Raw genomic sequence first — 55,043 nt, 5'->3', positions numbered from 1 at the left:
AGCAGAAACACGGATAAAAAGCGCTTGCCTCTGACCGGCAGGGCGGGCAGCATTCCTACCCTGAGATACCCATTTATGACAACCAACAGGACACGATCCATGACACAGGCAACCGCACGCCACATCCTCGTCGACAGCGAAGCAAAATGCGAAGAGCTGAAGCAGGCCATTGAAGGCGGCCAGGATTTCGCCGAAGCCGCGAAACAGCATTCCTCCTGCCCGTCAGGCCGCAACGGTGGTGATCTGGGCTCTTTCGGCCCGGGCCAGATGGTGCCGGAATTCGACGAGGCGGCTTTCAACAGTGAGCTGAACACCGTGATCGGCCCCATCAAGACCCAGTTCGGCTATCACCTGCTGGAAGTGACCAGCCGGGGCTAATGAGCACGCGAACCGCCCTGATCAACGCCTGCCGCCGCCAGCCCCTGCAATGGCTGGCGGCGGCAGGCGTTATCATCATTGCACCGTTATTTTTTATCGGTGGCCCAGACTGGTCTTCCACGCCGCTTGACCGGGCACTGTGGGATCTTGGCCACCTGATTTTCTTCGCCCTGGCCACCTATGCCGCTCAACCCTGGCGACGGCTACAGGGCTGGCAATTGTGGGCTGTGTCCACGCTGGTGGTCCTGGCCATTGGCATTGGCATTGAGTTGTTGCAGTCAGGCCTTGACCGACAGGAGGACTGGCGCGACGTGCTGCGCAATCAGGTTGGTACCTGGCTGGTTCTCGCCTGGCGCCCGATATTCTCCTCGACTTCCGCCACCAGCCGCCAACACTGGGCGCTGGCAGGGGCCTCGCTGTTATTGATCGCCATCGAACTGGGCACCGTCGGGGTGGTGGCCGCCAGGCACATCGAGATGAACCGGCAAATGCCCCAGCTTTACAGCTTTGAGCACAACCAGCCCAATCAGTTCTGGCGAGGGCCGGTGTCCCCCTCACCGTTGCATCGCCCGGAAAACCACCCAGCGGGCGGCCAAAGCCTGGAAATTTCCCTGAACACACGGGTCTATTCCGGCGCGTCTCTCGACAACCTGCCCGCTGACTGGCGCGGGTACAGTCGGCTCAATCTGGCGCTGTTCAACCCCCATGATGACCGCTTTACCATGACCCTGAGAATTAACGACGTTGCCCACGAACGTCACTCGAACGCTTACAATGACCGCTTCAACACCCAGCTGGTGCTGGAGCCGGGGCCCAACCGTTTCACGTTTGATCTGGAAAGGGTCAGGAACGCGCCGCGCACTCGTTCCATGGATATGGATAACATTCGCAGGCTGAGCATTTTCGTGATCCGACTGCCGCAACCGCGCACCGTCTACCTGACGGAATTGCGCCTCGATTAACCCAGTGTCCACGGGTTGTTGGTCAGTGGTTCGGCTCCGTTATCAGTGATCAACACGGTTTCGCTGCAACCGATCCCCCAATGCCCCGGCATTCGCAGACAGATAGGCAGGTGAAAGACCATGCCGGGCTGAAATCGTGAGGACTGGCCACGCGCAATAAATCCGGAACCTTCCACCCAGGATGGGGGGAACTGTGCACCAACGGTGTACCCGAACACACCCGAGAAAAAAACCTCGCCGGCCAGTGGCGCGAGAGCTTTTTCTGCCGCCTGCGCCGCGACGTCAAAACTGACCCCTGGCCGGATGGCATCCAGCAGAGCGTCCACCACCCGCCGGCAGCCGTCAAACACCCGCCGCATTGAGTGGGTCGGTTCGCCGGCGACCACGGTCTGCATCATCGGCGCGGTGTAGCGCTTCCAGGCCGCCCCGAATTCCAGAAACACCGGATTTCCCGCTTCTACCGCACAGCGCCGGTGGTTGGTATGAATGATCCCGCTGCGGGGCCCGACCGTGACAATCGGCTGCATGCTCATGAATTCACTGCCGGCAGCCAGTAACGCCTGCGCACCGACGGCGGCAATTTCATTGTCGGTCACGCCCGGCCGGATAACCGCTATCGCTTCTTTCAGGGCCTGGCCGGTGATATGCGCACTGCGGCGCAAACAGGCCAGCTCCGCCGAGGACTTCACAATGCGTACCCGCTTCAACAGCAGGGCACTGTCCACAAACCGGATATCCGGGAGGCGCACGCGAATACCTTCAATGACGCCATGGCGCAGGGACCCGTGCCAGAAATCGATACCCACTCGATCCTCAACGCCGGACAGGGCCGCCACCAGCGGCTCGAGAACCTCGCCAATGCCCTCCCAGCGGTAGCCGGCAACCCGATCAACCCGGGTGGTGACCATCGCCGGCCCCACCTCAATCGACGGCACCTGCAGTAATAATCGTGATTGCGTGACCACCAACGCCACATGCACCGACACTTCGAAGGTACTGTAACCGGTCAGGTAGAAAATATCGGATGGGTCGGTCAACAACAGCGCGCTGATATCGTCCTCGACCATGCGGGCGCGCACCCGGCTCAGGCGCTGGTCAAACTCCCCAGATGGGAAAGGGCACTCCGTTCCCCGTGCGGCACTGGACAGTGCTTTTTGATAGGCGATGAAATCCATGGAGCACCCTCCCGGAAAAATTCCTTTTCTTGAGGGTGGACCCAAACCTTCAGTTGTTCAACCATGCGGCAGAATTCAGTTCGCGGGGTTCAGAAACCGCACCATCTGGTTGCCAACGGACTCAATGGGATCGGTCACGGCGCGCTGAATACTGTTGGTGACCACACGGGTGAACCCGGACCCCGCGTCGCTTTCCAGGAAGCGGATATACGACGCAAGTTCGGCTTCACTGATATCGCGGTAGGTAAACAGATAACTGTCGAACACCTGCTGGTTCACCATGCCCTCTAGCGTGCCGCGCTGATTCTCGATCTGCGTCCGAATCTGCTCGAATGATGCAGCATCGCTGCCCTTCAGCGCAGACAGCGCAGTGGCAAGCCCGAGCTGCACCGCGATGGAGGTATCAACCGCGCTCTCGGTGGCCCTTGACGCCTTGTCGAAGCGATCAAACATGTCCACCCGCTCGCTGCCACGAAACTGTTTATTCAACTCCGGTGCGCGGGCCTGAATGTTGGCCCAGGCCTCCGGGCGCGAGGCGGCAATTTCGGCGTCGGCAATTTTCTGAGCTACAGATCGATCATACCAGTCCATCACCGATTGCAGCTGTGCGTCACTCAGAGCGAGATCCAGATCCGCCACAATCTGCGCCTGGATATCGCGGGCATTGAAGCTGCTGCTGACCATGTGGCCAATGGTATCCGCTGCAAAGGGCGGCACCCGGCCACTTTGTTTGAGGCCGTCGCGGATACCCTGGCTCATCATGGCCGGGTATTGTATGACGATGTCATCAATGGGCGAGGCTTCCAGAACTGCATCCGCCGAGGGGGCCGCCTGGGCAGTACCCCATACCAGGACAAGAGAAACTAAAACGGGTTTAATTTGGGAAAATGCTTTCATGGCCTATCATCCGAAGAGATTGATGGGCGGTTTATGCCACGGCGAAAGCATGCCCTGCAAGCAATACGAGGCGCAGTTTAATGACAAATTGGTATGGTAACGGAGCCGTCTGGCTTCCCAGCCCATGAGTAAGTTCGGTAAACGTCTTAATGTCTGGAAGTCACGGCTGAAATGGTATGGGCTACCGGTGCTTGGGCTGGTCATCGCTTCCTGGGCCACCTTGCGATTCAGTTTGCTGGAACCGGACCCACCCATCCAGCAGGAAAACGTCTGTGAAATTTTCCGGGAACAACCAGTGTGGTATGACTACGCCCGGCAGTCCCAGGACAAATGGGGAACGCCCATCGCCACCCAGATGGCGTTCGTGTACTACGAATCTTCCTTCCGCAGCCACGCCCGCCCACCGCGTACCCGGCTATGGGGGCTGATTCCCTGGCTGCGGCCAACCACGGCCTACGGTTATGCCCAGGCGCTGGACCCGGCCTGGGGCGACTACCTGGACGCCAACGGCGGCGGCCTGTTCGTGGTGCGCACCCACATGGAACACGCACTGGATTTTGTCGGCTGGTACAACCACCTGACGCAGCGGCAGTTGGGCATCCCGTTCCACAGCCCACAAAAGCTGTACCTGGCCTATCACGAAGGCCGCACCGGCTATGCCCGGCAGAGTTATGACGCCAAACCCCAGGTGGTCGATCTGGCCGCACGGGTGCAAACCCGCGCTTTTCGCTACGACAACCAACTGGCCGCCTGCGAGCAGGAATTTCAGTGCTGGCGCTGGTACCAGTTCTGGCCGTTTTGCGGCTAGTGGTCCAGCTCAATCAACGAGTGCAGTAACTGCAATCGCTCCACCAGATACTCCATGACGATACGAACCCGCGCCATTTGCTGGGTGTCCTGATTGACATGGAGCCAGAGGTCGACACTCTCCCCCTCCAGCGGGTCGGAGAGCCGGCGCAGCTGCTTACCGCTCTCACCGAGATAACACGGCAGCACCGCCAGCCCCGCCCCCGCACAGGCAAGCGCGTGCATGGACTGCAGGCTGTTGCAGCGAATCACCGACGAGGCATGCTTCAGGTGTTTGCGATACCAGCGCCCAGTGGCCAGGTGGCTGAAAGTTTCATCGGGAATAATCCAGACGCACCCGTCCGGGTGGTTTTCAACATCCATCCCGCGATGCCGCCGGCAGTATTGCGCCGAACCATACACCGCCGATTCAACAGCCGCGATACGCTCACCTTCCAGGGTGGCTTGCGGCTTATTCTCCGGACGCAGGGTCAGATCCGCTTCCCGGTGGCTGAGGTTGGCCACGTCGTTATCGGTCAGCACCTCCAGTTCGATGTCCGGAAATTCCCGCACCAGTTCCGCCAGAATCGGACTGAGCAGCTGATTCATCATGGCGTCTTCGGCGGCAAGACGAACCTTGCCCACGGGGGCCGAATCCTGGCCGACCAGCTTCCTCTCCAGATTCTCCATTTGCCCGGTGAGCCGCTCGGCCTCCCGGAATGCCGTTTCACCAACCGGCGTGAGCTGCAACCCATCCCGGGAGCGCTCGAAAAACTGAACGTTCAGCGCCTCTTCCATCTGGTCAAGCCGCCGGAGAACCGTGGTCTGGTGCACTCCCAGGAGTTCACCAGCCTTCGCCAGCGTGCCCCCCGTGGCCAGAGCGTGAATATATCGAAGATAGTCCCAGTCCATAGTCGCCAAAAAAGCTCCCGAATAAATTCCCAGATAAGTTACTGCGTATTTGCAACGTGAGTACGGATTTTAACGTATTCAAGCTGCAAATAAGAACCCTTAGAATAGCCTGTAAATTAAAGATAGATCCCTAACTAACCCACTTTACCAAAGGAGGAAGGCGCTATGACCCAGACCCATATCGCAACCGTTCAACCGCTGCCATCCAGTATCCTCCACAACAGTACTGAGATCAGGCGCCAATGTACCCGTGCTGCAACGAAGCAGGCGGTTCAGTTTATCGGCAGGAAGCTGCGTATCGCGGGCCGCAAAGCCCAGGCAGCCACTCCGGATCTGCCGGAAATGCCCAGAGCCATGCACGGTGGTCACTGAACGCTGTTCAGGTGCCCCGGACCGGGGCTGACTAACGCAGGGATGTGAAAAAGGATGTTAGAACGCCGGTGGCCCGCAAAGACGGACCACCGGCGTTTTACTTAACGGGGTTCAGATAGCTCAGATAGCTCAGAACTCCCAGACTACCTTGGCTTTCTGGCCGAACCACTCGTCCATCTTGCTAGTGTAGTAAGTTTCGATCACGTTGCGTTTGATTTTCATGGTCGGGGTGAGCATGCCGTTTTCCATGGTCCAGGGCTCTTTCACCACCACCAGGAACGCCAGCTTCTCATGTCCTTCGCAACCGGCATTCACCTCATCCAGCTCGCCGGCCAGTTCCTGTTCAAGTTCCGCACGGCTCCCACCTGCTTCCAGCTCTTCCCGCGCTTCATCCGATAACAGCACCATCAGGCAGGGCTGAGCCTGGTTGGCCCCGGCAACACACACCACTTCTGCCTTCGGGTGGTTAAATCGATTTTCGATGGGCACGGGCACCACATACTTTCCCTTGGACGTTTTGAACAGATCCTTCACCCGGCCGGTAATCCGCAGAAAACCGTCATTGTCGATTTCGCCCATGTCGCCGGTTTTCAGAAACCCATCGTCGGTCAGGTCTTCCCGGGTTTTTTCGTCGTTTTTGTAGTAGCCCAGCATCTGACCCGGGCTTTTGACCTCCACTTCGCCGCCCTCACCCAGGCGATGCTCGACACCGGGATTTGCCACACCCACAGTGCCGACTTTAGCCTGGCCCGGGCGGTTAGCATGGGAGTACCCGAAGTTCTCGGACATACCGTACACTTCCAGCAACTCAAGCCCGAGGCCGCGATACCAGCCAATGATTTCGCCCGACAGCGGCGCAGCGCCAGTGAGTGCGGCACGGCAGTGATCAAGCCCCAGCTGTTTAAGAACTTTCTTTTTCACTACCGACTTCAGGATTGGAATATTGAACAGCAGCTTCTGCTTCTTTGGCGGCAGCTTGGCGTTCACACCCAGATAGAACTTCATCCACAGCCGCGGCACGGAGAAAAACAGCGTCGGGCGGGCACGCTGGAGGTCTTCCTGGAAGGTGTCCAGAGAATTGGCGAAATACAGATGGAAACCGTAATACAGTGACTGGGTTTCCACCGCCGCCCGTTCCGCCACGTGCGCCAGTGGCAAGTAAGACAGCATCCGCTCATCGGACGAAACCGGGAAAATCTGCTGCAAACCGTCGGCCACGGAAATCATGGTGCGAAAACTGTGCATCACGCCCTTGGGGCGACCGGTGCTGCCGGAGGTGTACACGATGGTCGCAAGCGCGTCCGGGTCAGGTAGTTTGGGCTCTGCCGGTTCACACTGGGCAATGATATCCAGCCATTTCGGAGTATCGTCTCGTGGCGAAAGCGGCAGTGAAATAACCGGCAGCTCGGCCGGGATATGGCCTTTGATATCATTCCAGCCATCGGCGGTACCGTCCATCTTGCCCAGAATCAGCAGCTTTGCCTCACTGTGTTCCAGTACGTAAGCCGCGGTATCCCCGTTCAGAGTCGGGTACAGCGGGACCGACACAAACCCCGCCGCCCAGATGGCCAGGTCCGCGAGAATCCAGTGCGCGCTGTTCTTGCCGAGAATCGCTATGTTGCTGCGTTCGGGCAGGCCCAGGCTGCTCAGGTGAGCGGCCATGCGGGACACCTGATCTGCCGCCTCTTTCCAGGTGATGTCTTCAACATGGCCGTCCGGGAACGGCTGGGTGAGGTAGACATTGTTCGGAATCTTCTTCGCCCAGTGGTACAGGCAGTGCAATGAGGTTTGCTTATCACGCTCTACGGCCATGTGCGGCTCCTTGTTGTTATTGTCTGAAACACGTCGGTTTTTCGTTTCACCTGAATACTACCGATATTCCATACTTCATCAATAGCCATGTATCCCCCTTTCACTAGCCGACTGTTACTTTATTGGCGGCCCTGCCAGCCATCGCAGGATGGCCCCCGATCCGTGTATGCTCTGCGCACCAACATCACAGCCACGGATTAATCCCCATGCACGAGCTCATTCTCTACCACTACGCCATGTCCCCCTTTAGCGAGAAGGCCCGGGCCATGCTCGGCTATGCCGGGTTGTCCTGGCAGTCGGTGACGGTAAAAGAAATTCCGCCACGGCCCGTGATCGACGCTCTGGCCGGCGGCTATCGCAAGATCCCGGTTGCCCAGCTCGGCGCAGATGTATTTTGTGATACGCGGTCTGTCGCCCGCGAAATTGCCCGCCTCAGTGGTAAGAATGAACTGATCCTGGAGCAGCAACCGAGAGACGTTCAGGATTTTGTTCGTGAAACGGACCTGAAGGTATTTTTGGCCTGTGTTGTCGCTGCCAGTGATGGCCGCCTGCTGAAAAAGCTGGTCCGGGAGACGTCGCTGTTCGCCACCTTCCGCTTCCTGAAAGACCGCATCAGCATGGGGCGTAATTCGCGGGTCAAGGCTCTGAAAGGCCCACAAGCCAAAGCTCGGGTTCTGGCCCATCTGGCACAAATGGAATCCATGTTGGAGCAGGACTTTCTCTTTGGAACGTCACCCTGCATTGCCGACTTTTCCGCCTACCACGGGCTATGGTTTGTGTGTGAGTTGGCAGGCAAGCCCTGGCTCAGGGACTACCCTCGGGTTCGGGCGTGGATGGAGCGCATGAAAGGCTTTGGCCACGGCCAGCGGTCGGAAATCACCGGAGACCAGGCTCTGGATGTTGCCAGAAACAACACCCCCAGGGCGCTGGAGGCGGCTTCAGAGCACAAGCTGACCGGTCAAAGCGTCGAAATTGCGCCCGATGATTATGGCCGAGATCCGGTTCGCGGCATTCTCCTGTTCGGGGACGACCAGAGCACCATTGTGAGACGGGAGCACGCCAGAACCGGGGTCGTCCACGTGCACTTCCCGGCCGAGGGCTTTGCCATCACTCCGGTGTCCGCGTGATTCGCGGGTGAGCACTGAGCCCCAACTCACAACTGTATACATATACAGCTTAGCTGCGTTACACTCCCGCCATACGTAACGATTTTCTCGCGCCAGCCTCCACCGGCGCGGGTCCCCACTGGAGAGATTCATGGCTGTACAAGCACTGTACTACTCGGAAAGGGATGGACTGGAAATGGCGCTGAAGAACCCGGATACCCTGCTGTTTTCATCCAAGGCAGACGCCGATGCCAGGGACAAGGTGCTCGAACTCGCGGAGGAAATCACCCAGTTCCTCCAGGCACGGGTAGAGGGTCTGGAGGAAGCGCTGGCGGAAAAAGCTGCGCTGGCAATCGCCGAAGAAAAAGACCTGTTTGGCAAGGCACTGAAAAAGCCGTCATTGCTGAACGAAACCACGCTGACGGAATAACCCCGGCGATGGCGCTCACGGACGAGCACTGGCCATCAGCGGCGGAATCGGGTTTCCAGGACCACTGCCGAGTTGGTCCGATCCACCCCCTCCAGATTACCAATCTCGTCCAGCACCGAGCTAAGCTCCTCCAGCGACTGGGCCTGCACAATAGCAATCAGATCGTACTCTCCGCTCACTGAAAACAGCTGAACCACCTGGCTGATATTGTCCAGCGCGACGTTGGTTCGTGATGTCAGTTTCTGAACCACCTTGATGGACACATGCGCCTCCACCTGATTCGCGGCAAACGCCTCCCCCAGTTGCACCGAGTAGCCTTTGATGATCCCGCTGCTTTCCAGCCGCGCGAGTCGGTTCTGTACGGTTGAACGGGCAAGGTGCATGGCGCGCGCCAGGTCCGACACGCTCGCTCTTGCGTTCTGCCGCAGCAGCAACAACAACTTTTGATCCTGTTTCCCCAACATAATGTCACTTTGACTCGTTATTTTGATCAATCATTTCATTATTTCGATGCTTTTGTCACTACAAACCGGCACCCACTGCTCACATACTGACTGCAACAACAACGTAGCGAAACAATCGACACGGGGACAGTCCATGGTAATCCGCCCGATCCAACATCAGGATCTGCACGTTTTGCGCGCCATCGCGCGGGAATCCGGCCCGGGGTTTACCTCGCTGGTGGATGACCCCCATGTGCTAAAACGCAAAATCGCCCACAGTGTTGCCAGCTTCGACCGCGCAGCGGCAGCGCCTGCGGGCGAACATTACCTGTTTATTCTTGAGGACGACGACACCGGGCAGGTCATGGGCACCACCGGTATTGAAGCATCTGCCGGCCACGAACGCCCGCTGTTTCACTTCCGGTGCACCGCAGCGCAAAGCCGACCGGATCAAACCCGGGCGAGCGACTGGCTAACGCGATGCAACCACTACACCGGCTGCTCGGAAATCTGCAGCCTGTACCTGCGACCGGCCTACCGTGGTGCGGGTCACCGTAAGGCCCACGCCGGCCGGCTGCTCTCGAAGGTGCGTTTCCTGTTTATGGCGCAGCACCCACTGCGGTTTGCGCAAACCGTCATTGCCGAAATGCGCGGCGTGTCCGATGCCCAGGGCCAGTCACCGTTCTGGGACTCGCTGAAATCCCATGCCGGCAATCTGGATTTCGCCACGGTCACCCAATTGGCGGGTATGGGCAATAGCGCATTGCTGAACACGCTGTTACCAGAAGAACCCATAGCTACAGCTTCACTGAGCGAGCGGGCCCGTGAGGTCATCGGCCAGGTTCACGAACAAACCCGGCCGGCACTGAAACTGCTTTTAGAGGAAGGCTTCCGGCACACCGGATTTGTGGATCTGTTTGATGCCGGCCCCACGGTGGAGGCACCACGGGGCGATATAGCCAGCGTGCGGCAATCCGCCCCCTGTCAGGTGCAGGTTGTCGACGACAACGTGCTGACCATTACCCGCAACCAGCAGGCCCTGCTACTGGCCAACACGGGGATCAGTGATTTCCGGGCGACCGTCACGAAAGCGGCCACGTGGCTTCCCCACCGCCAGGTACTGGCGATTCCCCGTTCCCTGGCCGCCCGGCTGAAACTTGAAACCGGCTCCCCTGCCCGCTTTTTACCCTTGGCGCAGGCCACAGGTCGGGGCATCGCCGACGCCGGACCGACAACCACGGAGGCGCGTTATGCATACTGATCGGGAAGCGCTTTTTCACCACCTCTGGGAAGACTACCGCAGGGTCACCCCCTCGGCGGACGCCATTCACCGGATACTCGGTGCGGAAGAAGGCCAGCGCATCGTCAATGATCACATTGCATTGCGGACATTCGATCTTGCACCCGTTTGCCTTGACGCCCTCGCGGCCCATTTCACCTCGCTCGGTTACTACGCCGGTGGTGAATACCGATTTGAAGCGAAGAAACTCTACGCCCGTCATTTCGAGCATCCGGACCCACTGGCTCCCAAAGTGTTCATTTCCGAACTGCTCACCGGGCAGTGCTCTGATCGATTGCAGGCCATCGCGACACGCCTGGTCGAACAGGTCGAGCCTGCCAGCGTGCAGGCCGATCATTTTCTGTATTCCGGCCGTCACTGGGACCTGGATTACGACACCTACCAGGTCCTGCTGGAAGAAAGTGAATACGCCGCCTGGCTGGCGGCCTGGGGCTATCGCGCCAATCATTTCACAGTGAGCATTAACCAGCTCGGCCAGTACGACAGTGTCGAGTCGATAAACCAGCTCCTGAAGGCCAGCGGCTACCGGGTCAACGATGCTGGCGGGGAGGTCAAGGGATCGCCCGCTGAACTGCTGGAGCAGTCCTCCACCATGGCGGACCGGGTGCCGGTCCAGTTTTCCGACCGCACAGAAACCATTCCGAGCTGTTTCTACGAGTTCGCCCGACGTTACCGCGATGCGGCCGGTACACTGTACCCAGGCTTTGTAGCCGCCTCAGCCGACAAGATTTTTGAGAGCACAGACGCCAGGAGCTGATTGACTAATCACCACCGGAGGGCCAGCCCGCGGCACCACGCAGGGGGACGAAGCGCACGCCCCCCAGACTTTCCTGCGCAAAGTCGGATCGTGATAGGCGGGTCATCCGAAACAACGCCTGGCCATTGAATTCTGAGCCAACCGGCATCACCAGATGACCACCCACAGCCAGTTGCTGCTTGAGGGTTTCCGGAACTCCCGGACCACCCGCAGCCACAACGATACCCTGAAACGGCGCTTCTTCTGGCCACCCGAGTGTGCCGTCGCCACACCGCACATGGACGTTCAAAAACCGTTCCGCCAGCAACGTCCGGCGGGCCCGCCGCGCCAATGTCGCTAGCCGTTCGATGCTAAACACCTCCCCAGCGATGCAGGCCAGAACGGCTGCGCCATAGCCAGACCCGGTGCCGACATCCAGCACTTTTGCACCGTTTTCAAGCCCGAGCGCCTCAACCATCAGTGCGACAATGTACGGTTGCGAAATGGTCTGGCCCTGACCGATGGGCAGCGGGCCATCGTCATAGGCCTGCTCCCGCAATCTTCGGATCACAAAGTTTTCCCGCCGAACACGGCCCATAGCGGCCAGCACTCCGGGGGAGACGATGCCCCGGCCCCGGATCTGATGATCCACCATCGAAAATCGGCGAGCGGTAAAGTCAGGCCCGTTCATGCTGTTCTCCTGCTACACGTTGGTAACAAATCGATTACATTTTACAACGGACATCCGGCCAATCACTGTCTACGTTTTAAACATAGTGGGCGAACCCGCCCCTAGCCAATCCACAACAATAACAAGGCAGCTGGCACGGGCTGCCAGGTCTCAGGAGAACAGGAATGTCTGCACCGGTTAACCACCTGGAGGAACGCACCAAAGACGCCAATGAAACAATGGAAAACATCATGCCCTCAGCCATCACACTGGCAATGATGCTCAGGCACCGAAAAATGGCCGCCTGGCTTCGGGCAGAACTCGAAGGCTACAGCGACACCGCCAAAGCACCACCTTTCCGGCGAGATCTCCCGGGCCACATTGTCGCGCGATCACCTCAATATGGCTGGATTCCCGCACCGGTAAGCGATGAACAGAAAGCCGAACACGGCCACCTGGACCTGCTCGACGGCATCAAATCCCTCGAAAAAATCTGCGCCAGTTGCAAAAAGGGCAACGGTAATCGCATCGTACTGCCCCCGGAACAGATGTCTGAACTTCAGGCCCAGATCAATCTGAGTGCCGAGCTGGCCATTAACGTCAGTCGGACCGCCTATTCCAACATTCTGAGAACGGTGCGGGCCGCCATTTATCTGTGGACTAACGAGCTGATTGCTCAGGGGGCCGGCGGCGAGCACAACTCCTTTAATGAAAGCGAACGCACCAAGGTGATGGGCCTGGATGAGCCGGACCAGTTCTGGCGACAAGCCATGTCCGAGCTGGACGCGCTGCCGATTCCCGACACCCGCGAAGTCGGATTTTTCGAGCGAGTGTTCGGACGCACGGGTTAGTCCACCCCCTGCTCACATGGTTTCCGGGGCCTGCGCTTCAGGCCTTGCTTTTGCCGCAGCCGATAAAGGTCTAGGATGACTCTATCGGGGTAGAGCTTTGCCATGCGGAGAAACACGATGGCCTCGGGAAAGGTAGCGGCGAAAGGAATACTGCTGGCGGCGCTGGGTCTATGGTCGGCGGGCAGTGTTGGCAACGGTATTGTCCGCGAGCGCATGGAAGCCATCGATCTGGATTTTCCCGTCAGTGCCCTCGGCGTCATTCTCTCCGCTGACACCGCTGTGTCCAGTTTTTATCGAGAGCGAGACTACACCCTCGCCTGGAGCCGCGATGTCGATCGGGAGGGCTTGCTGAGTGCTATAAAGACATCAGCGCGTCACGGCCTCTCCCCCGCCGACTACCATGACAGCCGCCTTTCACGCTATGACACATCCGACCTTGATCAGCTGGACTCCGACACCCGGGCCAGCCTGGACCTGTTGATGACCGAAAGCGCCCTGAAGCTGGCGTCTCACCTGCTCGACGGCAAAGTAAACCCGGAGACCCTAAAAACTGGCGACTTCGCCAACCGGCATCAACGCCGGACCGACGATATTCTCACCCGGATACTAGCCGATGGTGAGGTAGCAGAAGAATTAGACCGCCTCGCGCCTTCCCAACCCGGCTATCGCCAACTGATGGACGCCCGGAGCCGGATAAACCGGTTGTTCGGCACGCTCTGGGAACCCATTCCGGCTGGCACCACCATTCGCCCGGACAACACCGACCCAAGGCTGCCTTCAATCCGGCAGCGGTTGATCACACTGGGTGATCTCACGAATCCGGAAAATGCTGAACAGCAGGGGCTTGAGGCTTACTACGACGGCGAGCTTGTCACGGCGGTCAAGCGTTTCCAGGCCCGGCATGGGCTGGACAATGACGGGCTGATCGGCCAGGACACTATGGCCATGCTGAACCTCCCGCCGACGGAGCGACTGTCGCGGATCGATGCGACCCTGGAGCGCTGGCGCTGGTTGCCTGATGACCTGGGAGATACCTATATCGTAGTCAATATTGCGGGATTTGAGCTGAGGCTGGTAAAAGACAACGCTGACGTGCTGACAACCCGGGTGATCGTTGGCCGGCCTTCCCGACAGACGCCGGTCATTCGAGACCGCATCCGCCATCTGGTTTTTAATCCCAACTGGACCGTTCCCCGCACCATCATGATTGAGGACCAGTTACCGGTAATCCGACAGAACCCGGACTACCTCAATGCTATGGATATTTCCGTCTATCGAGGCTGGGGGCCTGACCGCGAACCGGTCGATCCTGATACTGTGGATTGGTCGACGCTGCATGAAAACTATTTCCCGTTCCAACTGGTTCAGGAACCCGGGCCCCGGAATGCTCTGGGGCAGGTCAAGTTCATGTTCCCCAACCAGTTCGATGTCTACCTTCATGACACGCCAGCTCGGGGGCTGTTTTCACGCAGCCAGCGCTCGCTCAGTTCAGGCTGCATCCGTGTTGAGGATGCCTTTGGGCTCGCCACCGCCCTGCTGGCCAATGCCAATGGCTGGACGCGGGAGCGCATCCGCGAGATTGTCGAGTCGAGGTCCCTTACCACGGTTCACCTGGATAAGCCGGTGCCGATCCACCTTGAGTACTGGACGGCATGGGTCGATGGCAGTGGCACCCTGCAGATGCGCAATGACCTGTACAACCACAACCCGCAACTCACTCTGGCACTGGAAACGCCACTCGAGAGCGGCCTCATGATCCGCCAGGCCAGCGCGGACTAACCGCTAGTCCGCCGCGCCCCGAAGCATCGCCTGCATCAGCTCGCTGGCATCGAACTTGGTCAGAGCCTCATTGGCACCCACCTGATTGGCGTAACTCAGACTCATCTCGCTGTTCAGTGACGTGTGCAGGATGATGTAGGGTTGCTTCAGTGCGGTGTTGTCACGAATATTGAAGGCCAGTTCGTACCCATCCAGCCCGGGCATTTCGATATCGCTCACCAGGATATCCACGGGCTGCCCGCCACTACCGGCTTCTACCAGCATATTCAGGGCATTCTGCCCGTTGGAGGTCACCTCGTAGGAAATACCTTTGCTGTCCAGCACATCCGATAACTGCTTACGGGCAACGTGGGAATCGTCTACCAGCAGGATGCGCTGGGCCTTCAGCGTTTCGCTTTCGACATCGGTCAGGGCCGCGGCCTCCGTGTCTACCGCTTCCGGGTAAACCTTGGACAGCAGGAGTTCTACGTCCAGAAGCTGAATCAATTCGCCATCCAGATCCAGCAGGCCCGTGATGAACGCCTGATTGCCCAGAGCCAGAGGCGGTGACTGAACTTTTTTCCAGTCAGCCTCAATGATCCTGTTCACGCCGCGCACGACAAAACCGATTTCCTGGCGCTGAATGTCGGTCACGATGATTGAGCTGGCTTTCTGCTCATCCGTCGTCAGCGGGCGACCGCCCACCGCAGCCGCCATATCAATAACCGGCACCGCAGACCCCCGGAACGACATGGTACCCAGTACCGCCGAATGACTGTGCGGCAATTTTGTCAGCCGGGTGAACGGCAAAATTTCGCGGATTTTCAGTGTTCCGATCGCAAACGGCTTTGGCGAAGTGAGGCTGAACAGCAGCAGCTTCTGGGCATGGGTGGACTGTCTGGACATAGCGGAAGCAAACCCTATAACTGGAACCATTGACATTGATACTCTAGCAGAGCTCTTTGGCAAATGGGTATTCGTTCGCTACGCATCCACCAGCCCGCTGCTGTGGGTGCCAGAATGCCACAATCCGTAAAAATCACTGTATTGATTTCGTTACTGTTATCAAAGCTATTCCATTCCCCGCAGGTAACCCGGGCCGTTGAGCTGGCGCATCTGGCGCTCAACCCAGGCGGCACGCTCCCACACATAGCGCGAAGGATTGCCCACACTGAGCACCTTCGGGTTGGGCAGCACGGCGGCCAGCCGAGCCGCCTGGGACGATGACAGATCACGGGCCCCTATCCCGAAATAGGCCCGGCTCGCCGCCTCAACGCCGTAAATACCAGGCCCAAACTCTGCGACGTTGAGGTAGACCTCAAGAATTCGCTGTTTCGGCCAAAAGACCTCAAGGCCGAGCGCCAGACCCGCCTCCAGAGCCTTGCGAACAAAACTTCGGCCATTCCACAAAAACAGGTTCTTGGCGGTTTGCTGGGTGATGGTACTGGCACCACGCAGCCCGTCTCCCGCCCGGTAATCGGCCAGGGCGCTGCGAATGGCGGCGAAGTCTACGCCCCAATGATCGGGAAAGCGCTGGTCTTCACTGGCCACCACCGCCAGTGGCATCCACTCGGACATGCGCGAGTAATCCACCCACTGGTGAATCACTTTGCCATCGGAATGATTCACCTTATGGGCCACCATAAAGGCCGTTGTCGGTGGGTCGAGGAACCTCAACAACACGATGACTGTCACCACTAAAGTCAGGGTTCCAGCGAAGAACCAGGCAACAATTCCAACCAACCGTCCTACAAATGATTTTCTGGCCAAACGGGAACTCCCTGAAGCCTGCGACTATGCTTGAACGTGGTCAGTATGTCGTTATTCGCACCCTGTTTGAATTACGGCTTCGTCAGGGTGCGTTCAGTCATCGAAACCAGTGTGGCCGGCGTATGTCTTCATCACGTCCGGCCCTGGGGCAGGGAGAATGGTAGAGCATCTGGAATGCGATAATGGCGTGCGGCTGTTGCTCACACCTAACCGCTCGCTGACTTGGCGAGGCAATGTCCGGTTCTGGTTTGCGCTATTCGCCGTATCGCTGATGATTTCCACCGGCATGGTGCTGGCCGGTGCCTGGGTGATTGCGCCGTTTGCCGGGCTGGAACTGATCGCGCTTGCCGCCGGTATCTATTACACCGCGCGCGCGTGTCAGTCGCAGGAAGTATTTGCGGTTTCGGCTGACACCTTCAGGCTCGAACAGGGGCGGCGGACCCGGCAACGGGAGTGGCGGTTCCCCCGCCGGTACACCCGGGTGCGCGTCGAACTGCCAAGGCACGCCTTCACGCCCGCCAAACTGTTTCTGTGCCACCGGGATCAGGACGTTGCTCTCGGTGCCTTTCTGAACGTCGAGGACACCCAGATTCTCCTGCGTATACTGGAGGGCAAAGGCGTGCCACTGGACCGCCGGTCGCCCGCACCGGACATAGGCTTCTGGTACTGATAACCAGAGCCCGCCGGCTCAACCCTCTGAAACGATCGACTGCAATTTCTGGATCAGTTCCACCGCTTCACTACCCAGAGTGGTGAGATAGCCACCGTCTTTTTGGGTGATCAGCCCTTTCTGGTGCAACCGCTCCGCCGCCCTGACCGACTCGTCAGGCGCGGAGTGCTGGTGCACCTTAATGCCTTCCTGTGCTGAGGTGGAGTGGAACAGGGCAAGCAGATTGAGTTCAGCGACATGATCGGGCGTAAAAGCCATAAGTGATCCTCATAAAAAGTGGGGCCTACCCCGTATGTTCTATACGAGGATCGTGAAATCTACAATGTCTTGCTAGAGACAGCGTGCCAGATTCGTGACTATGCTGTCTGAAACATCGTTACTTTTTCTCGGCCAAATGTCAGCATCAGCAACACAAAAACAACAAAGGTTATCGTCATGCCCGATCGCACAAGCCCCTCACCGGACCGCTTTGATTTCATCATCGTAGGGGCAGGAACCGCTGGCTGCCTGTTGGCCAACCGGCTCAGTGCCAACCCGGACAACCGGGTTCTGCTCATTGAGGCTGGCGGCCGGGACAACTACCACTGGATTCACATTCCCGTGGGGTACCTCTATTGCATCGACAACCCCCGAACTGACTGGCGCTTCCGCACCGAACCGACGCCCGGGTTAAACGGCCGCGCCCTGATCTACCCGCGCGGGAAAACGCTCGGTGGCTGCTCCAGCATTAACGGTATGCTCTATATCCGCGGGCAGAGCCGCGATTACAATCACTGGGCCGACGTCACCGGAGACGATGCCTGGGCGTGGCATAACTGCCTGCCAGATTTCATGCGCCATGAAGACCATTACCGGCTAGACCCACCAGCCAACGCGGACGCCGAACACAGCCGCTTCCATGGCCACGGCGGGGAGTGGCGCGTAGAGCACCAGCGGCTGACATGGCAGGTGTTGGAAGATTTCGCGGAGGCCGCCGTGCAGGCCGGTATTCCCCGCACCCGGGACTTCAATCGCGGTGACAACGAGGGGGTCGATTTTTTCGAGGTCAACCAACGCGCGGGCTGGCGCTGGAACACGTCGAAAGCCTTCCTGCGACCAGCCGCCAGACGCCCCAACCTGACAGTCTGGCACTCCACCCAGGTGTTGGGGCTCGAAATGGACACTGGCACCGGCGGCCCGCCCCGCTGCACCGGGGTGCGGATTACCCGGCCCGGCACCGCTGAAACCACTGCACGGGCAGAACGGGAGGTCATCCTGTCTGCGGGATCTATTGGTTCACCACACTTGCTGCAGCTGTCCGGTATCGGCCCCGCACAGTTGCTGGCGCAACACGGCATTGCTACGGTGGCCGATTTGCCGGGCGTGGGAGAAAACCTGCAGGATCACCTGCAAATACGGTCGGTGTACAAGGTTCACGGGGCCCGCACTCTCAACACTATGGCAGGCACTCTGTGGGGCAAAGCCATGATCGGCCTCGAATACCTGCTGAAGCGCTCCGGTCCCATGAGCATGGCACCTTCCCAGTTGTGCGCCTTTACCCGCAGCTCCGACGATCAGGCTGCCGCCAACATTCAGTACCACGTGCAGCCACTGAGCCTGGATGCTTTCGGCCAGCCGCTGCATGATTTTCCCGCCATCACCGCCAGCGTGTGCAATCTCAATCCGACCAGCCGTGGCACGGTACGGATTCGCAGTAGCAATCCCTTGGAGGCACCCGCCATTGACCCTAACTATCTAAGCACACCGGAGGACCGCAAAGTCGCAGCGGACTCACTGCGAGTCACCCGCCGCATCGCCCGGCAGCCGGCCTTTGCGCAATACCAGCCAGAAGAATACAAACCGGGAGCACAGTTTCAGAGCGACGATGAACTGGCCCGGCTGGCGGGTGACATTGGCACCACCATCTTCCACCCTGTAGGCACAACCCGAATGGGACGCGCGGATGACCCGTTAGCCGTTGTAGACTCCCATCTGCGGGTTCGTGGTGTGTCCGGCCTGCGCGTGGTTGACGCCAGCGTGATGCCCACAATCACCAGCGGCAACACCAATTCGCCAACCTTAATGATCGCGGAGAAAGCAGCAGCATGGATACTGGCCGGAAAATGAAGGAAGGCACCCCCCTCCAGGCACGGCAGCGAGCGGCCCTCTCTCGTCTGGACTCGTTCTCACGAATAACCGATACCGCGTTTCGCATCCCGTATACGCGGATACGTCTCGGGCTTGACCCGATCATCGGCTTACTGCCGGTTGTCGGGGACCTTATCGGGCTGGTGCTGTCACTGTATGTGTTGCTGGAAGCCCATCGGGCCGGGGCCAGCAAACGGCTGAAAACGCACATGGTCAAAAACATGCTGATCGAAACGTTCGGCGGGATGGTTCCGGTGGTCGGCGATGCCTTTGATATTGTCTACAAGGCGAACACCCGCAACACCCGCCTCCTGCGGGAATACCTGGAGAAAGAACTGCAGACCGAACCAGAGCCCCGTTTCCCCTGGAAGCAGCTGATTGGCCTGGTGATTGTGCTGGCCGCCGTGACGGGGTTGGTCATACCGCTGTTGTTAGGCTGACGCTGCGGTGGTCACCACTGATCGACCAATAACACTGAGCGCCTGTGGCCGGCAAACAACGTTCAACGGTGTTTTTGTGGCGATATCGCCATCAGCGGTCACGGTCTTGGGTTTACGGGTGGTGACACTGCAACGCGCACCCTTGAGATGCACCAGAGTGCTGGTGCGCTTGGGCGATTTACGGGTGAGGCGAAGCAGCAAATACGTCATCAATAGCTGGATCACTGGCCGCGGCCGGATGGCGACGAGTTCCAGTTGCCCGTCGTTGGCACACGCCTCCGGAATTTCGTTCCCACCGCCAAAAAAAGCGCCATTGGCAATCGCAATCGACAGCCAGCGCCCGCTGACAAACCCCTTGTCACACCGGATCTGCGCGTGAAAGCCTCGCTTCTCGCTCAGTTTTCGCAGCAACCCCACACCGTAGCTGAAACGCCCGAGCCGCTTTTTGCTGGCATCATCCGATTCACACACCGGTGCCGTTCCCAAACCAACATGGGCCACATTCAAAAATAACTGATGATCAAACTCGGCCACGTCCACTTGCTGTATCGGACCGTCGCTAATGACGTTACAGAGGTCGTCCGGATTCTCCGGCAGGTCCAGATTGCGAGTGAAGTCGTTGGCGGTTCCCGAAGGCAACACCGCCAGCGTTGCGTCCCGATCCAGGCACAATCGTGCACCCCGGTTGACCGACCCATCCCCACCAGCAACCATCACTACGTCCCCGGGCTCGACGTTTTGGCTCCAGTCATCGTTATCAAAGTTATCAAAATCCTGACAGGTCGGATCATGAATGCCCGCAGCGGCCAACCGCTCCAGCCAGAAGTCCTGACTTCGCTCACCGTCCCCTGCCTTGGGATTCGCTACCAACCAATAGGTCATTTTCGTCGGTTCCTCATTATTTTCGGGTAACCACCAGGGCCACGCCGGTGATCGACACAATGCCACCGGCCATCGCCAGCAGACCCAGCCGCTCATCAAACAGCCAGAATGCCTCCAGGGCAGTCACCGGCGGCACCAGATAAAACAGGCTGGCAACCTGGGAAGCAGCCCCCCGCCGTATCAGCCACATCAACAGCAAAATCGCACCGATGGACACCCCGAACACGAGCCATACCATCGACAGTTGCAGCGGAAGCGCCCACGTCACTTCCCGGGATTCCAGGGTAAATGCCCCTACCGCAAACAGTGCCGCTGCGGCGCTGTACTGGATCAGTGTTCCGGCAACCAGGTCCGCCTGGGTGCCAAAACGCTTCTGATACACCGTGCCGAGGGAAATGCCGACCAGCGAAAACCCGGCCCAGACCAATGTCCACAGCGGAAAGTCGGAGGCACTGCCATCTTTAACGGCAAATTGCTCCAGCAACACCAGGGTGACACCGAGCAGCCCCATCATCAGGCCCAGCCATTGCCGACCGGACACGCCCTCCCGCAGGATCACCACCGCTGCCGCAGCCGTCACCAATGGCTGCAACCCCACAATCAGCGACACGATTCCAGAGGGCATGCCGCCCTGAATGGCGTAGTAAACCCCGCCCAGATAGCAGCCATGCACCAGCAACCCCGTCACTGCCAGGTGGCCGGCACTGCGCCAACCCGGCCAGCGGGTTTTCATTAACCAGGCTAACCCCGCCAGCAACGCCAGCGTGATCAGCATGCGGATCAGTAACAGCGTGAATGGCTCTGCATAGGGCAGCCCATACTTGGCACCAATAAACCCGGTGCTCCACAGCCATACAAACAGGGCTGGAACGAGGTAGGTGTAAAACAGGGATCGCATGACACAGGCACCCAGAGTTAACGACATTCAGAACCCGGTTACTGTAGTCGTTAGCCGGCAAACAATACAGATAAAGAGCGTGGTAAACGCTATCATTGCCGCCATGAAACTGTCGCGAATACTCAGCAATCACAACGGCGTAAGCCGCAAACGGGCCAACGCCCTGATTGCGGCTGGCGAGGCCATGATCGACGGCACGGTTTGCACAAACCCAGCCCGAGACGTGGACCGCTTTGCCTCTGTCGTGGTGGGCGGCAACACCCTGCAACAGGGTAAAACAGCGTACTATCTGATGCTCAACAAACCGGCAGGGTATCTGAGCGCAACCAGAGACAACCAACACCCCACCGTGCTTGAACTGTTAGAACCCTCGTTACGGCCAGACCTTCATATAGCAGGCCGCCTGGACCGGGCCTCCACCGGCCTGCTGATACTGACCAACGATGGCAACTGGTCACGGCACCTGACCGAGCCCCGAATCAAAATACCCAAGGTGTACCGGGTCACTACCGCTTACGCGCTGTCTCCGGAGACCGAAACCCGGTTTGCTGAAGGCATCTGGTTCCAGTACGAACAGCTACGAACATCCCCCGCCACCCTGCAGCCCCTGACTCCAACGGAAGCCCGGCTGACCATCTATGAGGGACGCTACCATCAGGTGAAACGCATGTTCCATGCCGTGGGTAACCGCGTTGTCTCGCTACACCGGGAACGGATGGGCGAGGTTCAATTGGATCCGGACCTTCAGCCGGGGCAATACCGGTTACTGACGTCAGAGGAAACCCGCTCAGCGTTCAATCAACATAACGTAATGAACTGTCAATTATTAAAAAAATAATCAGTTAAACAACAGGTTACAGGAACAGATAGCCGTACCGCCCAAATCCGGCAGAAAGCGGCATTTGTGCTTTCTCAAAAGCTGTGCCACGTTAATAAACGAAGCCATCAAAGGAGGAAAGGAAATGCTCTATTGGGCTGTGGTGTGTTTAGTCATTGCGATCATTGCCGGTGTTCTGGGTTTCGGAGGAATAGCAGGCACAGCGGCAGGCATCGCAAAAGTTCTCTTCTTTATCTTTCTGATATTGCTAGTTGTAACCTTGGTCGCTAATGCCATGCGAGGCAAAGGCCCGAAGGTTTAGCCTGACGACGCGGATCGTTACATTCAATCCACGCCATAAACACGTATACTGACGGTGTTTCATCAGTTGTCTGCCCAGCCGGGCTTGTCACGAGTGCACCATGATCACCGTCAGATTACTCTCTGCGCCACTGCTCACATTAATACTTGCGTTGCTATCGGCTCCCGCGGCCGGAGACAGCGTAAAACGCGTTGTGCATCCGGACGGCTCGGTGGAATACACCAACGTGAAAGAGACGAAAAACGCGAAAGGCACCGGCCAGCCCCTCGCTTCCAGCAAGGATGAGATAGTCTATCGTTACCGGGACAGCAACGGAGTGATGGCCTACAGCGGCAGCCGGCCTGCCGGCGCAGAGTTCGACGTAATCCGCTTTCACTGCTACGCCTGCGACCCGGACTCAACGGTGGACTGGCGAACAACGCCGCTGTTCCTCGAACCCTACCGCAGCGAAATTGAAACCGCCGCCCACCAGTTTGATATCGACCCAGCCCTTGTTCGAGCCGTTATCCACGCCGAGTCCGCATTCAACCCCAGCGCGCTTTCCCCAAAAGGAGCCCAGGGGCTGATGCAGCTTATGCCGGGAACAGCCAGGGAACTGGCGGTGAATAACGCGATGGATGCCTCCGAGAACATTCGTGGTGGTGCCGATTACCTCGCCCGGATGCTCAAACGATTCGGGGGCGATACGCGCCTGGCAACGGCCGCTTACAACGCCGGGCCTGGCGCAGTTGGTCGTTACGGCGGCATTCCGCCCTACGCTGAAACAAAAGCCTACGTGAAGCGTGTGGGCATTTTGCACGAGCGATACGCAGCCAACTAAGCGGCCATTCAACCGTTATTCCGAGGCTGCAATCAGGCTCGCGTTTCCGCCGGCAGCCGTCGTATCCACGCACAGGTGGCGTTCGATCACAAAGCGCTGATCCAGGGTGTGCTCGGTGATCAGCGGCAGCAGTGCACCCTCACGCTTCGCCAGTGCCAGACGGTACTCCCGCAGCAGCGGCTTCTCCGCGCAACTGACCACGGCGCTGAAGCCCCGGGCCTGCTCCAGGGCCGTTGATTGCAGCAACCCGTTGCTACCCACCACCGGCAAGCCGGCTTTCGACGCCTGGGCCACGGTGTCTTCCACATCGGGTGCGATCACCACCACTTTATTACCCTGAGACAACGCAGTCGCCGCCTGTTGCAGCGCGGTTTCCTTGTCGGGCCCAAGGCACAACACAACCCCCCGGGGATGGTTGCTCAAGCGGTTGAGTTCGCCGGTTGGCCCCGGCAGCTCTTCGGTATGAGCATCCAGTGGCGCGGGAACCTCACCAAATAAGGGTGTCATGGCGTCCACTCGCGCTTGCGGCGCTGGTGAAGTCATGTCCTTCAGGCTGCCGATCAGGCCTTCCAGCTTCTTGAGGTCAATCGGTTTGGCACTGGCATCGGCTGCGCGTTCAATGGTGTGACCTTTCAGGAAGCGCCGCACGTACTGCGGGCCACCAGCCTTGGGGCCGGTGCCCGACAACCCTTCGCCGCCAAACGGCTGGGAGCCAACAATGGCCCCGATCTGGTTGCGATTCACGTAGGTGTTGCCCATCTTGATACGACTGGAAATACGCTCGACACGCCGATCAACCCGGCTATGGATACCGAACGTCAGGCCATACCCTTTGGCATTAACGGCGTCCACCACCTTGTCGATGTGCTTTGCCTCAAACGTGGCCACGTGCAACACCGGGCCAAAGATTTCCTCTTCCATCTCCTCAATGCCACTGACACTCAGCACCGTCGGCGAGACGAACAGGCCTTTCTCGGGCACCTTGAGCTTTTTCAGCAAGCGCCCTTTGCGCTCAAACGCATCGCAGTGATCAACAATCATCTTACGTGCATTTTCATCGATAACCGGCCCCACGTCGGTGGACAACAGCCAAGGATCTCCGATGCCCAGCTCCTCCATGGCACCGTAAAGCATCTCCAACAGGTTCTCGGCGATGTCTTTCTGCACATAGAGCATGCGCAACGCGGAACACCGTTGACCGGCACTCTGGAATGATGACGCAAGCACATCGCGAACGACTTGCTCAGGCAGGGCCGTGGAATCCACGATCATCGCGTTCAGCCCGCCGGTTTCCGCCACCAGCGGTGCGTCCGGTTCCATGTTCTCGGTCATCACCGTGTGGATGCGCTGGGCGGTGGCAGTGGAGCCGGTAAAACACACGCCGGCCACCCGCGAATCGGACGTCAACGCACCGCCCACGGTGGCCCCGGTACCTGGCAGCAACTGGATGGCGTTCTGCGGTATGCCCGCCTCGTGCATCAGCTCCACAGCCCGCACTGCCAGTAGGGACGTCTGCTCGGCTGGCTTGGCCACCACGGTGTTACCCGCGGCCAGGTTGGCCAGAATCTGACCGGTGAAAATGGCCAGCGGGAAGTTCCATGGCGAGATGCAGCAGATGACGCCACGGGCGTCGCCGCTGGCGTTGTAACGGATGGCCTCATTGGCGTAATACTGGGCGAAATCCACCGCTTCACGAATTTCGGCGACGGCGTCCAGCAAGGATTTGCCCGCCTCTCGTGTGGCCAGGGCGAACAGCTCGTAGGCATGTTCTTCATACAGATCGCCGACCTTGCGCACGCACGCCGCGCGTTCTTCCACCGGGGTTTCAGACCAGCTCGCAAACCCTGACAGCGCAGCGGTGACGGCGGTATCCACATCGGTATCGGACGCCTGAGTCACCTGGCCGACCAGGTCATCCGGGTCCGCCGGGTTCCGCACCACCTCGACTTCCGTGCCATCGACATCGCCGACAATCATGGGGCCGCCTTTCCAGCGGTGGTCACGGTATGGGTCACGACCCTCATTGATCTCTTTCACGGTCACCGGGTCGGTAATATCCCAGCCTTTGGAGTTGCGCCGATGCTCACCGAACAGCTTGAACGGATGCACAATGGCCTTGCTGGAAATGGTGCTACCCATTTCTTCCACGGTATCGATCGGGTCTTTGGCAATGTCTTCCGGCGTAATACTGGTGTCCACAATCTGGTTCACGAACGAACTGTTGGCACCGTTTTCCAGCAGCCGGCGCACCAGATACGCCAACAAATCCTTGTGGGGGCCAACCGGCGCGTATATCCGACAGGGAACGCCACTGACTTTCATGACCTCGCCGTGCAGGGATTCACCCATGCCATGCAACCGCTGGAACTCGTAATTATCCACGCCCTTGGATTGCGCCAGCTCAAGAATGGACGACACGGAGTGTGCGTTGTGGGTGGCGAACTGCGGGTAAATCCGGTCCGCCATGTTCAGCAGTTTGGTCGCACAGGACACGAACGACACGTCACTGCAGGCTTTGCGGGTAAACACGGGAAAGCCGTCCAGCCCCATTACCTGGGCACGTTTGATCTCGGCGTCCCAATAGGCCCCTTTCACCAGGCGGACCATAAACCGGCGGTCGTGTTTTTCCGCCAGGCCGTATAACCAGTCCAGCGTGAACGCGGCACGCTTGCCGTACGCCTGTACTACAACGCCGAAACCATCCCAGCCGACCAGCTCGGGATCGGCCACCAGCTCTTCGATCACATCCAGGGACAAATCCAGGCGGTCCTGCTCTTCGGCGTCAATGTTAAAGCCCATGTTGGCCGCTGCAGCCTTTCGCACCAACTTGCGGGCGCGGGGCAATAACTCATTCATCACCCGCTCTTTATTGCCGTACTCGTAGCGAGCCAGCAGCGCAGAGAGCTTGACGGAAATGCCCGGATTTTTGCGCACATCGCCCTGACAGGTTTTGGCGATGGCATCGATGGCATTGGAATAGGAGTCGAAATAACGCTTGGCGTCATCGTCGGTGCGGGCGGCCTCACCCAGCATATCGTAGGAATAGGTGTAGCCTTTTTCCATGTACTCTTCGGCTTCGTCCTGGGCTTCGTCGATGTCGCGACCGAGCACGAACTGACGACCCATTTCCTTCATCGCCTGGCCGGCCACGGTTCTCACGACTGGCTCACCAAACCGTTTGAGCAGCTTGCGCAGGGTGTCACCCACACTGTTGCGCTCAGAGTCTTTCAGCAGGTTGCTGGTCATCAATAGCGCGACCGTGGCGGTGTTAATCAGCGGCGATGACGCTTTACCAATGTGGGCACCCCAGGCACCGGACGTGATCTTGTCTTCGATCAGCTCATGGATGGTGGTGTTATCCGGCACCCGCAGTAGCGCTTCTGCCAGGCACATCAGCGCAACACCTTCCTTGGTCGTCAGGCCATACTCCGCCAGAAACTTTTCCATGATGGTGGACTTGGCGTGCTTGCGAACGTCACGCACCAGGTCAGCGGCGCGGGCGGAAATCGCGTCTCGCTCGGTCTGGGAAAGCTGCGCGCCAGCAATCAACTCACGGATCACGGTGTATTCGTCCGCGAGGTTATAATCGCGAATGGCCTGCCGGCTGTCTGCCAGCTCCGGGGTCACTGATTGCTGCGGTCTCATGGCTCTACCCTCTCGATTGTTTGTCTTTGCCGCATTCTACCGATAATGGGAAAGACAATTTCACTGTAAAATGAAAACTGACGCGACATATCGTCTCTTTTAATGACCAATAATTTATTTAATTTTCATTAAAGGTAAATTTTTCAGGAAAAAAGACTTAGACTGATGCGAAAACAAGGTGTGAGCCCTTGCGATCCCTGGTACGCATCCTGTTAAGCATAGCGCCCCTGACCAGGTCTTGCCTGAAGGCACGAAAATGGATGATCAGGGCCGCCACCTTCTCTTTCCATCTATCTATCGGGGCAGGTAACCATGGTCGAGCTGGACAGAATCGATCACTCCATTATTCGCGAGCTGCAGAAGAACGCGCGCATCACAGTGACCGAGCTGGCGTCACGGGTCGGGCTCTCCAAAACCCCCTGCCAGGTTCGCATGCGACGGCTGGAAGAACACGGGTTCATCACTGGGTACACGGCGCTGGTGAACCAGGCCAAGCTGGGGCAGAGTCATATTGCTTTTGCTCAGGTTACCCTGAGCGACACCAGCAGCGACGCGCTGGCGGCGTTCAACACGGCGGTCAAACGGATCTCGGCGGTTGAGCAATGCCACATGATTGCCGGGAACTTCGATTACCTGTTAAAGGTGCGAACCGGCGACATGGCGGAATACCGACAGGTACTGGGTGAGCAAATTTCCGCCCTGCCACACGTGCTGCAGACCAGTACATTCGTGGTTATGGAGAATGTCCGCGACGGCGGTCTCTGAGTATCCGGAGTTCAGGCTCCTTGACCACCGGACAGCTTCTTGCGGGTTGCCAGGCGACCTTCCCGGCGTATTTCAGCGTTGTCGAAGCGGCGTTGCTGCCCTCCCGTTTCCGGAATGACCGCAGGCACATCGATGGGCTTGTCGTTTTCGTCGAGGGCGACAAAGGTAAAAAATGCCGAGAGAATGTGGCGCACGTCACCGGTGTAACTGTTTTCCGCTTCCACCCGCGCACCAATCTCCATGGACGAACCCCAACTGCGGTTCAGCGACAGGCTGAACAGCAGCGTGTCGTTACCTTTGGCGGGGGCGCGAAAATGAATCGAATCCACCGCCGCAGTCACGCACACATGGGCGGAATGACGCTCCGCGACCACCAGTGCGAGGCGATCGCACTTGGCCATGATCATGCCCCCAAACACCGTATCGTGGGCGTTCATGTCATTGGGAAACACCTTATACACGTGCTTCTCTATGGCTGAGGCAGACACCGGTTTGGGGGCTAGTTCCGGCATACCGATAGTCTCTCCTGAAATGAGGTCAGGCGCGGCCGAGAAACCGCCGCTCGTCGACATTGATTTTGATGCGATCGCCGGTGGAAATGTGCTCAGGCACCTGGATCACCAGCCCGGTGGTCAACTTGGCAGGCTTGGTTCTCGCCGTCGCCGAACCGCCCTTGACCGACGGGTCGGTTTCCAGAATTTCCAGATCCACTGTCGGGGGCAGATCCAGCGCCACCGGCGCATCGCTGACCAGAATAACCATCAGGCCCTGGGTTTCTTCACCAATAAACAGCAACTCGTCAGCGATGGCTTCGCGGTTCAGACCGTACTGGGTGAAATCTTCGCTGTCCATAAAGACGTATTCGTCACCGTCGGAATAGGAAAAGGAGACCGGCCGGCGCACCAGGTCCGCGAGGTTGAGCATGTCGGAATCCTTGAAGGTTTCGTCCAGCTTGCTGCCGGTGACCACATCGTACAGTCGCATGCGGTAGAGGCTTCCACCGGCGCGGCCCTGCGGAACCGAACGCTCAATATCTTTGACGAAATAGGCGCGACCATCGTAATCGACCGCTGAGTTCTTTTTGATGTCACTGGCTTTAGGCATGGCTGAAGCTTCCAAACAAAAAATGGGACAATAAGGCTGCTGATATACCATGAAGCCGTGCGAGAATCGAGAAAGACATGGGAAAGCTCCGGCCCCTGCGTGGTGATGGCTGTGGGTACCGGCAATTCCTGCAGACGTTCGGCTGAATCAGCCGCTCAGCCCAAGGTTCTCGGCGTCCTTCACGATGCAGCGATCCAGCAACGCCAGGTAGTCCGCCTTGGCCTTGACCTTGGTTTCCCGGTGGGCACGCATATTCAACGTTTTGAAGTGTTGTGCCAGCTCGCCAGCCCGCTCCAGCAGCTTGTCCTGAGCCACCACTTCGTCGAGGAAACCGGCTTCAACCGCCCCTTCCGGACTGTAGATCTCGGCGTTCACCACCGAGCGGTAGAAGTGCGCCGGGGCCAGGCGGTGACGGGCAATTTCAATACCCGCGTGGTGCATGGTCATGCCAATGGCCACTTCGTTCAGGCCCAGCTTGAACGAGCCTTCGATGCCGATACGGTGATCAACCGACAAGAGAATGAACGCCCCCTTGGCAATGGCGTGGCCACTGCAGGCGGCAATCACCGGCAGCGGGTAGGCCGCCAGCCGGCGGGTCAGTTTGGAACCGACGGTGACCAATGCGACCGCCTCGGCCGGGCCTTTCTGCATTTCTTTCAGATCATAACCCGCGGAGAAAACGCCCGGTTGCCCGGTCAGAATCACCACGACCTTGTCCTGCTCGGCCTGATCCAGCGCCGCATTCAGCGCTTCAAATACGTCATGGCTGAGGCCATTCGCCTTACCGTTGTTAATGGCAACGGTGGCAACGCCGTCTTTCAAATCATAGGCTACCAGGTCAGTCACTTTTCTTACCTCTTTAGCGTTTATTAAAGTCCGTGTTTATTAACTTACAGAGAGCCAGATTGTAGCCTGGCCACGCTGGTCGAAAAATTCAACGCACGCCTGCTGGCTTTCCGTGTCAGCTATCAAGCAGCCTGGCCCTCAGGCGCGGCAACTGCGCAGAGTAGTTTTCCTGGATGAACGTTACCAAACCCTCCCGAACGGCGCATCTCAGATCCCAGTTCCTGCTGGAATCCGAAGCGCTCATCAAAAACCGCACCTGCACGGCCTGATCGTTTGAATCGGTCACCTGCACCGTCGCCAGCTTGCCGTCCCAAAGCTCCGAGTTCCCCAGCAACCGCTTGAACTCCTGTCGCAGCGGCTCGATCGGCATGGTGTAATCCACCCACACAAACACCGCGCCCAGCAGTTCTGAATTTTTTCTGGACCAGTTCTGAAACGGGTTTTCGATAAACCACTGCAGCGGAACAACCAGCCGGCGAAGGTCCCAGACCCTCAACACCACATAGGTCGCAGTCACCTCTTCCACCCAGCACCATTCGCCCTGCACATGCAGCACATCGTCTATACGAAAAGGTTGAGTAAGTGCGATCTGCATGCCCGCCAGCAAGTTGCTCAGAACCGGGCGGGCGGCGAACCCCAGAATCAGTCCCCCGACACCGGCCGACGCCAGCAGGCTTGCGCCCATATGCTGAACCGACTCAAAGGTCATCAGGGCAACACCAAAACCGATAATCACAATGAGGATGTTCAAGGCCCGGACGAGAAACCGGGTCTGGGTTTCGACTTTGCGCGCCCGTATCCACTGCCCCTCAAGTACCGGGTTGAGCGCAACAATAACGTCACCGATCGCGGACGTCAGCCGGACCGCCGCCCAGGTGAGCGCCAGCACAAGCAACAATGCGGTGACGTGCTGCACCGCTGTCATCAATGGCAGATCCGCCGGTGCCGCCCTCAGCATCCCGTTCAGCGCCAACAGACAAAAGACAATACCAAGAGCCCGAGCGGCAGCGTCAAGAAACAACCGCAGCACGGTTCTGGATTCAGAAAAATGGCGAAAAATGGCCAAGGCAAGCCGATAAATCGCATAGGTGGCCACAACAGCAAGAATGGCTGAAGATCCAGGCCACCACCACGCCTTTAAACCGGCCTCAAACGCTTCCAGCATTGCCCCTCCGCGAGTTCACTGTGGTCCCAAAACCCGCATGATAGCCGCAAAACCCTGTGCATTGCTTGCTCTTTGAAAGACTAAGGGCTGTCAGCGGCCCTGTGCACCCCGGCGCAGCCAATCGTGCACGAACGCCAGTTTGCGCCTTGAGGTCTCCGAGAGTACGAAGGGATACAGGTCCGACAGGCCCATTGAACGGTTAACATGATTAACCCGCATGGCCAACGAGGCCGCGACATGAATCAGCAACGCGGAGTCCGGCTCTGAATAGGGTTCCCAGCCGCGCCCGGGCAATTCGGGAGACGTCAGCCCGGATGCCACGAAACTGTCGGTGATGTCTGTCAGATGCAACAGGTGCGCTGCGGTCTCGGCCCAGTCTTCGTGGGGATGCGACGAGGCATAGCTGGTCAGGTAAAACTGGTTCCAGTCGGCGGGCGGGCCCTGGTGATAGTGCCGTTCAAGCGCGGCCGTGTAATCCGCACGTTCGTCACCAAACATCTGCCGGAATGCGACAAGAAAATCTTCACGCAGGCTAAGCCGCCACCAGAGCATATGCGAAATCTCATGGCGCATGTGCCCAACCATGGTTCGGTATGGCTCTTCCAGCGCTTGCCTGCGTGTTGCGCGAACGACTGGATCGGCCTCGGCCACACTGATCGTGACCACACCGTTAACATGCCCCATCGCGACCGGCGTCAGCCCCTCGGCGAGCATATGGAAGACCGGGCGAGTGCCTGGATCTTCCGGCCGGAACCAGTGCCAGCGGCCGAGATTATCCAGCACCCATCGCTTCGCCGCCTCGGTGTTTGCCCAGTTCGGCATGGCGTTGGGGATAGTCGGGTCCGGTGCCAATGCCGTCATGGCGCAGGCGCGGCAGAACGCCCCCTCTTCTGGCGCGATCCAGTTACAACCTATGATCTCCCGGTTTGCACAAAAGGGAGGCATGGGCAGAAAGGCCCTTGCCTGAGGATCGTAGGCTACCGGGGTACCTTCGGCGGTGGTCAGGTTGTCAAACCACAGGGGACCGGAGCCGACCGGATTGGAAAAAACCATCATAACGCGAGTGCTCCTGTTAAGCGGTAAAGAGCATGTACGTGCAACCTCTCTCTGACGACCTATACACTACAGCAAAGGAGCATCCACCGGGCAAGAAAACCAGCGACAGCGGACAACCACCGTGGCGGCCCGAAAATTTCCCGGTTGAACGGTTTTTGCGTAGGATACTGGCGAAGCACTTCGGTCCATTTGACCGCTACAAACCACATGACAAACCACGTGACGGACAATGCTGAAAATATCCAACTCCGTAGAACTGGCGGACTGGGAAATCGACCTCACCCAGATTCGTGCACAGGGAGCCGGCGGGCAGAACGTCAATAAAGTTGCGTCCGCCGTTCACCTGCGGTTCGACATTCTTCACTCCACCTTACCGCCCTTTTACAAACAGCGGCTGATGGCGATCGCTGATCAGCGCATCAGCAATGAAGGTATTGTGGTGATCAAGGCGCAGTCTTTCCGCACCCTCGAATTGAACAAGGAAGATGCGCTGGAGCGGTTGAAGGTATTAATTCAGGAAGCTGTGAAACAGCAAAAGGCACGGCGGCCGACCCGCCCTACAAAGTCCTCCCAACGGCGACGCGTTGACGGAAAGACCCGTAAAGGAAAAACCAAAGCGCTCAGGGGAAGTGTGAAAGTCTGAGCGCCAGAACGCGCTTACAAATCCGACAGTTCGTCCTGCAAATCTCGCTTTAGCTCTTCGGGCTCGGTGATCCACAGGGTTTTATCGAGCCCCGGAAACACGCCAACTTCCAGGCCGTCGTTTGTCAGCCCCGGCACCCACTTCCTGAAAAAGTCAGGCAGCGAAAGACTTCGCGGAGACAACGTACTGTCACCCTTGGCGTAGTCCGTCGCAAAATCGGCACTGGGCCAAACCGGCAGATACTCCACCTCGCCATCCTCCGATGAGATTTTCAGAAAGCGATTCTCGTTATTCACCAGAATCCACACTTCCCGCTCTTCGCCCACCTGGCTCAGAAAATAGTCGTAACGCTCTTCGCCATCCAGCTCAAGTACGGCTGCCAATTCATCGGTGTTCATAGGGATACTCATCGTTGGTTTGTCAGTCTGACGCCGAGCCTACACCAGGCATTCCTTCCGTTCAGTATTTTTTACCCCGAAAGCGACTATTCAACCAATCCCGATTGGGGCACCAGACAGTTCATCCCCGCGATGGACAGGTCCCGAAACGCCGCTTTGGATGAAATGACATCGGGGAAACGATCATATACCGCGCGCCGACAGGTCGACGTGCGCGCTTCACTGTCGGTGACACACTCCGAATAGGCCTGTGCACCACGGCTCTGACCGGTTGCCTCTTCGCAGAGGGCGGGGATTTGCGCAACCACCCAGTCAACGGCGACACTGCGCTCGACGGGGCTGGCCGCAAGGTTGGCGAAGCGGCTGGCCTCAACGGGCTCCGGCTGTTCTCGGGTCTGATCCCACAGCACGAACAATAGGGCAGCGGATACCAGTACAACGGTGACGGTGGGAAACTTCATGTGGACCTCTATTTTGTTCTCGCCAGACGCATGGTATCCGGATACTCCCGGAACTTCACAACCGCTCTGGCGTTCTGGCGGGTAACTTTCCCACAAAATCTGTGGATAAGTTTGTTGGCAACGTCCGGACAAATCGCAAAGAAGCCACAACGACAAGGGTTCAGGGTAAACGGAGGTAAATTAACCAATAGCCAAAGAAACCGGGGAACACTGGCTCCGTACGCAGCAAAACATAGACTTTACCGCAGCCATCGTGCACCTTTTATATCACCAGATCTACCGGCGAAAGCTAAGGAGGGTAAATGAAAGCACAAAACGAACAGTACCTGGAAAGAACCCAAAAGAGCTTCGACAGACAGGCCATGATGAAGACTCTCGGCGCGGAATTGTCGGTTCTGGCCCCCGGAAAAGTCGAAATCCGATTCCCCTACAACCCCAAGTTCACTCAACAGAACGATTACCTTCACGCCGGCATTGTGACCACCATCATGGACAGCGCCTGCGGGTATGCCGCGTTTACCCTGATGCCGCCGGATGCGGATGTATTAACCGTGGAGTTTAAAGTGAACCTGTTGCGCCCCGCCAAAGGCGAGGTTTTTACCTCATCGGCGGTGGTTTTAAAGCCAGGAAAAACGATCTCCGTTGTAGAAGCCTTATTGTACAGCCCGGAGTACGGTGAGCAGGGAGACAAACCGGTGGCGAGCATGACCGCCACAATCATGACGATGATTTAATAGTAATTCGAAAATGTAAAGCAGAGAAATCCACGGTGCACGGCTGGACAATCATCCAATACCATCGTTCGCTCCCAAAAATACAACCTGTAATGGAGTGAGCACATGAAAGGAAAAACCGGCCTATTGATGGCCCTGTTGATGGTAACTGGCTGCGCGACCGCCACCGAAGAACTGCGGATCTATACCGAGCAATACCCGCCCTACAACATGACCACCAACGGCCAGCCCTTTGCCCACTCCGCAAGCGACATTACCGGCTTGTGCACAGACGTATTGAAAGCACTCCTTGCCCAGACCAATCTGGATTACAGCATTAAACTGCGGGACCTCAGCTATGGCCTGAACCGCACCCAGAACCACCCGGACCATGCCATCTATTGCGTTTCCAAAACTCCAGACCGGGAGCCCGCGTTCGATTGGATCGGGCCGCTATCGGGCATCAAATGGACGCTGTTCGCCAAACCAGGGTCGTCGATTGAACTGAAGAATCTTGAAGAGGCCAGAAAATACAAAATTGGTGGCTACAAGGGCGATGTGATGACCGGCTATCTGGCCGACAGAGGATTCGACGTCTCAGCCATCAGCAACAACGGCCTGAACGCCCGCCGCCTTGAACATGACCAGATTGACCTGTGGGTAGCAGACGGTCTCGCCGGCCCCTATCTGGCGGCTGATTCTTCTGACGTAACCGATCTCAAGGCCGTTCTGGTATTCCGCGAGACCCCAATGTACCTGGCCGTTCACAAAGACACCGACCCCGCGATTCTGGATGCTCTGAACGAAAGCTATGAGAAGCTGGTGGAGTCTGGCGAAAAGGACACCATTTCCCGGTCTTACGGTTTCTGAGCGAGCGGGCCCCGGAAACACGGGGCTCAGCCAAAGTACGTCTGCATCCAGTCAACCAGCATCCCCACATCCACGTCAGACAAGGGCACCTGCCTGAAATCGGTGCCCACCTCGTCGTCAATGGTCACGAACTGATAAAGCACCAACCCCGGCTGTTTATCGTGTAGCACAAGGGTGATCCGCCTGCGGGTGCGCAGACAGTCAATAGTCATTACATCGGCAGGAATGCCGGAGTCACGCATGCCCCGACGCACTTCCACAACCGGATTGATATGCTGGTGAGCGGCCTGGATACGAACGTGGGCATCGCTGGCCATGTCGGACAGGGTTTTCAGGGGATCTTCAGGCATTAAATACTATTCTCCTATGTTTGATCAGTTCGCCATCCCAAAGTATCGGACAGCAGGCCAGAGTTACCATAATTTTAGGTTTATGGGTTCGACAAGCACCAAGAAATCGCCTATTTTTTAACCAATGCTCTCTTGGCACAGGAGGCTAAGACCATGAAAACCGCGATTCCCTTCATTTTTGCACTCCCTTTTCTGGCAGTATCTGGACACGCACTCGCTGGCAGCGACAGCGGCGTTTACCTCGGAGCCTCGATTGGTGAGGCCCAGCTAGACTTCGACGACGAACGTGCAGGTTCAGACGAAGTTGGCGACGTGACCATTGATTTTGACGATGAGGATACCGCCTACAAGATCTTTGTAGGCTACAACCTCGGCCTGATACCGCTGGTGGATCTCGCCGTTGAAGGTGCCTACGTTGATTTTGGCAAATTCCGCGGTGATATAGGCCCTCTCAGCGATGCCGACTTCGAAGTCGATGGATGGACCGGTGCCGCTTTGGCTGGTGTAAACCTTGGCCCCGTTGGCGTGTTCGCCAAAGCCGGTGCCATAAGCTGGGACGGCGACCTTGACGACATCGGCGACGAAGACGGCACAGATCCGTTTTACGGAGCCGGGGCGAGGATTACTCTGTTCTCGTTCCAGGTTCGGGCGGAATACGAGCGCTACGAACTCGACAACTTCGACATTGATTACTTCTCCGTGGGGGCCGCGTACACCTTCTGACCCTCAACGCCCGGGCAGTACTAAAGAGGGCAATGTCACAGGTTCAGTCGTGCGATATAGCCAGCACCCTCCGACACACGTCAACGGTGCGGCTTCTTTACCGAGTTCGGGATGCACCTACCTCGCCATATGCCCCACATACGCGGCGGTAAAAGCCGTTTCCTGAAAGGCCTTCAACCCGGTTTCGGCAAAGGCAATCGGTAACGGCTTCGCCGCCAGCGTGGACTTGCTCAGCGCTGTTGGGAGCATTCTCACCTCCAGCTCGCTGCCGGCAATCAACTGAATGGTGGCCTCCAGTTTGAAGCTGATCGCACCACCGGCAAACTTGCCTTTCGGCATCCGCTCTTTGATCGCCACGCAGCTCACCCCGTGTGCGGCCATCAAAGCAGCAAACTCCGCCTGAAACTGCTTCAAATCGTCCCGGGTGTGGTTTTTCTTCAGCGACAGCTTGCGCACCTTGCACTCTGGCAGGCTGAACTGCCCCCGGTCCAGGTTCAGCAAACACACCACCGCATCACTGCCGGTCAGTTCTACTCCGCATATAGTCATGGCATAGCCCTCTTTGCTACCAACAACCTGCCGCAATCAGCCACAGCACTTCTTGAATTTCAGCCCACTGCCGCAGCTGCACGGATCGTTGCGTGAGGGTGCTTTCGTCGTGGTAACGGTCGCCGCTTTGTTCTGCAGTGCGGTCAGCTCAGTAATGGATTCGACAGCACCTTCGCGGGTATCCAGCGTGATGTTCGCATGCAGACCCGCCTCCGCCACCTGAGCTTCGATTTCTTGCTGTCGCGCCTCGCTGGTTACGACCAGTGTCAGCGGATGCTTTTTGCTACCACTCTTCTGACTGGCGTTGGTCTTGAAACCGCCGTACGCGGTGTGGTGTTGGCGCGCGTCCTGACGACCTTTGAAGAAAAATTTGTCTGACATTCTGAGATCCTGATCAACGGAGGAGTCCCCGTGCGCTCGACAAGACACTGGTTGGCGCTGGGCGAGACGTTTTAGCATGCTTACGGAATGGATTATATAGGCAGGAATGCAGCACTGCCGTTTTTGGACGCCTTGATGTCGTATTGAATTTACCTCCCCCCGGTAATCAGGGCCACATTAAACTGAGGTCGTCCCGCGAAGCTCGCGGGCACTCATTGCGGCAGAGGGTGATAAAAATGGCACAACTTCCGAAGCGTGCAAAAGTCGTCATCATTGGCCAGGGCGGTATCGTTGGGTCCTCGGTGGCACACCACCTGATTGAATTGGGCTGGGACGACATCGTGGGGCTGGAAAAGTCCGCCATTCCCACGGATATCGGCTCCACCTCCCACGCCTCCGACTTCTGCTTCACCACCTCCCACGACAAGCTGAACATCTACACCACTAAATACAGCCAGGCGTTTTACGAGAAGCGCGGCAACTATGTCAAATGCGGCGGCATGGAGGTGGCCCGCATTGATGACGACGAACGCATGGATGAGCTCCGCCGCAAGGTAGGCTCCGGGAAAGCCTTTGGCACCAACGTCAGCATGATTTCGCCAAAACAGGCAAAAGAGCTGTTCCCGCTGGTGGACGAAAACCAGATCCAGGGTGCCATGTGGGACCCGGATGCAGGCCTGGTGGTGCCTCGCTCCCAGAAAGTGGCCGGCGACCTGGTGGAGGAAGCGGTCGCCAGCGGCAAGCTTCAGGCTTTCGCCTACACACCGGCCCTGCGTATTGATGTCCAGGACGGCCAGGTGCGGGGCGTTGAAACCGACAAGGGCTACATTGAAACGGAATACGTGGTGCTGTCCATGGGTATCTGGGGCCCCTTGATGGCCAACACGGCAAACTCACCCCTGCCACTGATGCCGCTGGAACATCCACTGCTGTTCTTCGGGCCTTATGAGGAACTCAACGGCACCGGCAAGCAGATTGTCTACCCGCTGTTCCGCGACCAGGGCAACTCCGCCTACGTGCGGGATACCGGTGACCCCACCACCACCGAAGGTGGCCGTATTGAATGGGGTTATTACGAGGCGGAAAACCCGCGACTGGTCTACCCTGGCGCCATCGCCGAGCCCGGAGAGGCAAGGCTGTCACCGTCCATGCGGGATCTGTCGCTGGACCAGGTCATGAACGCCTACGAAAAAGCCATTGAAATGACCCCAATCCTGGGCGAACTGGGCTGGGAGGAAAAACACTCCTTCAACGGCCTGCTGTCAGTAACGCCCGATGGCGGTTCCCTGATGGGTGAATCTCCGGAAGTACGTAACCTGTGGTTCTGCGAAGCGGTCTGGGTCAAGGACGGACCGGGAGCCGGCAAGGTCCTGGCGGACTGGATGACCAACGGCTCGCCGGAGATGGACCCCCACAGCATCGACATCGCGCGCCACTACCCACTGCAGAAAACACCGGACTACGTCTACAGCCGCTGCTATGAAACCGCCAAGAAAATCTATACGCCGGCGGTTCATCCCCGTGAGCCCTACATGTCCGGCCGCCGGATGCGCACCAGCCCGTTCTATCTGCGGGAGGTAGAGCTGGGAGCCTACTTCATGGAGGCCGCCGGCTGGGAGCGGGCCCATGGCTACGCCGCCAACGAAGCCACCCTGCTGGCGAAGTACCGCGACCGCATACCGGTGCGGGAGCATGAATGGGACGCGCGGCATTTCTGGGAAGTATCCAACGCCGAGCAACTGGAAATGAGTGAATCCGTGGGCATGATCAACCTGTCCCACTTCGCCATCTTCGACCTATCCGGCGACGATGCAGAAGCGCTGCTGGAGTACCTGTCGGTTGCCAAAGTGGGCGGCACCACGCCCGTTGGCAAGGGGGTTTACACCCACTTCCTGGATGCCCGTGGCGGTATCCGTTCGGACCTGACCATCATCCGCCGGGGCGACAACGATTACCGGGTGGTCTGCGGTGGCGACACCGGCCACCGGGATTATTGCTGGATGACCCGCATGGCAAGGGAGAAAGGACTCGCCAACATCCGCGTACAGGACCGCACGGACGAACTGGCGGCACTGGGGCTCTGGGGCCCGAAGGCCCGGGAAACCCTGGCGCAGTTCGTCACCCATCCGGACGAACTGTCGGCGGAGAACTTCCCCTTTGCCACGGCACGGGAACTGAACGTCCGGGGCGTTCCAGTCTGGGCGTTCCGCATATCCTACGTGGGCGAGCAGGGTTGGGAGCTGTACTTCCCGTTCAGTTATGGCCTGAAAATCTGGGACCTGCTCTACGAGGCCGGCGTTACCCCGGTGGGTATCGAAACCTACGCCAACACCCGCCGGCTGGAGAAAAGCCTGCGGCTGCAGAATGTGGATCTGGAAACCGAATACAACCTGTACGAAGCCGGCCTGCAGCGGCCCAAGGTCAAAGAAGCGGATTTCCATGGCAAAGCGGCTTATCTGGAACAGCGGGAATGGCCTCAGCAATCAGCCTATCTATGCACCATGACCTTGACCGAACACACAGACGCCAAAGGCGTGCTGCGCTATCCGGTCGGCCAGTGGCCCATTCTGGATCCGGATACCCGAGAGGTGCTGGTGGACAGCCTCGGCCGACGGTCCTACAACACCAGCATCGCCTGGGGACCTTCAGTGGGCAAAATCATCCTGCTGGGGTACATCCCGGTGGAATATGCCCAGGAAGGCCGGGAATTAACCCTGGAATACTTCCAGGAACACTACCCAATTCGTATTGAAGCCGTGGGTTACCGGGCGCTATTCGATCCCGACAATGAGCGCGTCAAATCCTGACCGGGGTTCAGCAGCCCGACACGACGGCGGTCAACATTCGATGATGTTGACTGCCAGCCCGCCCCTGGCGGTTTCCTTGTACTTGTCCAGCATGTCGCGGCCGGTTTCCCTCATGGTGTGCAGCACCTTGTCCAGCGATACGTAGTGCTTGCCGTCGCCCCGCAGGGCCATAATGGCGGCGTCGATGGCCTTGACCGAAGCCATGGCATTACGTTCGATGCAGGGAATCTGAACCAGCCCACCAATGGGGTCACACGTCATACCCAGGTGATGTTCCATGCCGATTTCAGCGGCATTTTCCACCTGCTCAGGGTAGCCGCCCGTAGCCGCAGCCAGGCCCGCGGCGGCCATGGCACAGGCTGAACCCACCTCGCCCTGGCACCCTACTTCCGCCCCGGAGATGGAGGCGTTTTCCTTGAACAACATGCCAATCGCGCCCGCGGTCAGCATGAAACGAATAATGCCATCCTCACTGGCCCGGGGGCAGAACTCCCAATAGTAGTGAAGCACCGCCGGAATAATGCCGGCAGCGCCATTGGTGGGTGCCGTCACAACCCGGCCGCCGGCGGCGTTTTCTTCATTAACCGCCAGGGCGTAGAGGTTGACCCAGTCCAGCGCGCTCAGGGAAGGCGAAATCAGGTCCACCCGGTGCTTGTCCATCAATGAGCGATATAAGGACGCGGCCCGGCGCCGAACCCTGAGCCCACCGGGCAGCTCGCCCTCATGACGAATGCCGTTTCGCACGCATTCACGCATGACTTCCCATAGCCCCAGGATACCGCTGCGGATCTCCTCCGGGGTGCGCCACGCCTGTTCATTGGCCAGCATCACATCGGCAATGCTCAGATCATGCTCACGGCATTGGGCCAGCAACGCCCTACCGCTGTGGAACGGAAACGGCTGCGGGGTATCGTCTTCAAGGATATGCAGGCTACCGCCTGTGTTCCCATCCACCACAAAGCCGCCACCCACGGAATAATAGGTTTGCTCGTGCAGGCACTGGCCTTCTGAATCAAAGGCCTGGCAGATCATGCCGTTGGGGTGTTCCGGGAGGGATTTGCGACGGTAATACACCAGATCCTTCGACTCGCAGAAACGAACCGGATAGCGGCCCACGAGGGAAAGTGTGCCAGTGCTGCGAAGCCGCTCAAGACGGGCCGGCATTTCATCCGGGTCGATCTGGTCCGGCCGCTCACCCTCCAGCCCCATCATTACTGCGGGGCCGGTTCCATGGCCTTTACCGGTCGCACCCAGCGAGCCATACAGGGTAACTTTCAGCCGGTGTACCGATGCCAGCAAATGTTCGCACTCCAACCCCTCGGCAAACCGGCGCGCCGCTTCCATGGGCCCGACCGTGTGGGAACTGGACGGGCCAATACCGGCTTTGAACAGCTCAAACAGACTGATGGCCACGGTGCGGCCTCCTGCTTTGGGGTGTACTTCCACCGTACCGCCGCCGGTTGCCGACCGCATGCTTGCCGACGACATTGACACGATGATTTACGACAGCACACCTGAACTGATCACTTATTGTGCAATTCAGGCATTGCACGATGAAAGCCCAACAGCTAATGTTCAGGTTAAAGCAGCCGGAAAGGATGCTCCGGGCACTGACTGCAGCAACAGGCCCAAGCGGGGCGAGGAGGTTGCATGACCACTGACACAGGCTCGCACATAAACACGCCTGATGCCCCCTATCGGGTCGGTTTCCTGCTGATCGACAATTTCACCCTGATTGCCCTGGCAACCGCTGTTGAGCCGCTGCGAATGGCCAACCAGCTGGCCGGTACCGAACTCTATTCCTGGAAACTGCTGACCGCCGAGGGCGAACCCGCCCGCGCCAGCGATGGCATTACCATGCTCCCGGATGCGTCGATCCAGGAAGAACACCGGTTTGATCTGGTGATGGTTGTTGCCGGTATCGACGTCACCCGGAGTTTTTCCCGCAAGGAGATTACCTGGCTGAAACAGATGGCGCGGCGGCATGTCCTCCTCGGCGCTGTATGCACAGGGCCTTACGTTCTTGCCAGCGCCGGCCTGCTTGATGGCCATGCCTGCAGTGCCCATTGGGAATGTCTGGAAGCCATGCAGGAGGGCTTTCCCCGGGTACAGACCAATAACCGCCTGTTCACCGTTGAACGTGAACGGATGACCTGCACCGGTGGCACCGTGCCCATGCACATGATGCTCAGCTTCCTCTCCCGCCGTCATGGCAAGGAGCTCAGCAATGCCGTTTCCCACATGTTTGTGTGCGACCGCATACGCGAAGAAAGCGAGCAACAGCCCATGCCCATGCACCCGGCACTGGCCTGTGCCCAGCCGAAACTGGCGGAAGCGGCCCAGTTGATGGAAGCCAACATAGAGGAACCCATCGAGTTACAGGAACTTGCCAGCCTGGCGGGCCTATCCCGCCGCCAGCTTGAGCGTCTGTTTCTCAAACATCTGGGGTGCACTCCCTCACGTTACTACCTGCGGGTGCGATTGAACCGCGCTCGCCGGCTACTCAAACAGACACCCTGCTCTATTGTCGAGATTGCCTCCCTGTGCGGCTTTGTCTCCGCCACCCATTTCAGCCGGTGTTACCGTAAAACCATGGGGCGGGCACCAAAGCATGAACGCATGACAGTCCATGCTCAGGGAAGCCCCGAGGAGATACTTGCGGACTCCATGTCCAGCCTGCCGTCTTCATCGCTGCAGGCGCTCAGGCGGGCGCGGACCGAGCCCACTTACGGTATTTTCGAAGGTACTGGCTCAGGTTAACCCCACCACCAGGCCGTTCTCATCGAGGGCAATATCCAGCGCCGCCGGGCGACGCGGCAGGCCCGGCATGGTCATGATGTCGCCGCAGACCGCCACCACAAATCCCGCGCCTGCGGCCAGGCGCACTTCCCTCACCGGCAACATGTGCCCGGAAGGTGCTCCCTTGACCGATGAGTCCACAGAGAAACTGTACTGAGTCTTGGCGATACACACCGGCAGATGACCAAAGCCCAGGGCCTCGTATTCCTCAAGCTGCCGCTTGGCCACCGTTGTGAACTCCACGCTGCCGGCATGGTAAATACGGGTGGCGATGGTGCGTATCTTGTCCGCCAGCGGCAGGCTGTCCTCATAAAGGAATTTCACGTCTGGCGAGCCCTCGTCCATCTGATCAAGTACCGCCTGGGCCAGTTCGGTGGCCCCCTCTCCGCCCCTGGCCCAGTGGTCCGCGGGTACCGCCCTCACGCCAAGATCTTCACTGAGAGATTTCACGAGTGCTAATTCATCTTCGGTGTCATCCGGAAAGCGATTGATACAAACCACCGGGTTCAGGCCAAACTGCTGCAGGTTGCGAATGTGGCGTTCCAGGTTGGCGGTGCCTTCCCGCAGGGCCGGCAGGTCAGGAATCGCCAGTTGGCTGCGGGGAACACCGCCCTGCATCTTCAGGGCCCGGATGGTGCAAACCACGACGGCGGCATCGGGCCGCAAGCCGGTATGGCGGCATTTGATGTCGATGAACTTTTCTGCGCCCAGGTCGGCACCAAAGCCGGCCTCGGTCACCACCACATCATTCAGCGCAAGCGCCGCGCGAGTGGCGGTCACCGAATTGCAACCGTGAGCGATATTGGCGAAGGGGCCACCGTGAATGAACACCGGGTTGTGCTCCAGGCTCTGCACCAGATTTGGCTGCAGCGCATCTTTCAACAGTACCGTCAGCGAGCCTTCCAGACCCAGGTCACGCACGGTCACCGGTGTCATATCGGTGCGCCTGCCAACGATGATATTGCCCAATCGCTGCTTCAGGTCCGCCCTGCCATCCGCCAGGCAGAGTATGGCCATGATTTCCGATGACACCGTGATATCGAATCCGGTTTCCCGGGGTACGCCGTGGGCCGCCCCACCCAGGCCACAGACCATGTTTCTCAGGGACCGATCGGTTATATCCATGACTCTGCGCCAGCTTATGTAGCGCGGGTCCAGCCCGGCTTCGTTGCCCCAGTGAATATGGTTGTCGATAAGCGAGGCCAGCAGGTTGTGAGCCGTGGTAATCGCGTGAAAATCACCGTTGAAGTGAAGGTTGATGTCTTCCATCGGAATCACCTGGGCCCGGCCTCCGCCGGCTGCCCCGCCCTTCATGCCAAAACAGGGGCCCAGGGACGGTTCCCGCAGGCACACGGAAGAACGCACTCCCAGACGGTTAAACCCATCGTTCAGTCCGACACTGGTGGTGGTCTTCCCCTCACCGGCAGGCGTGGGCGTAATCGCGGTGACCAGCACCAGCTTGCCCCGAGGTGCCGTGGCAGAGGTATCCACGTAGGCCATATCCAGTTTGGCCTTGTAGTGGCCGAAGGGCACCAGGCTCTCAGCCGGCAACCCGAATCGCTGCTGGGCCAGCAGGAGAATAGACTGCGGCTGGACCGAGCGGGCAATCTCAATGTCCGGGGCACCCGGCGGCGGAAAAACCGCCGCCGGTGGGGTTGCGGGTGTCAGCTTACTGTACTGAAGACTCATGGAACGGTCCTCTCTGGTCCTCAACGGACCCGCTGTGTTCTTGAATCCATCGCGCCGCCTGACGCAGGCCACCGAATGGGAAAAGATGGATACCCCGCAGCAGAGTATCCGGATTGTCCAGGCAATACCGGACCAGCGCACGTACCATGCCATCCGGTGTCCAGGCGCGAAGAAGTCTGGCGCTGCCCGGGCGACGTAACATCAGCCGGGCCGACGCCCCTACCCCGCATTGCGCCGCATAGGCGATGAGCGTTTTTACCTTCGTCGGCCCGGCCATGCCGATGTAGACCGGCACTTCCTCCAGAACGTCGCCCAGGCTCTGCAGCCAATCGACCACAACGTCGGCGTCAAAGGTAAACTGGGTAACCACCCAAAGCCTTGTGGCTGTGGTGCGGGCGTATTCTCGCTTGATACTCAGGGCCTGGGTCAGGGTTGCCCGGTCTGCCATCGGGTGCCCGTCCGGGTGGGCGGCAACACCAATACCGTGAAACCGGAATTGCGCCAGCAAGCCAGACTCCAGCACCGCCAGCGTATCCGCAAAGGGTCCGGCCGCTGTGTCGCTGTCGCCAGCAATCAGCAACAACCGGTCAACGCCGCTTTCATCCAGCTCGGCCAGCCAGTCCCGCAGTTGCCCACGGCTCTCCGCCATGCGAGCCGGCACGTGGGGTATCGGTTGCAACCCCACATCGACCAGGTGCCGGCAGGCTTCCAGCGTGTCGCTGAATTGCCCCCTGGGCAGGAACGGCACATAAACACAGGTACCCGCGGGCAACATGTCCGGCAGACGTTCCGTAGCCAGTATCTGGCGGGGCGTCGCCTCAATGGATGCCGAGCACACCAGCGCCCTGAGCTTGGCAGCAGCTGCCTCATCGTGCGGACTGAACGCCTCGTTATTGCTCACCAGCTTCATCACCATGCACCCCATTGCTCCCCATGTGCAGCAAGCAGCAGGCGGCCGAAACCGCTCACACTGCCGGTTTCGCTAGTCGGCGAAGTCAATGCCCTTCGCCCGGGCCCGCTCGCGAGCGTTGGGGTTCACGGATGGCCGGAAAGGTACGTCCACCACTTCTGCCGCCACAGCTGTGGAGCCGTCCGCTGCGGCGTATTCCACCGGCAGGTGGACGGTCAGGCGTGAGCCCACCGCGCGTAGGTCATACGGCACATACGCCAACGCGATGTTGGTTTCCAGCTCGGGCGAGTACCAGGGCGAAGTGACGTAGCCTTCGGGTTCGCCGCCGTCAGGGCCGCTGACCAGCCAGAAATCGTTGGCGTAATCGGTCACATTGCCACCCCCAAAGCGGATGCCCACCATGATGTGACTGAAAGGCGGACGACCAGCATCAATCTGCTCACGAACCTTCTCGAGCTTCTGCTTGCCGATGTAGTCGGCGTCCTTATTGCGCGGAACCTGGTACGCCAGGTCGCACTGGAACGGCAGGGTTTCCTGGTCCACATCCTGGCCCCAGGAAAGAATGCCCGCGGCAATTCGGCGGTGGTGTGCAGGGGCAATCACCCGCAGGTTGTGGGGCTCACCCGCGGCAAGCACGGTATACCACAGGTCTTCGGCGTACTTGGTGGCTTCCTTCAGGTATATCTCATAGCCCTTCTCGCCGGTGAAACCCGTCTGGGAGATGATCACATCATGGCCGGCAACCTGGCCCTCCATCAGCCCGTAGAAGGGAATATCCTTCACGCCTTCACCAAACAGATCCGCCATCAGCGCTTCGGATTTGGGGCCCTGAATCTGCACCGGCGCAACATCAATTTCCGCGATGCTGACATCAAACGCCATACCGACATTCACCCCTCGCAGCCAGAACTCCAGATCGCTGTCGGAGAGCGAGAACCAGAACTCATCCTCAGCGACTCTCAGCAGCACCGGATCATTGAGAATGCCGCCTTCCTCGTTGCACAGGATGACGTACTTGCCACGCATGGGTTTGATCTTCGTGGCATCCCGGGTGATCACGTAGTTCACGAAGCGTTCCGCATCCGGGCCCTTGACCTGGATCTGGCGCTCGACCGCCACGTTCCATAGAGTGACGTCGTGTATCAGCGACTCGTATTCCACCATGGCACCGCCGTCTTCCGGGCGGACATAGCCACGAGGGTGATACATACGGTTGTACACGGTCGCCCGCCAGCACCCTGCCTCATAGGCCAGATGCCAATACGGCGACTTACGAACCCGTGTGGAAATCAGCATTTCCACCGGCGTGGGGCCGGACTGACGCAGATTGATGGGAACCCGGCGGTCAGACTGGTCGACACTGTCAGGCTGCCTGGCGGCACCTGCCCGCTGTTGCGGATAATCCAGTAGTGCTTTTTCGAATTGAACGGCCATTGCTATCTCCCCCTTACCGGGTTGTCGATAGCTCTAATGTGACCGTATTTGAGATCGTCAGGTTGAACCAATACGACACCGGCACAACCAAAAGCGTCAACGGAACTCTCTCGCTGTCACTTCAGGTCGCCGGGTTCATACCCTTTACGCTTGCTGACATCCGTGAACCTGCATCACCTCAGTACCAGCAACGTCATGCGGGTGTGCTTCAACAGCGCGGAGGTAGTGCTGCCAACCAACATCTGCCGAAGCCGCGAATGACCGTATGCGCCCATGACCATCAGGTCGATGTCATTATCGTTGGCATAGTCGGTCAGGGTGGCATCCACAAACGTTGCCGCTGCCAGGTGGGTTTTCACCGAAACATCGGCATGTTCCAGCGTAGTTTCGGCCCAGTTAAGCTGCTCCCGATGCTCGTCGGTTTCCGCCCCTACCAGCACCACATGGCATTCCAGATGATGGAACATCGGGCTACCGGCGATGGTGTTCACAGCGCGCACCATGGTGTCACTGCCATCGAAGGCGAGCAGTGCTTTGGTCGGCGCGGTGAACTTGCGACCGACGATCAGAGTCGGTCGCGGGTTGGTGCGGATCATCTGTTCAAGGTGACTGCCCAGATTATCCTCAGACGCGGACTTCCCTCTTTTACCAACGACCAGCACTCGCAAGCTGTCCTGCAGGCCAGTCAGCGTCTCCATCAGATTTCCACGCACCAGCTTACGACGAGCGTCGTCGGCCATGCCTGACTTTCTGGCTTCTTCCGCGGCGAAGTCCAGCAGCAGCTCACCCCGTTCCTTGTTCAGCGCCACGCGCTGTTGATCCAGAGCGGTCAGGCGAGTGCGCATGCTATCGGCCTGGCTAGCTGTGACCTGCTGCTCAGCATTTTCCGAAGCCTCCATTACATGCAACAGGGTGAGAGGCGCGCCCAAGGTTTTGCTGGTCCAGCTTGCGGCGTCTGCCACAGCCTGCGCGTAATCCGAATCGTCAAGACAGGCAATTACCTGATTGTTCATAATCGTCTCCTCGTTCCGGGTCAGACCCCGGAGTTACCGGATTGGTGGTCACGCTGATTTGTCAGGGACTCAATGCGTGCGTTCAGCTCTTCTACGATGCTACTCAGCTTTGCCACCTGATCATCGTTTTGCGGTAAGCGAGGTTGCTGCAGCGAGTCCAGCTTTTTAGTCAGCGAGTCGATGGAGTCTTTCAGGTCGGTCTGCTGGTCACTGATCTCAGTAATCAGACGTTTGGTGTTACTACGGGTCAGCCAGCCTTTGATGCCGGTAAAGTGCAGGAAACGCTCCGACAGCAACAGGGCGGCCACGAACACCAGCGCCAACGCCATCATGGTGTAAGAGTAGAACACCGAGCCATCGCCGAAGGTGCGGGACACAAAACCCAGCAACACCGGAGACAGAAACTGCCCGGTATAAATAGAGCTGACCAGAATAGCGGTTGCGGTAGCTGTTGCAGTGCCGGTGGTAATACGGGTGGCGCTGTCAAAGATCACCGGTACGGTGCTGCCATAACCAAAACCGAGGATCAGCACGCCCAGCCCCAGACTGAACAGTGACTCGTTGACGAAAGCGATCAGCACAAAACCGATCGCCATGAAGCTCACCTGAAGAGGGATAAAGAAGCTTTTGAACTTGCGGCGGAAAAACGCCAGGCCCAGACCGCCAAGGAAACCACCGACCGAGCAGGTAGCGATGATAATGCCGTTGGTGATGGTATTGGTTACATCCAACTCTTTCAGGAACAGCGCCATATTGGAAGGAATGCCAAAGAACACCACAAACGTCAGCACCATGTAGAACGCCAGCAGCCACACCCTGGGGTCCAGCCGGTTGTTGACGGACTCTTTTACATAGGGCTCCGGTTTCTTGTTCGGAATCAGGAACAGGACAATGAAAAAGATGATGGCACCCAGCCCGTAGGACATGAAGGAATACTGCCACCCCTGGGTTGCCAGGAAGCCGGAAACCACAATGGCAATGATACCGCCCAGATTGGTAGCGGCGCTTTGCAGCCCCAAGGTGGCGGTGCGCTCCTCACCGAAGTAGTTATCGGAGATCAACGTAATGGAAATCGGAATCATCAGGCCCACAGCAATACCCAGCACCGCACGGGTCGCCAGCATGAACCAGATATCCGGAGACAGTGCCCCGCCAACACCACCAATCAGGTAGAGCACCAGAGAGACCAGCAGAATGTTTTTCTTGGAGTAGTAACGAACCAGATAGCCTGAAACAAAGGCAAAAGGCACCACCATACCGGCGTGCAGGGAAGTCAGAACGTTAATCTGCAGAGGTGTGGCCTCCGGAAAAGCGGCGGCGATCGAAGCCACGGCGGGCGCTATCATTGCCCCGGCCATGACGGTAATCAGCGATACCGAAAGAATGGCGTATTTTAGCACTTAGTCTGTCTCCTAAATTTCAGGTTGAAAAAGAGGCACAGAAAAAGACAAGACCGCACGAACGGGAGTATCGTTTCTGAATCAAAATCACTCTAAGCAAAAGCCTCGAACGGCTTCGAAAGCCATGCCGGACAGACGCAGGCCGCCACAGGGCGTGACGATAACTACGGCAAGGCATAGCCTGGATAGGCCGGGGGCAACGAACGGGGCCCTTTGCAAAGGCTGCAGAGGGAAAAGCGCGGTGAAACCAGTACCCGATACAAACAATCAGTTTATTGTTTTAACTGGCTGATCCATTGCATCGATGAACAAGGCGCAGAATTATATAGCAAAATGCTTAAAATGTCATTAATCGGCGCATCCAGAGACAGTGATTTGAGCCCGCGACACGCCATCATCCTTGGCTTACCGTGACCCCCTCAACACCTTGACCGGGTCGGAAAGCCTGTCCGGGCGGCGAGGGGTCGCCTCGGCAAAAGCCGCGTAGAGTTTTTGCATGTCGGCTGCCAGATCGTCCGTCGGTTGCAGAATAAGCGGGTAAGTGAGCTGCTTTTTGCGATAATCCGCAGCGGCCACAACAATAGGTACCTCAGCCTGCCGGGCGATATGATGAAAGCCGGTCTTCCATTGCTTTGCGTTGTGGCGCGTTCCCTCTGGTGTTACAACAATGACCATCCTGTCGTGCGTGTTGAACTGCTCAACCGCCTGCCCCACCACGCCGCCGGTTTTCGAACGATCGACCGGAATAGCGCCGAACCGTCGCAAGACCCAGCCCAGAGGACCCTTGAACAGCGAGTGCTTGATCATGAACCGGGCATCAAGACCCAGGGCGACCCCACAAGCCAGCCCCAGCACGCCATCCCAATTGGACGTATGCGGGCCGGCCACCACTATGGCCCTGGGAATATCCGGAAACGGGTGAATGTTCCAGCCCGCAGTGCGTAACATTCGGGAAGCCAGGCGCTGAGAAATAGAACTGCCCGTGGACACCCCGGCTCCTTCTTTATTCAGTGACATATCTGTTATCCATTTACCGACGACTAAAAGCTAAAGGCTTCAGTAATACCCGAAACCGCCCAGAATTATACTCCAGACGGCATGCCTTGTTCACCGCTTCAACTCGGTGAGTAACGAACGGGGCTATAGCAGTTCAGTTTAGCGCTGATACACTGCCGGTAAACGAGCATAGCCAGCCACGCGGACTCCCGATGAATAGACAGCACGACAACATGGCTTGCCCCTGTGGCAGTGGTAAAAAGCACAAGGCCTGTTGCCTGTGAGCCCGGAAGAATGGCAAGTCATACTGGAAGTCATCCCCGACGCCCGAGACGGCCTGACCCGCACCGAGCGCATCATCCTGTACGTGCTTCAGCAGACCCAGCAGGAACTCAAGAACCGCAATGTGCCCACCGCCATGCTGTACGGACGGGTTCTTGAGTACGTGGATATGAGCGAAGCGGAGCTTCACGTGTATCTGGACCGGTTGGGCGTGAAGGGGAATGGGCGGTAACAGCACGGCTGCCTATATCCTTAACCCGCCAGCGCAGCCCGCACCTTCTTGCTCAAATGCCCCATGTCGACCCGGCCCAGCACCTGGGGGCGCAGTTCATTCATGACATTACCCATGTCCTGCATACCCTGGGCACCGGTTGCGCTGATGGCCCCACGGATCAGGCCATCAAGATCATCCTCGTTAAGAGCGGCGGGCATGAACTCCTCAATAATCACCATTTCCGCCCGCTCCTTGTCCCCAAGCTCTTCGCGACCGGCATTGTCGTATTGACTGGCGGCATCGCGACGCTGCTTGAGCATTTTGTCCAGCACTTTCAGAACGTCATCATCAGAGAGCTCCCGGCGCTCATCAATCTCGATCTGTTTGATCGCAGCCTGTGCCATACGCAGAGTCACAAGCCGGGTTTTATCCCTGTTCCGCATCGCGTTTTTCACCGCCGTGCTCAATTGATCCTTAAGTGATGATTCCGACATTGTCGAGCTCCTGTTCTGTGGATTAAGGGAAATACTCCAAATAGTGACTCAAACCACGGTGGTAGTGAACCAAAAAGCCATTTTCAGCCTACCTCTGATAACCTGCCCATTCTATTGATGCTTGATGCGAACGGAGTTGTTGCATGATTACAGTTCACCACCCTGGCCTGGGTGGAGCGAGTGCAAGCCAGAGCGGCTATTTCGTCAACCCCGGAAACCAGAGCACGATGGCCGGGAAGGCGATGCACAACACCAGACCAGTCAATTGCAGTGCCACAAAAGGAATAATCGAACGGTAGATAACACCGATGCCGACATTTCCTTCGGCGATGCCTTTCAGATAGAACAACGCGTAGCCAAACGGCGGAGTCAGGAAACTGGTTTGCAGGTTGATCGCCACCAACACTGCGAACCAGACCATCAGGCCGCTGCTGCTGACACCAGCAAATTCCAGGCCCTCCACCACAGGCACCAGCAGTGGCAGCACCACAAAGCTGATCTCAATCCATTCCAGGAAAAAACCGAGTATGAAGATCAGCCCCATCAGGAGCAGCAGCAACCCGTAGGGCCCCAGGCCGGTGCCAGTGATGATATCGACGATCATGTCGTCACCGCCCAGCTTTTTGAATACCACACTGAAACAGGTTGCACCGATAACCACGAACAGGATCATTGCCGATGTTTTCGACGTATCGCGGCAAACAGTCCGTAGCGCGCTCCAGTTTAACTGGCGCAGCCCGAGCGCAAGGACCAGTGAACCGGCAGCACCAATGGCCGCCGCTTCGGTAGGCGTGGCAATACCGGCCATGATCGAGCCCAGCACAGCCACAATCAACACAACAGGCCCAGCCAGATCCCGCAGCAACGCCACCAGCATAGGCGCATGCTGCTCGGTCAGATGTGCATCTTCGCCTTCACTGGCCAATGGTGCCCACTCCGGCTTGATGTAAGCAGTAACCAGCAAATACAGGGTATAAAGCACGCCAAGCATAAGCCCCGGCATCAGCGCCGCCTTGAAAAGATCACCCACCGAGATATTCAGTATGGAACCCATCAACACCAGCATGATGGAAGGCGGAATCAGTATGCCCAGGGTTCCCGAAGCGGCAACCACGCCGTAGGCCATTTCCGGCTTGTAACCCTGTCGCATCATTACCGGCAACGCCAGCAACCCGAGCATGACAACCGACGCACCAATGATCCCCGTGCTCGCCGCCATCACCACCCCCAGCAGCGCCACCGAAATAGCCAGACCACCCCGCACGCGGCCAAAAAGCCGCTGGAGCGTCAGTAGCAGGTTCCTCGCGACACCGGATTTTTCCAGCATCAAGCCCATAAAAACAAACAGTGGTATGGCAATGAGCAGCCAGTTTTCGATGACACCGCCGAATATGCGAGAACCCACCGTTCCCAGAAACGGTATGGGAATATCGCCGATAAATGCGAACAGAATCCCCAGCCCCCCGAGCAGAAACGCAACCGGATACCCACTGAAAATACCGACCAACAACGCCAGCACCATGGCAATGGCCAGGCCATACTCATTCAGCATTCGGGTTCTCCTGTGCGTCGCGACGGGGGTCAAGTATTCGGGCCAAGCGATCGAATACCTGTCCCAGGGCGCTTACCGCAAGCAGGATAAGCCCCGCAGGCAGTGCCGCCTTAATAAGGAAGCGGTCGGTCAGACCGCCATAGTTGGACTGCTCGCCCGATACGTAAGACATCTGTACGAAGTGTTTCGACAGCCAGGCAATCAGGACACAGAAAGGGATCAACATGACCAGATGGCCAATAATATCAACCCAGTGTTTGCCGGCAGGGCTCAGGTGGTGATGAACCAAATCCACCCGAACATGGGTATCGGAGTGTAAGGCATAACTCCCCCCGATCAGGGTCAACAAACCGAACAGATGCCACTGCATTTCGGTCGCCGAGTTGATCGTGATCGAATTGCCCAGCAAAAATATCTTATTCTCCCAGCTCACCAGTTCGTTCATACCCAGAGCATTCATCACCACGGTGGTCAGTACCATAAACATCACCACAAGAACCAGCCAACTGGACACACGCCCCAGCCAACGGCCAAGTCCGATCAGTGGAAAGGCGATGATCGCCAGTAGATGAGCAATCTTGTAACGCAGAGGAGGAGGAGCGGAACTCGTAGAATCGGTGTAGGAAGTCATACTGTTATAGTATCCATCTGGCCGAAGCAAACGAAACCGGCTGACGACATCATTGCGACGCCGTCAGCCCTGAACATAACCCGTCAGTCGCGGGGGATGGCTTGCAACTCGTACCAGTCTTCAACCAACTCGGTATGCTCCATCAGGGACTCATACGCTTTCTTGAACAGAGGATTGTTCTTCATTTCCTCCGCGCGTACCTCTTCCCAGCCCTTGCGCAACTCGGCAATAACCGGATCCGGGAAACGTTTGACCTCAATGCCCTTCTGCTCCAGCTTTTTGATCACACGCATCTGCTCGGCAGGCGCTTCCGCCATGGACCATTGCAGCGTGGCGCGGCAGGCGGTCTCAAACTTGGCCTTGGTCGCATCGTCGTACTCGCTCCAGACATCCTTGTTGACGATAAATGAAAACCAGCTCGCTGACTGGTGCCAACCGGGGAAGTAATAATATTTGGTGATGTCCTCGAAGCCCATCAGCTGGTCCACCTGCGGCACCGAAAATTCAGTGGCGTCTATGCGCCCACGCTCCAGGGCCAGGTAGATTTCTCCACCCGGGATCAACTGGGTAGACGCACCATACTTGTTCAACACCTTGGCACCCAGGCCGGAAATCCGCATCCGCAGGCCGTCAAAGTCCTTGATCGTGTTGATTTCCTTGTTGTACCAGCCCCCGGTTTCCTGGGGCGAGATAAAGCAGGGCAACACCTTCACGTTGTACTGATCGTAGGCACTCTGCAGGATTTCAGTGCCTTCACCTGCCCACATCCAGGACATGAAGGCTTCGGGCGAGGGTCCGAACGGCAGGGCCCCATACAGGTTGGTAACCGGAACCGTACCCGCCCAATAGCCGATCCAGTCCCAGCCCGCAGGGATAGCACCGGACGAGACCGAGTTGAACACTTCGAACGCAGGCACCAGATCACCCGGGTTATGAACATCCAGCTCGATCTCGCCGTCCGTCACGGTTGCCAGCTCTTCAGCGAACCGAAGCGCACCTTCGCCAATAAAAATACTGGTATTGAAGGTATTGGCAACGTCCAGCTTTTCGGGGCCAGCGGCATGAACGGCAGCTGACAGGCTCAGAGCAGTGACGCCCGCAGCCATTGCAGCCGACACAGGGAACTTATATCTCATGGTTTCTATTCCTTTTCTTGTTGGTTTATCGGTTTTCGAAACATGATCGCAGAGGCCGGACCAGAAACAGCCCTGCCCCGCGTTTTCACTACATCGAGATGGTAGTATTGACCTCTTTGGACAAATTGTCAGGTTCAAACCACCGAGCGGTGACGGTTTTAGTCTGGGTCCAGAACTGGATAGCCTGCTTGCCGTTGCCATTGGGGTTCTGATTAATAAAGGCGATGGCCTCGTCGAGTGTGTCCTGACGGACATCCGAGACAGCCAGATGATTCACGGTGCTGGCTTTCGCCTTCAGAATCTCAGACTGTCCCGGCGTTCAGCTAACCTTCTGGCTAACCGGCTTTGAACCTGAAGAGGCGAATTGCCCGCTTTTACCCTTGTCCACATACTCAACCGCCCCACCGGACTTTAAAAATGCAGCCGTCTGCTCCTCGATCGTAGCAGTCGTTAATGTCGCTTTTGCGGGTTTCTTACTCATGGTGTTCTCCAGATCAACCGTTGGCTTAGTCGCCAACCTGAGCCGTCCATTATATCCGAAACAGGAAAAAATTGCTTGGAGTGAGAGTGGCCCGCTGGGGGCAAGGCCCTCTCCCACTGTTAACGAGGCCGAACATTCTGATTCACACGGAACAGGTTCTCCGGATCATACTTCTGCTTAACCTCCACCAGCCGCTTGTAGG

Annotated in this window: 61 protein-coding genes; 25 read left to right on the top strand and 36 right to left on the bottom strand. The window is 58.1% G+C overall.

Annotated features, from left to right (window positions below):
* Nucleotides 1-99 precede the first annotated feature (99 nt).
* Nucleotides 100-378 carry a peptidylprolyl isomerase gene (locus tag WD429_RS01995; protein WP_368420497.1) on the top strand — a complete coding sequence of 93 codons (279 nt, stop codon included), beginning with the start codon at nt 100-102 and terminating at the stop codon, nt 376-378.
* Nucleotides 378-1,340: a succinyl-CoA synthetase subunit beta gene (locus WD429_RS01990; RefSeq protein ID WP_368420496.1), complete on the top strand. Its 963-nt coding sequence runs from the start codon at nt 378-380 to the stop codon at nt 1,338-1,340. Before WD429_RS01995 ends, WD429_RS01990 begins: the two co-directional genes overlap by 1 nt.
* Here WD429_RS01990 and WD429_RS01985 read toward each other — a convergent pair.
* Together WD429_RS01985 and WD429_RS01980 are read right to left on the bottom strand one after the other, a co-directional pair.
* Nucleotides 1,337-2,515, bottom strand: a complete 1,179-nt coding sequence (locus WD429_RS01985) for a M24 family metallopeptidase (RefSeq protein WP_368420495.1) — start codon at nt 2,513-2,515, stop codon at nt 1,337-1,339. The genes WD429_RS01990 and WD429_RS01985 overlap by 4 nt on opposite strands.
* Nucleotides 2,516-2,590: 75 nt before the next feature.
* On the bottom strand, nt 2,591-3,412 hold the full coding sequence (locus tag WD429_RS01980; RefSeq protein ID WP_368420494.1) for a DUF2059 domain-containing protein: 822 nt from the start codon (nt 3,410-3,412) through the stop codon (nt 2,591-2,593).
* Nucleotides 3,413-3,536: 124 nt separating this feature from the next.
* Here WD429_RS01980 and WD429_RS01975 point away from each other — a divergent pair, with 124 nt between their 5' ends.
* Nucleotides 3,537-4,220 carry a lysozyme-like domain containing protein gene (locus WD429_RS01975; protein WP_368420493.1) on the top strand — a complete coding sequence of 228 codons (684 nt, stop codon included), beginning with the start codon at nt 3,537-3,539 and terminating at the stop codon, nt 4,218-4,220.
* Here WD429_RS01975 and WD429_RS01970 read toward each other — a convergent pair.
* Nucleotides 4,217-5,110 carry a LysR family transcriptional regulator gene (locus WD429_RS01970; protein ID WP_368420492.1) on the bottom strand — a complete coding sequence of 298 codons (894 nt, stop codon included), beginning with the start codon at nt 5,108-5,110 and terminating at the stop codon, nt 4,217-4,219. The two genes, WD429_RS01975 and WD429_RS01970, sit on opposite strands and share 4 nt — an antisense overlap.
* A 165-nt stretch (nt 5,111-5,275) precedes the next feature.
* On the opposite strand from WD429_RS01970, the gene WD429_RS01965 reads away from it, so the two are divergent.
* The gene (locus WD429_RS01965; protein WP_368420491.1) at nt 5,276-5,482 is read left to right on the top strand and encodes a hypothetical protein; all 207 of its coding nucleotides are present in this window, start codon (nt 5,276-5,278) and stop codon (nt 5,480-5,482) included.
* 129 nt (nt 5,483-5,611) lie between these two features.
* Here WD429_RS01965 and WD429_RS01960 read toward each other — a convergent pair whose 3' ends face one another.
* Nucleotides 5,612-7,294: an AMP-binding protein gene (locus WD429_RS01960; protein WP_368420490.1), complete on the bottom strand. Its 1,683-nt coding sequence runs from the start codon at nt 7,292-7,294 to the stop codon at nt 5,612-5,614.
* A gap of 206 nt (nt 7,295-7,500) precedes the next feature.
* Between WD429_RS01960 and WD429_RS01955 the strand changes: the two genes are divergently transcribed.
* Entirely contained in the window at nt 7,501-8,421 is a 921-nt protein-coding gene (locus tag WD429_RS01955) for a glutathione S-transferase family protein (protein ID WP_368420489.1), read from the top strand.
* A 130-nt stretch (nt 8,422-8,551) separates the two neighbouring features.
* Complete coding sequence (locus tag WD429_RS01950; RefSeq protein ID WP_368420488.1) at nt 8,552-8,830, top strand: YebG family protein; 279 nt, start codon at nt 8,552-8,554, stop codon at nt 8,828-8,830.
* 35 nt (nt 8,831-8,865) lie between these two features.
* On the opposite strand, the gene WD429_RS01945 is transcribed toward WD429_RS01950, so the two are convergent.
* Nucleotides 8,866-9,294 (bottom strand): Lrp/AsnC family transcriptional regulator, encoded by a 429-nt coding sequence (locus WD429_RS01945; protein ID WP_368420487.1) that lies wholly within the window; start codon nt 9,292-9,294, stop codon nt 8,866-8,868.
* 133 nt (nt 9,295-9,427) lie between these two features.
* Between WD429_RS01945 and WD429_RS01940 the strand changes: the two genes are divergently transcribed.
* The gene (locus WD429_RS01940; RefSeq protein ID WP_368420486.1) at nt 9,428-10,534 is read left to right on the top strand and encodes an arginine N-succinyltransferase; all 1,107 of its coding nucleotides are present in this window, start codon (nt 9,428-9,430) and stop codon (nt 10,532-10,534) included.
* A complete protein-coding gene (locus tag WD429_RS01935; protein WP_368420485.1) occupies nt 10,524-11,330 on the top strand; it encodes a DUF1338 domain-containing protein in 807 nt (268 codons plus the stop codon). The genes WD429_RS01940 and WD429_RS01935 overlap by 11 nt, the downstream gene beginning before the upstream one ends.
* A gap of 4 nt (nt 11,331-11,334) precedes the next feature.
* On the opposite strand, the gene WD429_RS01930 is transcribed toward WD429_RS01935, so the two are convergent.
* Nucleotides 11,335-12,000 carry a protein-L-isoaspartate(D-aspartate) O-methyltransferase gene (locus tag WD429_RS01930; RefSeq protein ID WP_368420484.1) on the bottom strand — a complete coding sequence of 222 codons (666 nt, stop codon included), beginning with the start codon at nt 11,998-12,000 and terminating at the stop codon, nt 11,335-11,337.
* A gap of 164 nt (nt 12,001-12,164) precedes the next feature.
* Between WD429_RS01930 and WD429_RS01925 the strand changes: the two genes are divergently transcribed.
* Together WD429_RS01925 and WD429_RS01920 are read left to right on the top strand one after the other, a co-directional pair.
* Complete coding sequence (locus WD429_RS01925; RefSeq protein ID WP_368420483.1) at nt 12,165-12,830, top strand: hypothetical protein; 666 nt, start codon at nt 12,165-12,167, stop codon at nt 12,828-12,830.
* Nucleotides 12,831-12,947: 117 nt separating this feature from the next.
* Nucleotides 12,948-14,609 carry a murein L,D-transpeptidase gene (locus WD429_RS01920; RefSeq protein ID WP_368420482.1) on the top strand — a complete coding sequence of 554 codons (1,662 nt, stop codon included), beginning with the start codon at nt 12,948-12,950 and terminating at the stop codon, nt 14,607-14,609.
* Nucleotides 14,610-14,612: 3 nt separating this feature from the next.
* On the opposite strand, the gene WD429_RS01915 is transcribed toward WD429_RS01920, so the two are convergent.
* Together WD429_RS01915 and mtgA are read right to left on the bottom strand one after the other, a co-directional pair.
* The gene (locus WD429_RS01915) at nt 14,613-15,494 is read right to left on the bottom strand and encodes a chemotaxis protein (protein ID WP_368420481.1); all 882 of its coding nucleotides are present in this window, start codon (nt 15,492-15,494) and stop codon (nt 14,613-14,615) included.
* A gap of 165 nt (nt 15,495-15,659) precedes the next feature.
* The gene (mtgA, locus tag WD429_RS01910; RefSeq protein WP_368420480.1) at nt 15,660-16,358 is read right to left on the bottom strand and encodes a monofunctional biosynthetic peptidoglycan transglycosylase; all 699 of its coding nucleotides are present in this window, start codon (nt 16,356-16,358) and stop codon (nt 15,660-15,662) included.
* Between the two features lie 157 nt (nt 16,359-16,515).
* Between mtgA and WD429_RS01905 the strand changes: the two genes are divergently transcribed.
* Nucleotides 16,516-17,028 carry a DUF2244 domain-containing protein gene (locus WD429_RS01905; protein WP_368420479.1) on the top strand — a complete coding sequence of 171 codons (513 nt, stop codon included), beginning with the start codon at nt 16,516-16,518 and terminating at the stop codon, nt 17,026-17,028.
* 18 nt (nt 17,029-17,046) lie between these two features.
* Here the strand turns inward: WD429_RS01905 and WD429_RS01900 are convergent, their stop codons facing one another.
* A complete protein-coding gene (locus tag WD429_RS01900; RefSeq protein ID WP_368420478.1) occupies nt 17,047-17,286 on the bottom strand; it encodes a TIGR02647 family protein in 240 nt (79 codons plus the stop codon).
* Between the two features lie 177 nt (nt 17,287-17,463).
* Here WD429_RS01900 and WD429_RS01895 point away from each other — a divergent pair, with 177 nt between their 5' ends.
* Complete coding sequence (locus WD429_RS01895) at nt 17,464-19,134, top strand: GMC family oxidoreductase (protein WP_368420477.1); 1,671 nt, start codon at nt 17,464-17,466, stop codon at nt 19,132-19,134.
* A complete protein-coding gene (locus tag WD429_RS01890; RefSeq protein ID WP_368420476.1) occupies nt 19,113-19,595 on the top strand; it encodes a DUF4112 domain-containing protein in 483 nt (160 codons plus the stop codon). The genes WD429_RS01895 and WD429_RS01890 overlap by 22 nt, the downstream gene beginning before the upstream one ends.
* Here WD429_RS01890 and WD429_RS01885 read toward each other — a convergent pair.
* Together WD429_RS01885 and WD429_RS01880 are read right to left on the bottom strand one after the other, a co-directional pair.
* Nucleotides 19,587-20,477, bottom strand: coding sequence for a diacylglycerol kinase family protein (locus tag WD429_RS01885; RefSeq protein ID WP_368420475.1), 891 nt, complete (start codon nt 20,475-20,477; stop codon nt 19,587-19,589). The two genes, WD429_RS01890 and WD429_RS01885, sit on opposite strands and share 9 nt — an antisense overlap.
* Before the next feature lie 16 nt (nt 20,478-20,493).
* On the bottom strand, nt 20,494-21,375 hold the full coding sequence (locus tag WD429_RS01880; RefSeq protein WP_368420501.1) for a DMT family transporter: 882 nt from the start codon (nt 21,373-21,375) through the stop codon (nt 20,494-20,496).
* 103 nt (nt 21,376-21,478) lie between these two features.
* Here WD429_RS01880 and WD429_RS01875 point away from each other — a divergent pair, with 103 nt between their 5' ends.
* The 3 genes from WD429_RS01875 (at nt 21,479) to WD429_RS01865 (ending at nt 23,334) form a co-directional block, all read left to right on the top strand.
* The gene (locus WD429_RS01875) at nt 21,479-22,213 is read left to right on the top strand and encodes a pseudouridine synthase (RefSeq protein WP_368420500.1); all 735 of its coding nucleotides are present in this window, start codon (nt 21,479-21,481) and stop codon (nt 22,211-22,213) included.
* Nucleotides 22,214-22,337: 124 nt separating this feature from the next.
* Entirely contained in the window at nt 22,338-22,514 is a 177-nt protein-coding gene (locus WD429_RS01870) for a DUF1328 domain-containing protein (protein ID WP_368420474.1), read from the top strand.
* A 100-nt stretch (nt 22,515-22,614) separates the two neighbouring features.
* On the top strand, nt 22,615-23,334 hold the full coding sequence (locus WD429_RS01865; protein ID WP_368420473.1) for a lytic transglycosylase domain-containing protein: 720 nt from the start codon (nt 22,615-22,617) through the stop codon (nt 23,332-23,334).
* 15 nt (nt 23,335-23,349) lie between these two features.
* Here WD429_RS01865 and putA read toward each other — a convergent pair whose 3' ends face one another.
* Nucleotides 23,350-26,979 carry a bifunctional proline dehydrogenase/L-glutamate gamma-semialdehyde dehydrogenase PutA gene (putA, locus tag WD429_RS01860; protein ID WP_368420472.1) on the bottom strand — a complete coding sequence of 1,210 codons (3,630 nt, stop codon included), beginning with the start codon at nt 26,977-26,979 and terminating at the stop codon, nt 23,350-23,352.
* A 312-nt stretch (nt 26,980-27,291) separates the two neighbouring features.
* On the opposite strand from putA, the gene WD429_RS01855 reads away from it, so the two are divergent.
* Nucleotides 27,292-27,744: an Lrp/AsnC ligand binding domain-containing protein gene (locus WD429_RS01855; RefSeq protein WP_368420471.1), complete on the top strand. Its 453-nt coding sequence runs from the start codon at nt 27,292-27,294 to the stop codon at nt 27,742-27,744.
* A gap of 11 nt (nt 27,745-27,755) precedes the next feature.
* On the opposite strand, the gene WD429_RS01850 is transcribed toward WD429_RS01855, so the two are convergent.
* The 5 genes from WD429_RS01850 to WD429_RS01830 all read right to left on the bottom strand — a co-directional run bounded on the left by WD429_RS01850 (nt 27,756) and on the right by WD429_RS01830 (nt 31,915).
* A complete protein-coding gene (locus WD429_RS01850) occupies nt 27,756-28,256 on the bottom strand; it encodes an acyl-CoA thioesterase (protein ID WP_368420470.1) in 501 nt (166 codons plus the stop codon).
* Nucleotides 28,257-28,281: 25 nt separating this feature from the next.
* Entirely contained in the window at nt 28,282-28,848 is a 567-nt protein-coding gene (gene yeiP, locus WD429_RS01845) for an elongation factor P-like protein YeiP (RefSeq protein ID WP_368420469.1), read from the bottom strand.
* Between the two features lie 147 nt (nt 28,849-28,995).
* On the bottom strand, nt 28,996-29,694 hold the full coding sequence (locus WD429_RS01840; RefSeq protein WP_368420468.1) for a crotonase/enoyl-CoA hydratase family protein: 699 nt from the start codon (nt 29,692-29,694) through the stop codon (nt 28,996-28,998).
* 115 nt (nt 29,695-29,809) lie between these two features.
* The gene (locus WD429_RS01835; RefSeq protein ID WP_368420467.1) at nt 29,810-30,859 is read right to left on the bottom strand and encodes a mechanosensitive ion channel family protein; all 1,050 of its coding nucleotides are present in this window, start codon (nt 30,857-30,859) and stop codon (nt 29,810-29,812) included.
* Between the two features lie 90 nt (nt 30,860-30,949).
* On the bottom strand, nt 30,950-31,915 hold the full coding sequence (locus WD429_RS01830; RefSeq protein ID WP_368420466.1) for a putative zinc-binding metallopeptidase: 966 nt from the start codon (nt 31,913-31,915) through the stop codon (nt 30,950-30,952).
* Between the two features lie 229 nt (nt 31,916-32,144).
* Between WD429_RS01830 and arfB the strand changes: the two genes are divergently transcribed.
* Entirely contained in the window at nt 32,145-32,558 is a 414-nt protein-coding gene (arfB, locus tag WD429_RS01825) for an alternative ribosome rescue aminoacyl-tRNA hydrolase ArfB (protein ID WP_368420465.1), read from the top strand.
* Nucleotides 32,559-32,572: 14 nt separating this feature from the next.
* Here the strand turns inward: arfB and WD429_RS01820 are convergent, their stop codons facing one another.
* Nucleotides 32,573-32,956, bottom strand: coding sequence for a DUF2750 domain-containing protein (locus tag WD429_RS01820; protein WP_368420464.1), 384 nt, complete (start codon nt 32,954-32,956; stop codon nt 32,573-32,575).
* 86 nt (nt 32,957-33,042) lie between these two features.
* A complete protein-coding gene (locus WD429_RS01815; RefSeq protein WP_368420463.1) occupies nt 33,043-33,417 on the bottom strand; it encodes a hypothetical protein in 375 nt (124 codons plus the stop codon).
* 302 nt (nt 33,418-33,719) lie between these two features.
* Between WD429_RS01815 and WD429_RS01810 the strand changes: the two genes are divergently transcribed.
* A complete protein-coding gene (locus WD429_RS01810; RefSeq protein ID WP_368420462.1) occupies nt 33,720-34,151 on the top strand; it encodes a PaaI family thioesterase in 432 nt (143 codons plus the stop codon).
* A gap of 105 nt (nt 34,152-34,256) precedes the next feature.
* Nucleotides 34,257-35,000 (top strand): substrate-binding periplasmic protein, encoded by a 744-nt coding sequence (locus tag WD429_RS01805; protein ID WP_368420461.1) that lies wholly within the window; start codon nt 34,257-34,259, stop codon nt 34,998-35,000.
* Nucleotides 35,001-35,026: 26 nt separating this feature from the next.
* On the opposite strand, the gene WD429_RS01800 is transcribed toward WD429_RS01805, so the two are convergent.
* Nucleotides 35,027-35,350: a hypothetical protein gene (locus tag WD429_RS01800; RefSeq protein WP_368420460.1), complete on the bottom strand. Its 324-nt coding sequence runs from the start codon at nt 35,348-35,350 to the stop codon at nt 35,027-35,029.
* A gap of 153 nt (nt 35,351-35,503) precedes the next feature.
* Between WD429_RS01800 and WD429_RS01795 the strand changes: the two genes are divergently transcribed.
* Nucleotides 35,504-36,073, top strand: coding sequence for an outer membrane beta-barrel protein (locus tag WD429_RS01795; RefSeq protein ID WP_368420459.1), 570 nt, complete (start codon nt 35,504-35,506; stop codon nt 36,071-36,073).
* Between the two features lie 117 nt (nt 36,074-36,190).
* Here the strand turns inward: WD429_RS01795 and WD429_RS01790 are convergent, their stop codons facing one another.
* Together WD429_RS01790 and WD429_RS01785 are read right to left on the bottom strand one after the other, a co-directional pair.
* The gene (locus WD429_RS01790; RefSeq protein ID WP_368420458.1) at nt 36,191-36,622 is read right to left on the bottom strand and encodes a DUF3010 family protein; all 432 of its coding nucleotides are present in this window, start codon (nt 36,620-36,622) and stop codon (nt 36,191-36,193) included.
* Nucleotides 36,623-36,658: 36 nt separating this feature from the next.
* Complete coding sequence (locus tag WD429_RS01785; protein WP_368420457.1) at nt 36,659-37,003, bottom strand: PBPRA1643 family SWIM/SEC-C metal-binding motif protein; 345 nt, start codon at nt 37,001-37,003, stop codon at nt 36,659-36,661.
* A 236-nt stretch (nt 37,004-37,239) separates the two neighbouring features.
* Here WD429_RS01785 and WD429_RS01780 point away from each other — a divergent pair, with 236 nt between their 5' ends.
* A complete protein-coding gene (locus WD429_RS01780; RefSeq protein ID WP_368420456.1) occupies nt 37,240-39,810 on the top strand; it encodes an FAD-dependent oxidoreductase in 2,571 nt (856 codons plus the stop codon).
* A 30-nt stretch (nt 39,811-39,840) separates the two neighbouring features.
* Here the strand turns inward: WD429_RS01780 and WD429_RS01775 are convergent, their stop codons facing one another.
* Nucleotides 39,841-41,223, bottom strand: coding sequence for an L-serine ammonia-lyase (locus WD429_RS01775; protein WP_368420455.1), 1,383 nt, complete (start codon nt 41,221-41,223; stop codon nt 39,841-39,843).
* Nucleotides 41,224-41,460: 237 nt separating this feature from the next.
* Between WD429_RS01775 and WD429_RS01770 the strand changes: the two genes are divergently transcribed.
* Complete coding sequence (locus tag WD429_RS01770; protein ID WP_368420454.1) at nt 41,461-42,570, top strand: GlxA family transcriptional regulator; 1,110 nt, start codon at nt 41,461-41,463, stop codon at nt 42,568-42,570.
* Here the strand turns inward: WD429_RS01770 and WD429_RS01765 are convergent.
* The 6 genes from WD429_RS01765 to WD429_RS01740 all read right to left on the bottom strand — a co-directional run bounded on the left by WD429_RS01765 (nt 42,562) and on the right by WD429_RS01740 (nt 50,072).
* Nucleotides 42,562-44,298, bottom strand: a complete 1,737-nt coding sequence (locus tag WD429_RS01765) for a formate--tetrahydrofolate ligase (RefSeq protein WP_368420453.1) — start codon at nt 44,296-44,298, stop codon at nt 42,562-42,564. The genes WD429_RS01770 and WD429_RS01765 overlap by 9 nt on opposite strands.
* Nucleotides 44,279-45,214: a methylenetetrahydrofolate reductase gene (locus WD429_RS01760; RefSeq protein ID WP_368420452.1), complete on the bottom strand. Its 936-nt coding sequence runs from the start codon at nt 45,212-45,214 to the stop codon at nt 44,279-44,281. The genes WD429_RS01765 and WD429_RS01760 overlap by 20 nt, the downstream gene beginning before the upstream one ends.
* Before the next feature lie 66 nt (nt 45,215-45,280).
* Nucleotides 45,281-46,642, bottom strand: a complete 1,362-nt coding sequence (locus WD429_RS01755) for a glycine cleavage T C-terminal barrel domain-containing protein (protein ID WP_368420451.1) — start codon at nt 46,640-46,642, stop codon at nt 45,281-45,283.
* 173 nt (nt 46,643-46,815) lie between these two features.
* Nucleotides 46,816-47,655 (bottom strand): universal stress protein, encoded by an 840-nt coding sequence (locus WD429_RS01750; protein ID WP_368420450.1) that lies wholly within the window; start codon nt 47,653-47,655, stop codon nt 46,816-46,818.
* A gap of 20 nt (nt 47,656-47,675) precedes the next feature.
* A complete protein-coding gene (locus WD429_RS01745) occupies nt 47,676-49,055 on the bottom strand; it encodes an MFS transporter (RefSeq protein ID WP_368420449.1) in 1,380 nt (459 codons plus the stop codon).
* A 405-nt stretch (nt 49,056-49,460) separates the two neighbouring features.
* Nucleotides 49,461-50,072, bottom strand: a complete 612-nt coding sequence (locus WD429_RS01740; protein WP_368420448.1) for a lysophospholipid acyltransferase family protein — start codon at nt 50,070-50,072, stop codon at nt 49,461-49,463.
* 191 nt (nt 50,073-50,263) lie between these two features.
* Between WD429_RS01740 and WD429_RS01735 the strand changes: the two genes are divergently transcribed.
* Nucleotides 50,264-50,335 (top strand): SEC-C metal-binding domain-containing protein, encoded by a 72-nt coding sequence (locus WD429_RS01735; RefSeq protein WP_368420499.1) that lies wholly within the window; start codon nt 50,264-50,266, stop codon nt 50,333-50,335.
* Complete coding sequence (locus WD429_RS01730) at nt 50,332-50,565, top strand: hypothetical protein (protein ID WP_368420447.1); 234 nt, start codon at nt 50,332-50,334, stop codon at nt 50,563-50,565. Before WD429_RS01735 ends, WD429_RS01730 begins: the two co-directional genes overlap by 4 nt.
* 20 nt (nt 50,566-50,585) lie before the next feature.
* On the opposite strand, the gene WD429_RS01725 is transcribed toward WD429_RS01730, so the two are convergent.
* The 7 genes from WD429_RS01725 to WD429_RS01695 form a co-directional block, all read right to left on the bottom strand.
* Nucleotides 50,586-51,041 (bottom strand): GatB/YqeY domain-containing protein, encoded by a 456-nt coding sequence (locus tag WD429_RS01725; protein WP_368420446.1) that lies wholly within the window; start codon nt 51,039-51,041, stop codon nt 50,586-50,588.
* A 196-nt stretch (nt 51,042-51,237) separates the two neighbouring features.
* Nucleotides 51,238-52,593 (bottom strand): TRAP transporter large permease subunit, encoded by a 1,356-nt coding sequence (locus tag WD429_RS01720; RefSeq protein ID WP_368420445.1) that lies wholly within the window; start codon nt 52,591-52,593, stop codon nt 51,238-51,240.
* The gene (locus tag WD429_RS01715) at nt 52,583-53,224 is read right to left on the bottom strand and encodes a TRAP transporter small permease subunit (protein ID WP_368420444.1); all 642 of its coding nucleotides are present in this window, start codon (nt 53,222-53,224) and stop codon (nt 52,583-52,585) included. Before WD429_RS01715 ends, WD429_RS01720 begins: the two co-directional genes overlap by 11 nt.
* Before the next feature lie 83 nt (nt 53,225-53,307).
* Entirely contained in the window at nt 53,308-54,360 is a 1,053-nt protein-coding gene (locus WD429_RS01710) for a TRAP transporter substrate-binding protein (protein ID WP_368420443.1), read from the bottom strand.
* Nucleotides 54,361-54,448: 88 nt separating this feature from the next.
* Nucleotides 54,449-54,637: a hypothetical protein gene (locus tag WD429_RS01705; RefSeq protein ID WP_368420502.1), complete on the bottom strand. Its 189-nt coding sequence runs from the start codon at nt 54,635-54,637 to the stop codon at nt 54,449-54,451.
* 42 nt (nt 54,638-54,679) lie between these two features.
* Nucleotides 54,680-54,841, bottom strand: coding sequence for a hypothetical protein (locus tag WD429_RS01700; RefSeq protein ID WP_368420442.1), 162 nt, complete (start codon nt 54,839-54,841; stop codon nt 54,680-54,682).
* A 119-nt stretch (nt 54,842-54,960) separates the two neighbouring features.
* On the bottom strand, nt 54,961-55,032 hold the full coding sequence (locus WD429_RS01695; protein WP_368420498.1) for a BBE domain-containing protein: 72 nt from the start codon (nt 55,030-55,032) through the stop codon (nt 54,961-54,963).
* Between the last annotated feature and the right edge of the window lie 11 nt (nt 55,033-55,043).

Origin of the sequence: Marinobacter sp., from assembly GCF_040904845.1 — a bacterium.
Taxonomy (GTDB): domain Bacteria; phylum Pseudomonadota; class Gammaproteobacteria; order Pseudomonadales; family Oleiphilaceae; genus Marinobacter.
Note: the sequence above shows the minus strand (reverse complement) of the source record. Positions and strands in the feature narration are given on the sequence as shown.

What these genes read in the sequence shown, in the direction of transcription:
- WD429_RS01985 (WP_368420495.1), bottom strand. Translation starts at nt 2,515, where the DNA reads ATGGATTTCATCGCCTATCAAAAAGCACTGTCCAGTGCCGCACGGGGA.
- WD429_RS01810 (WP_368420462.1), top strand. Translation starts at nt 33,720, where the DNA reads ATGAAAGCACAAAACGAACAGTACCTGGAAAGAACCCAAAAGAGCTTC.
- WD429_RS01750 (WP_368420450.1), bottom strand. Translation starts at nt 47,655, where the DNA reads ATGAACAATCAGGTAATTGCCTGTCTTGACGATTCGGATTACGCGCAG.
- arfB (WP_368420465.1), top strand. Translation starts at nt 32,145, where the DNA reads ATGCTGAAAATATCCAACTCCGTAGAACTGGCGGACTGGGAAATCGAC.
- WD429_RS01965 (WP_368420491.1), top strand. Translation starts at nt 5,276, where the DNA reads ATGACCCAGACCCATATCGCAACCGTTCAACCGCTGCCATCCAGTATC.
- WD429_RS01930 (WP_368420484.1), bottom strand. Translation starts at nt 12,000, where the DNA reads ATGAACGGGCCTGACTTTACCGCTCGCCGATTTTCGATGGTGGATCAT.
- WD429_RS01935 (WP_368420485.1), top strand. Translation starts at nt 10,524, where the DNA reads ATGCATACTGATCGGGAAGCGCTTTTTCACCACCTCTGGGAAGACTAC.
- WD429_RS01795 (WP_368420459.1), top strand. Translation starts at nt 35,504, where the DNA reads ATGAAAACCGCGATTCCCTTCATTTTTGCACTCCCTTTTCTGGCAGTA.
- WD429_RS01770 (WP_368420454.1), top strand. Translation starts at nt 41,461, where the DNA reads ATGACCACTGACACAGGCTCGCACATAAACACGCCTGATGCCCCCTAT.
- WD429_RS01720 (WP_368420445.1), bottom strand. Translation starts at nt 52,593, where the DNA reads ATGCTGAATGAGTATGGCCTGGCCATTGCCATGGTGCTGGCGTTGTTG.
- WD429_RS01960 (WP_368420490.1), bottom strand. Translation starts at nt 7,294, where the DNA reads ATGGCCGTAGAGCGTGATAAGCAAACCTCATTGCACTGCCTGTACCAC.
- WD429_RS01980 (WP_368420494.1), bottom strand. Translation starts at nt 3,412, where the DNA reads ATGAAAGCATTTTCCCAAATTAAACCCGTTTTAGTTTCTCTTGTCCTG.
- WD429_RS01890 (WP_368420476.1), top strand. Translation starts at nt 19,113, where the DNA reads ATGGATACTGGCCGGAAAATGAAGGAAGGCACCCCCCTCCAGGCACGG.
- WD429_RS01760 (WP_368420452.1), bottom strand. Translation starts at nt 45,214, where the DNA reads ATGGTGATGAAGCTGGTGAGCAATAACGAGGCGTTCAGTCCGCACGAT.
- WD429_RS01995 (WP_368420497.1), top strand. Translation starts at nt 100, where the DNA reads ATGACACAGGCAACCGCACGCCACATCCTCGTCGACAGCGAAGCAAAA.
- WD429_RS01780 (WP_368420456.1), top strand. Translation starts at nt 37,240, where the DNA reads ATGGCACAACTTCCGAAGCGTGCAAAAGTCGTCATCATTGGCCAGGGC.
- WD429_RS01790 (WP_368420458.1), bottom strand. Translation starts at nt 36,622, where the DNA reads ATGACTATATGCGGAGTAGAACTGACCGGCAGTGATGCGGTGGTGTGT.
- WD429_RS01880 (WP_368420501.1), bottom strand. Translation starts at nt 21,375, where the DNA reads ATGCGATCCCTGTTTTACACCTACCTCGTTCCAGCCCTGTTTGTATGG.
- WD429_RS01815 (WP_368420463.1), bottom strand. Translation starts at nt 33,417, where the DNA reads ATGAAGTTTCCCACCGTCACCGTTGTACTGGTATCCGCTGCCCTATTG.
- WD429_RS01955 (WP_368420489.1), top strand. Translation starts at nt 7,501, where the DNA reads ATGCACGAGCTCATTCTCTACCACTACGCCATGTCCCCCTTTAGCGAG.
- WD429_RS01765 (WP_368420453.1), bottom strand. Translation starts at nt 44,298, where the DNA reads ATGAGTCTTCAGTACAGTAAGCTGACACCCGCAACCCCACCGGCGGCG.
- WD429_RS01895 (WP_368420477.1), top strand. Translation starts at nt 17,464, where the DNA reads ATGCCCGATCGCACAAGCCCCTCACCGGACCGCTTTGATTTCATCATC.
- WD429_RS01865 (WP_368420473.1), top strand. Translation starts at nt 22,615, where the DNA reads ATGATCACCGTCAGATTACTCTCTGCGCCACTGCTCACATTAATACTT.
- WD429_RS01700 (WP_368420442.1), bottom strand. Translation starts at nt 54,841, where the DNA reads ATGAGTAAGAAACCCGCAAAAGCGACATTAACGACTGCTACGATCGAG.
- WD429_RS01990 (WP_368420496.1), top strand. Translation starts at nt 378, where the DNA reads ATGAGCACGCGAACCGCCCTGATCAACGCCTGCCGCCGCCAGCCCCTG.
- WD429_RS01940 (WP_368420486.1), top strand. Translation starts at nt 9,428, where the DNA reads ATGGTAATCCGCCCGATCCAACATCAGGATCTGCACGTTTTGCGCGCC.
- WD429_RS01915 (WP_368420481.1), bottom strand. Translation starts at nt 15,494, where the DNA reads ATGTCCAGACAGTCCACCCATGCCCAGAAGCTGCTGCTGTTCAGCCTC.
- WD429_RS01905 (WP_368420479.1), top strand. Translation starts at nt 16,516, where the DNA reads ATGGTAGAGCATCTGGAATGCGATAATGGCGTGCGGCTGTTGCTCACA.
- WD429_RS01875 (WP_368420500.1), top strand. Translation starts at nt 21,479, where the DNA reads ATGAAACTGTCGCGAATACTCAGCAATCACAACGGCGTAAGCCGCAAA.
- WD429_RS01755 (WP_368420451.1), bottom strand. Translation starts at nt 46,642, where the DNA reads ATGGCCGTTCAATTCGAAAAAGCACTACTGGATTATCCGCAACAGCGG.
- WD429_RS01725 (WP_368420446.1), bottom strand. Translation starts at nt 51,041, where the DNA reads ATGTCGGAATCATCACTTAAGGATCAATTGAGCACGGCGGTGAAAAAC.
- WD429_RS01850 (WP_368420470.1), bottom strand. Translation starts at nt 28,256, where the DNA reads ATGCCGGAACTAGCCCCCAAACCGGTGTCTGCCTCAGCCATAGAGAAG.
- WD429_RS01740 (WP_368420448.1), bottom strand. Translation starts at nt 50,072, where the DNA reads ATGTCACTGAATAAAGAAGGAGCCGGGGTGTCCACGGGCAGTTCTATT.
- WD429_RS01715 (WP_368420444.1), bottom strand. Translation starts at nt 53,224, where the DNA reads ATGACTTCCTACACCGATTCTACGAGTTCCGCTCCTCCTCCTCTGCGT.
- WD429_RS01800 (WP_368420460.1), bottom strand. Translation starts at nt 35,350, where the DNA reads ATGCCTGAAGATCCCCTGAAAACCCTGTCCGACATGGCCAGCGATGCC.
- WD429_RS01785 (WP_368420457.1), bottom strand. Translation starts at nt 37,003, where the DNA reads ATGTCAGACAAATTTTTCTTCAAAGGTCGTCAGGACGCGCGCCAACAC.
- WD429_RS01925 (WP_368420483.1), top strand. Translation starts at nt 12,165, where the DNA reads ATGTCTGCACCGGTTAACCACCTGGAGGAACGCACCAAAGACGCCAAT.
- WD429_RS01920 (WP_368420482.1), top strand. Translation starts at nt 12,948, where the DNA reads ATGGCCTCGGGAAAGGTAGCGGCGAAAGGAATACTGCTGGCGGCGCTG.
- WD429_RS01970 (WP_368420492.1), bottom strand. Translation starts at nt 5,110, where the DNA reads ATGGACTGGGACTATCTTCGATATATTCACGCTCTGGCCACGGGGGGC.
- WD429_RS01830 (WP_368420466.1), bottom strand. Translation starts at nt 31,915, where the DNA reads ATGATGGTTTTTTCCAATCCGGTCGGCTCCGGTCCCCTGTGGTTTGAC.
- WD429_RS01710 (WP_368420443.1), bottom strand. Translation starts at nt 54,360, where the DNA reads ATGAGATATAAGTTCCCTGTGTCGGCTGCAATGGCTGCGGGCGTCACT.
- WD429_RS01975 (WP_368420493.1), top strand. Translation starts at nt 3,537, where the DNA reads ATGAGTAAGTTCGGTAAACGTCTTAATGTCTGGAAGTCACGGCTGAAA.
- WD429_RS01870 (WP_368420474.1), top strand. Translation starts at nt 22,338, where the DNA reads ATGCTCTATTGGGCTGTGGTGTGTTTAGTCATTGCGATCATTGCCGGT.
- WD429_RS01820 (WP_368420464.1), bottom strand. Translation starts at nt 32,956, where the DNA reads ATGAACACCGATGAATTGGCAGCCGTACTTGAGCTGGATGGCGAAGAG.
- WD429_RS01855 (WP_368420471.1), top strand. Translation starts at nt 27,292, where the DNA reads ATGGTCGAGCTGGACAGAATCGATCACTCCATTATTCGCGAGCTGCAG.
- yeiP (WP_368420469.1), bottom strand. Translation starts at nt 28,848, where the DNA reads ATGCCTAAAGCCAGTGACATCAAAAAGAACTCAGCGGTCGATTACGAT.
- putA (WP_368420472.1), bottom strand. Translation starts at nt 26,979, where the DNA reads ATGAGACCGCAGCAATCAGTGACCCCGGAGCTGGCAGACAGCCGGCAG.
- WD429_RS01835 (WP_368420467.1), bottom strand. Translation starts at nt 30,859, where the DNA reads ATGCTGGAAGCGTTTGAGGCCGGTTTAAAGGCGTGGTGGTGGCCTGGA.
- WD429_RS01950 (WP_368420488.1), top strand. Translation starts at nt 8,552, where the DNA reads ATGGCTGTACAAGCACTGTACTACTCGGAAAGGGATGGACTGGAAATG.
- WD429_RS01945 (WP_368420487.1), bottom strand. Translation starts at nt 9,294, where the DNA reads ATGTTGGGGAAACAGGATCAAAAGTTGTTGTTGCTGCTGCGGCAGAAC.
- WD429_RS01900 (WP_368420478.1), bottom strand. Translation starts at nt 17,286, where the DNA reads ATGGCTTTTACGCCCGATCATGTCGCTGAACTCAATCTGCTTGCCCTG.
- WD429_RS01805 (WP_368420461.1), top strand. Translation starts at nt 34,257, where the DNA reads ATGAAAGGAAAAACCGGCCTATTGATGGCCCTGTTGATGGTAACTGGC.
- WD429_RS01885 (WP_368420475.1), bottom strand. Translation starts at nt 20,477, where the DNA reads ATGACCTATTGGTTGGTAGCGAATCCCAAGGCAGGGGACGGTGAGCGA.